This window comes from Streptomyces sp. NPDC024017 (genome assembly GCF_040638895.1).
Taxonomy (GTDB): domain Bacteria; phylum Actinomycetota; class Actinomycetes; order Streptomycetales; family Streptomycetaceae; genus Streptomyces.
Genome location: NZ_JBEZYZ010000014.1, coordinates 1 through 53423, shown reverse-complemented (window position 1 = coordinate 53423; position 53423 = coordinate 1). Strand labels below are relative to the sequence as shown.

Here is a 53423-nt window from a genome sequence, read left to right as displayed (position 1 = left end):
CATCCACCGACTGGCCCACACGTCTCCCGCCCGCCGACGTGGCCGACAATGATCCGGTGAACGACCTCGCTCCCCTCCTCACCCCCGAAGGCCGCGCCCTCCTCGACGAGGTGCGGGACACCGACCCGGCGCAGGAGCTGGCCGTCGCGACCCGGCTGCGCCGCGAGCACCCCGCCGAGCTGGTGTCGGCGGCGCTCGGGCAGGCGCGGCTGCGGCAGCGGGCGGTGGTGAAGTTCGGGGCCGAGGACGCGGGCCGGATGTTCTTCACCCCGAACGGCGTCGAGCAGTCGACCCGGGCGAGCGTGGCGGCCTACCGGGCCCGGCGCATGGCCGAGCTGGGCATCACCTCGGTCGCCGACCTGTGCTGCGGCATCGGCGGTGACGCCATCGCGCTGGCCCGCGCCGGGATCCGGGTGCTGGCCGTGGACCGGGACCCGCAGACGGCCGCGGCGGCGCGCGCGAACGCCGACGCACTGGGCCTGGCCGGTCTCATCGAGGTGCGCGAGGCGGACGTCACGGACATGGACACGGCCGGTTTCGACGCCGTGTTCGTCGACCCCGCCCGGCGCGGCGGCCGCGGCCGGATCTTCGACCCCGAGGCCTACTCACCGCCCCTGTCCTGGGCCGTCTCCGCCGCCCGCCGGGCCCCTCGCGCCGCCGCGCTGAAGATCGCCCCCGGCATCCCGCACGAGGCGGTCCCCGAGGACGCCGAGGCCGAGTGGATCTCCGACGGCGGGGACGTCAAGGAGGCGGTGCTGTGGTTCGGCACCGAGCCGGGGGCGGTCCGGGCGACCCTCCTGCCGGGCCCCCGCTCCCTGCTCTCGCGCGGCCTGCCCGACCCGGAGGTCCGCCCGCCCGGCCGCTACCTCTACGAGCCCGACGGCGCCGTCATCCGCGCCCACCTGGTCGCCGAGGTGGCCGACCAGGTCGACGGCGGACTGCTCGACGCGACCATCGCGTACGTCACGGCCGACGCCCTGCGCCCGACCCCGTACGCCACGGCCTACGAGATCACCGACCACCTCCCCTTCAACGTCAAGAAGCTGAAGGCCCTGCTGCGGGAGAGGCAGGTCGGCACGCTGACCGTGAAGAAGCGGGGCTCGGCGGTCGAGCCGGAGGAGCTCCGCAGGAAGGTCAAACCGCAGGGCCCGCACGCGGCCACGGTGTTCCTGACCCGGGTCGCGGGGGCACCGGCGATGCTCATCGGGCACCCCGCCCGGGCCTAGGCCGTGTCGTTTCGATCAGCCCGGCCGTGAGGTGCGGCGCCTCTCGGCCGCCGACCCCGCGACGCCGGGGTGATCCAGCCGAGAGGGCCTAGCCCAGATAGCGGGCCACCGCCTCCTCGATCCCCGCCGCGTCCGCACCCTCCGCCGCCCAGGCCACGTATCCGTCGGGCCGCACCAGGACGGTCGTCCGGCGGTCGCCCGCCCAGCGCTCCACGGTCAGCCACCCCTCACGGACACCGGGGCCGTCGTACGTCCCGGGCGTGATCAGCACGAACCGGCCGCCGCGCAGCGCCTCGTAGAGCCGGCCGTCCTTCAGGGCGACGTCGGGGACGCGGGTGCCGGTGAGGCGGTGGGCACCGCGGGGGGCGGGGTAGGCGTAGCCGATCCCGGTGATCTGCCCCAGGGCCTTGCGCTGGACGGGCGGGGCCATGTCGACGAACGCGGAGACGAGGGCGCGGGCGGCACGCAGCAGCGGATTTTGCGCGCGGGCCAGCCGGACCAGTCCGCCACTGCTGCGCAGCACCGCCTTGCCGACGGGGTGGCGCTCGGCCTCGTAGCTGTCGAGGAGCCCTTCGGGCGCCCGGCCCTGGACGGCCGCGGCGAGCTTCCAGCTCAGGTTGGCGGCGTCCTGGAGGCCGGTGTTCATGCCCTGCCCGCCGGCCGGGGAGTGGATGTGCGCGGCGTCCCCGGCGAGGAAGACCCGCCCGACCCGGTAGTGCGGTGCCTGGCGCTCGTCACTGTGGAAACGGGAGAGCCAGCGGGCGTCGTGCATGCCGTAGTCGGTGCCCAGGGCACGGCGGGTGATCTCCTTGACCTCGTCGAGGTCGAGCGGGGCGTCGTCGGAGACCTCGTTGCGGCGGTTCCAGCCCATGACCCGGTACCAGCCGTCGCCGAAGTAGGCGATCATCGCGAAAGCGTCGCCGCGGCCGTTGACGGTGAGGACACCCTCGGGCTTCTCGGCCAGCCGGACATCGGCCAGGATCAGCGACTTGATGACGGAGACACCGGGGAAGTCCAGGCCGATCGCCTCCCGCACGGCGCTCCGGTGACCGTCGGCGCCGACGACATAGGCCGCCCGGCGGGTGACGACCGCCCCGTCCGCACCGCGCACGTCGAGGTCGACCCCCTCGTCGTCCTGCCGCAGCCCCACGACCTCGCTCTCGTACGCGAACTCCACCCCGGCCTCCCGGGCCCGCCGCTCCAGGAGCCGCTCGACCTCGTACTGCGGGGTGATGAGCAGGAACGGGAAACGCGAGGGCAGCGTGCTCAGATCGAGGGAGAGGCGGCGGAAGAGCCGCAGGCCGGTGATGGTGTCGCCGGTGGTGAGGAGTTCCTCGGCGAGGCCGCGGGCGTCGAGCTGCTCCAGGGTGCGTGCGTGCACCCCGAAGGCGCGGGAGAGGTTGCTGATCTTGCGCGGCCGCTTCTCGACGAGGGTCACGGTGACGCCGGCTGTGGCGAGGTCACCGGCGAGGAGGAGGCCGCTGGGGCCGGAACCGACGACGATCACGGTGCGGTGGGTGGCGGTGCCGTTCATGGTGGCCTCCTGTTGCCAACGCTTGCTTGCCATCGCCTGTTGCCAACGAATGTTGGCCAACGCTCGTTGACGAAGATAGTGAGGCACCGAGGGGGTGTCAACGGGTGTTGGCAAACATCCGTTGGCGAACACTTGTTGACCTACACCCGTTGGCCTACGCTTGTTGGCATGAACGGCAGCGACAGCACCCCCACGGTTCCCGGGTCCGGCTCCGGCTCCCCCCGCCGCTCCGACGCCACTCGCGGCGCGATCCTCGCGGCGGCCCGCGAACGCTTCGCGACCGACGGCTACGAGCGGGCCACCATCCGCGCCATCGCCAAGGACGCGAACATCGATCCGTCGATGGTGATGCGGTACTACCGCAACAAGGAGGGCCTCTTCGCGGCGGCCGTCGCCATCGACCTGCGGCTGCCGGACGTGAGCGGGGCGGACCGCCGGCAGGACGCGGGACGGATCCTCGTCGAGCACTTCCTCGACATGTGGGAGAACAACGAGGTCCTCACCGCCCTGCTGCGGGTCGGCGTGACCAACCAGGCCGGGGCGGAGCGCATGCAGGGCATCCTGCGGGACCAGCTGCTGCCGGTCACCCGGCAGGTGTGCCCCGACCCCGAGCAGGTCCCGGCACGGGCGGCACTCATGGCGTCGCAGCTGCTGGGGCTGGCGCTCACGCGGTACGTGCTGCGGATGCCGCCGGCCGTGGGGCTGGCGCGGGCGGAGATCGCGGCATGGCTGGCACCGACGATCCAGCGGTACCTGACCGCGCCGAGTCCCTGACACGCCTGGACGGTCTCGTCGGATCATCGGCCGGACCAGAGTCGCCTCATCCGCCAGAACCACGTCCGGTCTGGTGCGTGGCCGTCCTCGACGACGGGGAACCCGCAGGCGGGCCATGACGTCCGTGAAGCCCAGCCGTCAGGCCTGCTCCGCCGCCCGCCCCAGCAGCAGCTCCCGCTCCCGCTCGTTCCGGGTCAGGGACGCCGCCCGTTCGAACTCGGCACGGCCCTGGGCCGTACGGCCCAGGCGGGCGAGGAGGTCCGCGGACGCCAGGTGGGCAGCGAGGCCGGGCTGGACTGCGGGGTCACAGCCCACCATCAGACACCTGTCGGGGCGCCCGGCCAAGCAGGGTGGGTCAGTTCTCGGCGATCTGCCGGGCCTGGTGTCGTCCCTTGCACTGGCTGATCGATTGACTTGCTCCTCGCCCTGAAGTGAAGGGCGAGGATTCTGGTCTTCCCTTACTGGTTGCCGTGCCGCTATGCGGCACGGTTTCCGGTGGGGAATCCGTGGCTTCCTGTTTCTTCGCGCTGTGCCGGGATTACTCCCGGTCTTACCGGCGCTCCGCAGGCCGATACCGCCAGTCCGGCGGCCGTCTTCACGTTGATCGCGGCGTTGGTGTCCCGGTCGTGGACGGTGCCGCAGGCGGTACAGGTCCACTCCCGGACGTTCAGGGGTTTGGGTCCGTCCACGGCGCCGCAGGTGGAGCAGGTCTGGGAGGTCGGTGTGAACCGGCCGATCTTCACCAGGGTGCGGCCGTACCGGACGGCTTTGTACTCCAGCATGTTCACGAACGACGACCAGCCCGCGTCATGAACGGACTTGGCCACCTTCGTGCGGGCCAGTCCCGCCACCGACAGGTCCTCCACGGCGATCCCTTGGTTCTCGGAGATCAGCTTCGTGGAGAGCTGGTGGTGGAACTCACGGCGTGCGTCGGCGACTGTGGCGTGGGCGCGGGCGACCTTCAGGCGGGCCTTGGCCCGGTTCTTTGATCCCTTCTGCTTGCGGGACAGCTCGCGCTGGGTCTTCTTCAGCTTCTTCTCCGCGCGCCGGAGGAAGCGCGGGGAGTCGTTCTTCGTGCCGTCGGAGAGGACCGCGAAGTGGGTGAGGCCGAGGTCGATGCCGATGGTGCGGTCGGTCTCAGGCATCCGGACCTGGTCGGCGGCGGGGTCGGTGTCGATGACGAAGGAGGCGAAGAATCTGCCGGCCGCGTCCTTGATCACGGTGACGGAGGTGGGGGTGGCGGGCAGGCTTCGGGACCATTTCACCTTCACCGCGCCGATCTTCGGCAGGCTCAGACGGCCACTGCCGGTGATGCTCCAGCGAGCATTGGCGGTGAACCGGATCGCCTGCCTGCTGTCCCTGCGGGACTTCAACCGTGGCGGGCCCACCTTCGGTCCCTTTCGCGTGCCCTTGAGGGAGTCGAAGAAGTTGCGGTAGGCCTTCTCGGCGTCCCGCAGGGACTGCTGGAGCACCACCGCGGAGACCTCGCCGAGCCAGGACCGTTCGGCCGTCCGTTTCGCCTCGGTGATCAGCTTCCGGGACAGCTGCCCGGCCGTCGGGAACGACTGCCCGGCCTTCCGGGCGTCCTCGCGGGCACGCACGGCGTCGTTGAACACGACGCGCGCGCACCCGAACGCCCTGGCCAGCCCGGCCTGCTGAGCGGCGTCGGGGTACAACCTGAAGGCGTACCGCAGCTGCATGACGATCACACTAGGCACGTCGAACCCACGTCGTCACCGGGAACATGCGAACGATCCATCACCCTGCGTCGATCGGAGGGTGACGGATCGATACGCTCGCCGAATTCTTCGAAGAAACTCCCCGGGACTCGTTTGCGCAGGTCACCGCAGCGACTCCCACAGCTTCTTGGCCCGCGGTTCCTCGGCCACCACCCGGTTGGGATCCGACGGCGCCTGCACCACGGGCATCATCACCGTCCGCACCCCGCTCGCCGGGAGGCCCTTCAGGCTCTGTCCGAGCCGGGTCAGTTCGGCGAGGGAGTCCAGGCCGGTGTCGGTGGTGAGGCCGGCCGTGACCGTGTCCGCGAGGCGGTACAGCCGGGCCGGGTCGGTGAGCAGGTCCTGGGAGGCGATCTGCTCCAGCAGGGCCTTCACCAGTTTCTGCTGGAGGCCTATGCGGCCCAGGTCGCTGCCGTCGCCTATGCCGTGCCGGGTGCGGGCGAGGGCGAGGGCCCGGGTGCCGTCCAGGTGGTGGGTGCCCGCCTTCAGCCGCAGATGACTGTCCTCGTCGGCGATGTCCTCGTCCGTGGTGACGGTGACGCCGCCGAGCGCGTCGACCAGCCGGGCGAAGCCCGAGAAGTCGATCTCGAGGTAGTGGTCCATGCGGACGTTCGTCAGCGCCTCGACCGTCTTCACCGCGCAGACCGGACCGCCCACCTCGTAGGCGCTGTTGAACATGGAGTTGCGGGCGACCGCCGTCGACCCGCCGGAGGGTCGCGGGCAGGACGGGCGGGTGACCAGGGTGTCGCGCGGGATGCTCACCACCGTCGCGCCGGTCCGCCCGGCGTCGAGATGGACGACCATCGCCGTGTCGGAGCGGGCGCCGGAGCTGTCGCCGCCGCCGAGCCTGCGGTTCTCCTCACCGCTGCGCGAGTCCGAGCCCAGGACCAGGATGTTGAGGGCCTCGCTCGGCAGGGCCGGGGCCGACGGCGACGGAGTGGTCACCGGCTTCGGCGGCCGGTCGTCGCCCAGAGCGCTGTCGATGTCGACGCCGGTGATGTTGTCGCTGAGATGCCAGTAGGCCCAGCCCGCCGCACCGGCGCCCAGCACCAGCACCCCTGCCAGGGTGAGGCCGGCGATCTTCAGCGCTCTCGACCGCCGGCCCACGTCCGTGCTCTCGTCCCCGTCGCGTCCCGTCACGAGCAGGAACATAAGTCCGAATTATTACGGCCAGGGAGCCCAGGGCGCCCTTTCTTCGGAAATTCTCAGATTTCAGGACCCGGAGTCACCCCAGCGTCACCACCGGCACCGGATTGCTCCCGCTCCACGAGGAGTTGAACCCGCCGGCGGGCAGTTCTCGTCGCTTGGCGTCGCCGCGGACGTCTCCGAAAGTTTCGGTGGTGCAACCGATTGGCTTCGGTGCAGCGTGGAGGCGTCCGGAACACCCGTCAGCACAGCACCTACTGTCCCGCCGGCCCCGCCGTGCTGCTGCGCACCACCAGGCTCGTCGCCAGCTCCACCCGGGTCGCCGCCAACGTCTCCTCGTCCCGCCCGAGGTCGAGGACCAGCTTGGCCGCCGCCTCGGCCATCTCCGTCAGCGGCTGCCGTACGGTCGTCAGCGGCGGCCCGACCCAGGGCGCCACCGGCAGGTCGTCGAACCCGACCACGCTCAGGTCCTCGGGGATGCGCAGACCCAGCTCACGCGCGGCCTCGTACAGCCCGAGCGCCTGGAGGTCGTTCCCGGCGAAGACCGCGGTCGGCCGGTCCGGGCGGCGCAACAGCTCCAGACCCCGCCGGTAGCCGGCCTCGTGATGGAAGTCGCCGGTCGCGATCAGGGCGGGATCCACCGGCAGCCCAGCCGTCTCCAGCGCGGCCCGGTAGCCGTCGATCCGGGCCCGGCTGCACATCATCTGCGAGGGCCCGCTGATCGCACCGATGCGGCGGTGCCCCAGCTCGACCAGATGCCGGGTGGCGGCGAGACCGCCCTGCCAGTTGGTCGCGCCGATCGACGGCACGTCGGCGCCGGGGTCGCCGGCCGGGTCCATCACCACGAACGGGATGGAGCGGCTGGTCAGCAGCGCCCGCTGCGACTCGTCGAGCCCGGACAGGACCAGGATCACTCCGTGCGGCCGGCGCGCGGCGACCTGGTCGGCCCAGGTCCGCCCGGGGGTGAGCCGTCCCGCGCTCTCGGACAGCACGACACTGAGGCCGGCGTCCCGGGCCACGTTCTCCACTCCCCGGATGACCTCCATCGCCCAGGCGCTCTCCAGCTCGTGGAAGACCAGGTCGATCAGGGGTGATCGGGTCGCCTCGGCACGGCGGCGCCGGTAGCCGTGGGCGCGCAGCAGGTCCTCGACGCGGGACCGGGTGGCCGGGGCGACGTCGGCCCGGCCGTTGAGGACCTTCGAAACAGTCGGCGCCGACACACCCGCCTCACGGGCGATCTCGGCGAGGGTCGCGGTCTGCGCGGTGCGCCCCTGCGTCCGGGTCTGCGTCCGGCTTTCAACCGGCTCCGGGGAAGTCATGGCGGCGATCGTAACCCTGCGGGCCCCCTTGACGAAGTCCTCGCACCGCCATAGGTTCCCGGAACATTCGAAGTTCATAACGAAACATTCGTGAAACGTGTGAGAGGGCCGTCCGTCCACCCGACAGGAGCTTCATGACCACCGCGCCCTGGCGTGACCCCGCGCTGCCCGCCGCCGCCCGCGTCGACGACCTGCTCTCCCGGATGACCCTGGAGGAGAAGACCGCCCAGCTGTACGGCGTGTGGGTGGGCGCCGCGACGGACGGCGGCGGAGTCGCTCCGCACCAGCACGACATGACCGCCGACTCCTCCGACGACGCATGGGACGAGCTGATCACCCACGGCCTGGGCCAGCTCACACGCTCCTTCGGCACCGCCCCCGTGGACCCGGCGCTCGGCGCGCAGGCCCTGGCCCGCGCCCAGCGCCGTATCGCCGAGGCCGGCCGCTTCGGCATCCCGGCGATCGCGCACGAGGAGTGCCTGGCCGGCTTCACCGCCTGGCAGGCCACCGCCTACCCGGTCCCGCTGGCCTGGGGTGCGACCTGGGATCCGCCGCTGGTCGAGGAGATGGCCCGCCGCATCGGTGACGACCTGCGCTCGGCCGGCGTCCACCAGGGCCTCGCGCCCGTGCTGGACGTCGTACGCGATCCGCGCTGGGGCCGTGTGGAGGAGACGATCGGCGAGGACCCGTACCTGGTCGGCACGGTCGGCACGGCCTATGTGCGGGGCCTGGAGTCGGCCGGGGTCGTCGCCACGCTCAAGCACTTCGCCGGGTACGCCTCCTCGGCCGGCGCCCGCAACCTGGCCCCGGTACGGGCCGGCATCCGCGAGTTCGCCGACGTCACCCTCCCGCCCTTCGAGATGGCCCTGCGCGAGGGCGGCGCCCGCTCGGTGATGGCCGCCTACACCGAGACGGACGGCGTCCCGGCCTCCGCGGACCCCGGCTTGCTGTCCCATCTCCTGCGCGAGGAGTGGGGCTTCACCGGCACGGTCGTCGCCGACTACTTCGGCATCGGCTTCCTCCAGACCCTCCACCGGGTCGCCGGCACCCCGGCCGAGGCGGCCCACGCGGCCCTCACCGCCGGGATCGACGTCGAACTGCCCACCGTCAAGTGTTACGGCCGGCCGCTGCTGGAGGCGGTCCGCTCGGGCTCGGTCCCCGAGGAACTCGTGGACCGCGCGGTCCGCCGCGTCCTGCTCCAGAAGTGCGAACTGGGCCTGCTGGACGAGGACTGGACCCCCGAGCCGGCCACGGCGATCGACCTCGACTCGACGGGCAACCGCGTCCTGGCCCGCCGCCTGGCCGAGGAGTCGGTGGTCCTGCTCGACAACCCCGACGGCCTGCTCCCGCTGGCACCCGACACCCGCATCGCGGTGGTCGGCCCCCGGGCGGCCGACGCCCTGGCCATGCTGGGCTGCTACTCCTTCCCGTCCCACGTCCTCACCCACCACCCCGAGGTGCCGGCCGGCATCGAGATCCCGACCGTCCTGGAGGCCCTGCGCACCGAACTCCCGGACGCCAAGGTGACGTTCGCGCAGGGCTGCGACGTGACGGATCCGGACACCGGGGGCTTCGAGGAGGCGATCGCCCGCACCGCCGAGTCGGACGTGTGCGTGGCGGTCCTCGGCGACCGGGCGGGCCTGTTCGGCCGCGGCACCTCGGGCGAGGGCTGCGACGCGACGGACCTCGGCCTGCCGGGCGTCCAGGGCGAGCTGCTGGACGCGCTGGTCGCCACGGGCGTCCCCGTGGTGCTGGTGCTGCTGACCGGCCGCCCCTACGCGCTGGGCCGCTGGCAGGGCCGCCTCGGCGCGGTCGTCCAGGCGTTCTTCCCGGGCGAGGAGGGCGGCCCGGCGGTCGCGGGCGTCCTGTCGGGCCGCGTGAACCCCTCGGGCCGCCTCCCCGTGAGCGTCCCGCAGGTCCCCGGCGGACAGCCCTGGACCTACCTCCAGCCGCCCCTGGGCCTGGCGGGCGAGGTCAGCAACCTCGACCCGACCCCGCTGTACGCCTTCGGCCACGGCCGCTCGTACACGGCGTTCGCCTGGGAGGACTGCTCCGCGACGGAACCGGCCGAGCTCGGCACGGACGGCTCCCACGACGTGTCGGTGACCGTCCGGAACACGGGCGACCGCGAGGGTGCGGAGGTCGTGCAGCTGTACCTGCACGACCCGGTGGCCTCGGTGACCCGCCCCGACGTACGGCTGATCGGCTACCAGCGGGTGGAGCTGGCCCCGGGCGAGGCGGCCCGGGTCACGTTCCGATTCCACACGGACCTCTCGGCGTTCACCGACCGGTCGGGCCGCAGGGTGGTCGAACCGGGCGCCCTGGAACTACGGTTGGCGGCGTCCAGCACGGACGTACGCCACACGGCGCGGCTCACTCTCACCGGCCCGGTCAGGGTCCTCGGCCCCGACCGGCGGCTTCGGTGCGGGACGGAGGTGTCGCGGGTGGGGTGATCCCCCGTGCGGGAGTACGGGGGTGGGATGGACAGGTACGTCCACGCGGAACTGCGGGATGCCTTCTCGGCGTTCACCGGCACCGTCGTCGGCATGGCGGTGTTCGCCGGGGTTCGCGGACACCTGCCGATCAGGCCGCACGGGCTGCCGCTGGTCATCGGCATCGGGCTCGCGTACGTGGCGGCGTCCGCACTCCTCAGGGGGTCCTGGCTCAAGCGCTTCAGCAGTGTGCGCGAGTTCGACGCCGCGCCCCGCTTGGAGGACACGGGAGCGGCACCGCCCGCCGGGGTCTCCCCGCGACGCCGCCCGTTCAACCCGGGGGTCCTCGGCTTCACCGTGGCATTCGCGCTGCCGGTGGCCCTCTTCTGGGAGCCTGCGCTGATCGTCGTCCCGCCGTGGCTGGCGTCGGACTGGCTGGCCCGGGCCCTGGTGGCCGCCCGCTGGGAGCGCAGGAACGGCCTGGTGCTGTGGCGGGGTCACGACCCGGACGAGCCCGGGCGGCTCTCGGTCAGCCGCCGTCCACCGACTCGAACCGCCACCGGTGCACCGCCCGCGTGACCAGTTCCCCGTCCGGCTCCGGCAGTTCGGGCAGCTCGGCGTCGTAGGGGGCGTCCCACCAGGTGAGGACGAGGACGCGGTCCTGGGGCGCCCTGAAGGTCTCCCGGCGCAGGGGCTCGCGGGGGAGCTCCTGGGCGCGCGCCCAGGCCAGCAACTCCTCGCCCCGGCCCTCGGACGCCCGGGCCTCCCACATCAACGCGACCGTCACGAGTAGAGGTTCTCCTTGCTGACCTCGTGCACATGGTCGTGGTCGCCCGGGACGTGGGGCTCCGTCACCGGCAGCGAGGAGTCGGCCGACAGGTCCCAGCTCGACGCGGCGCGGCCCCGGGCGACCATCTCCGCGCCGAGGGCGGCCACCATCGCCCCGTTGTCCGTGCACAGCTTGGGCCGCGGCACGCGCAGCCGGATCCCGGCGGCCTCGCAGCGCTCCTGGGCGAGGACGCGCAGGCGGGAGTTGGCGGCCACACCGCCGCCGATCATCAGGTGGTCGACGCCCTCGTCCTTGCAGGCCCGGACGGCCTTGCGGGTCAGGACGTCCACGACCGCCTCCTGGAAGGAGGCCGCCACGTCCCGCACCGGCACCTCCTCCCCCGCCGCCCGCTTGGCCTCGATCCAGCGCGCCACGGCGGTCTTCAGCCCCGAGAAGGAGAAGTCGTAGGCCGGGTCGCGCGGGCCGGTCAGACCGCGCGGGAAGGTGATGGCGTTCGGGTCGCCCTCCTTCGCGTACCGGTCGATGACCGGGCCGCCCGGGAAGCCGAGGTTCAGCACGCGGGCGATCTTGTCGAAGGCCTCACCGGCCGCGTCGTCGATGGTGGCGCCCATCGGGCGGACGTCGGAGGTGATGTCCGAGGACAGCAGCAGCGAGGAGTGGCCGCCGGAGACCAGCAGGGCCATGGTCGGCTCGGGCAGCGCGCCGTGCTCCAGCTGGTCCACGCAGATGTGCGAGGCCAGGTGGTTGACGCCGTAGAGGGGCTTGCCGAGCGCGTACGCGTAGGCCTTCGCCGCGGAGACGCCGACCAGCAGGGCACCGGCGAGACCCGGGCCGGCGGTGACGGCGATGCCGTCGAGGTCGCGGGCGGTGACGCCCGCCTCCTTCAGCGCGCGGTCGATGGTGGGGACCATCGCCTCCAGGTGGGCGCGGCTCGCGACCTCCGGGACGACGCCGCCGAAGCGGGCGTGCTCGTCGACGCTGGAGGCGACGGCGTCGGCCAGCAGGGTGGTGCCCCGGACGATGCCGACGCCGGTCTCGTCGCAGGAGGTCTCGATTCCCAGCACGAGGGGTTCGTCAGCCATTGATCTCGGTTCCTTGTACGGAGTTCTCGGGGGCGGTCAGGCGCATCACCAGGGCGTCCACGTTTCCCGGCTGGTAGTAGCCGCGCCGGAAACCGATGGGCTCGAAGCCGAAGCGCTCGTACAGCTTCTGTGCGCGGACGTTGTCGACCCGGCACTCCAGCATCACCTCGGCGCACTCGAAGGCACCGGCCGCCCGCAGCAGTTCGGCCAGCAGCTGTCCGCCGAGGCCGGTGCCCCAGCGGTCGCGGGAGACGGCGATGGTCTGGACGTCGGCCTGCTCACCGGTGGCGACGAGACCGCCGTACCCGACGATCCGGGAGGCGGCCTCGGCGACCACGTACCGCCGGTTGGCCTCGGGCCCGCGCGCGTGGGCGAGCTCGGACCAGAACATGCCCCGGGACCAGGCGTCCTCGGGGAACAGGTTCCGCTCCAGTTCCAGCACGGCGTCGATGTCCCACCAGCGCATCTCGCGCAGCTCACACGTCACGGGTTCGGTCACTTGGGGGTGACCACCTTGTAGTTCTTGGGGACCTGGGCGTCGGGGCGGCGCAGGTACAGCGGCCGGGGCGGCGGGAGTTCCTCGCCGGCCGCCAGTTTCTCGGCGGCCAGCCGGGCGAGGGCGGCGGCGGACACGTGCTCCGGCTCGTGCGCCTTGGGGAAGGTGTCCGGGTACAGCAGCGCGCCCGCCCCGACCGCGGGCAGACCCTTGACCTGCTCGGCGATGTCGGCGGGCCGGTCCACGGCCGGGTCGGTGACCCGGGTGCGGGAGTCGGCGTAGCGGGCCCAGTACACCTCCTTGCGGCGGGCGTCGGTCGCGACGACGAACGGGCCCTCCAGGTCGGCGGCGTAGGCGAGGCCGTCCAGCGTGCAGACGCCGTGCACGGGGACGCCGAGCGCGAGCCCGAAGGTGTCCGCGGTCATCAGGCCGACGCGCAGGCCGGTGTATGGTCCCGGACCGATCCCGGCGACGACCCCGGTGACGGCGTCGAGCCGCAGACCGGCCTCGGTGAACACCCGGTCGATCGCCGGCAGCAGCAGTTCCCCGTGCCGCCGCGCGTCCACCTGACTCGACGAGGCGATGACATCGCGTCCGTCGTGCAGCGCGACGGTGACAGCGGGCGTGGCGGTATCCAGAGCGAGCAAGAGCACGCAAACAGCCTACGGCTCCCCGGGACCCGGCACGGTCGCACCTGCCGGGTCGTCACCTGCTGCTACCGTCACCTACCGTCACGACAGGGATGTACGACGTGAGGTGGACGCCGGTGTCAGCCAGCAGCTCGGGAATCGTGGCCGGGCTGACCGCCGCGGCCCTCGCGACGGTCGGCTACCTCGCCCACCAGGCGGCCCAGACCGTCCCGGCCGGCCTGGGCAGAGCGGCACAGGCCGACGCGCAACCGGCGGCCGGTACGGCGAAGACGCCCCAGGTCAAGAAGGACCCCACCGCACTGCCCGCCGGCTCCGGCAAGGGCGCGCGGGTCGTGTACTCGCTGCGTGGTGACCGGGTGTGGCTGGTCGCCGGGGACGAGGCGGTCAGCCGTACGTTCGAGGTCGACCCGAGCGAGGTGGACCCGGCCCCGGGCAGTTACTCGGTGACGTCCCGCTCGAACGCGGTCACCGGCTCCGACGGCGTCCCGGTCGAGCACGTGGTGCGCTTCGCCAGTGTGGACGGCGTGGTCATCGGCTTCAGCGCGGCCGTGGGCGGCGCGACCGCCCCCGCGCCCGACCCGAAGGTCCGCACGGGCGGTATCCGCGAGTCCCGCGCGGACGGCGACGCGATGTGGACGTTCGCGACGATCGGCCGCACGGTCGTGGTCGTCCGCTAGGGCCGCTAGGCCGCTTCCCGGTGCCCGGGGGCCCTCTCGGAGAACTCCGGGTCGGGAGCGCGCGGCGGCGTGGAGAGCAGCGCCGCTGCCTCGCCGGCCGCCAGCAGGTCGCGCATGGACACCCCGGCGACCGCGAACCGCGGCGGCTGCCCCTTGCTCTCTGTAGTCGACACGGACGCCTCCCGAAGGGCCGGGGCAAACGAAGTTAGGTACACCTAACTACGGACTGGATACCATGTGACCACGCACAAGACGCCGAACGCAACATCTTGCCGACGTCTTGTCGGAACGTTCATCAAATGACCGCACACCAGGACTCAGGCGACGAGCACGCTCAGGTCCGCCGCGGCCCAGCGTTCCCCCACACCGGTGAGCGTCATCTGCCGGACCTCGTCGGTCGTGTCGCCCACCGCCCGGTGGATCACGACCTGGAGCCGGTCCTCGGTCAGCTCCTCGACCTTGCCCTCGCCCCACTCCACGACGACCACGGAGTCGGGCAGCGAGACGTCGAGGTCGAGGTCCTCCATCTCGTCCAGCCCGCCGGAGAGCCGGTAGGCGTCGACGTGGACCAGCGGCGGCCCGTCGCCCAGCGAGGGGTGCACCCGGGCGATCACGAACGTCGGCGAGGTGACGGCCCCGCGTACGCCGAGCCCCTCGCCCAGCCCACGGGTCAGCGTCGTCTTGCCCGCGCCGAGCTCCCCGCTGAGCATCACCAGGTCACCCGCGCGCAGCAGTTTCGCGAGCCGGCGACCCAGCTCCCGCATCTGCTCGGGGGACGTGACGACGATCTGGACGGAACCGGGCTCAGCCGGGCTGTGCGGTGCTGGTGCTTCCATAGCCCTTCACGGTAGCTCCTGCGGGCACGGCACCCGTGCGGGTGAGCAGGTCGGCGAGGCGGTCGGTGACCACTTCCGGGTGTTCCAGCATCACCAGGTGCCCCGCGTCCGGCACGAGCACCAGCTCGGCGTCCGGCAGCAGATCGGCGATGGCCTCGCTGTGCTCACTCGGCGTGACCAGGTCCTGCACCCCGGCCAGGACGAGCACCGGCAGGTCCGCGAAGTGGGCGAGCGCCTCGGTCTTGTCGTGGTCGTTGAACGCCGGGTAGTACTCGGCGACCACGTCGATCGGCGTGCTCTCGATCATCCGCTCGGCGAACCGGGCGACGGCCGGGTCGACGTCCCGGGACGCGAACGAGTACCGCTTGATGATCCCGGCGAACAGGTCCGCGGTCGCCCGGCGCCCCTTCTCCACCAGATCGGCCCGCTGCCCCAGCACCTTCAGCACCCCGGGCAGCACCCGCCGCACCGCGTTGACCCCGGCGACGGGCAGGCCGTAGTTGACCTCGCCGAGCCGCCCCGACGACGTCCCCACGAAGGCGACCCCGACGACCCGCTCGCGGATCAGCTCGGGGTACTGGTCGGCCAGCGCCATCACCGTCATGCCACCCATGGAGTGCCCGACCAGCACGATCGGCCCCTCGGGGACGGTCGCGTCGATGACGGCCTTCAGGTCCCGGCCCAGCTGCTCGATCGTGACCGGCTCGTCGTCCCGCGTCTGCGCCACGCCCCGCCCGGACCGGCCATGGCTGCGCTGATCCCAGTGCACGGTCCGTACGACGCCCCGCAGGGCCGCCCGCTGGAAGTGCCAGGAGTCCTGGCTGAGGCAGTAGCCGTGGCTGAAGACGACGGTGACGGGAGCGGGTGCCTTGCGGCCGAAGAGCCGGCGGCGGCGCGAGCCCGTGGCCGGTGCGGGCTCCGGGTCGAGGTCGTCGACCTCGTAGTACAGCTCCGTGCCGTCGTCGGCGAACGCCTTGCCGGGCATGCCGCGCAGCGAGCCGTACGGCCCCGCCGAGTCCAGGGCGAGCCGGGCCTTCTGGCGCATGCCGCGGCCGACCGTCATCCGCTCCAGGGCGACACCGGCGGCCGCGCCCGCGGCCACCACGCCTATCGCCACGCCGGCGATACCGGTCGCCCGGCGCCAGCCTCCCGCCGCCCCCGCGGCGGAGGCCGCGACGGCCGCGGAGGCGACGTCCGCGACGACCTCCGCACTGCTCTCGCTCACGTACCGCTCCTCTTCGCCGGGGTGCCGATCGGGTGACTCACCGGGTCGAGTGAATCGGTGAGCCTGATGATGCTGCTGTTGTCAGGGTGCCTGGTGTTCCTCGCGTGACGGGTTCCCCGTGCGAGTTACCCGTCCCGTTCCTCATTCACATAGACGCGAGGAACACGCGTTCCGATCCGGGTCACGATCTCGTAGGCGATGGTTCCGGCCGCCTGGGCCCAGTCCTCCGCGGTGGGCTCACCGCGGTCCCCGGACCCGAAGAGGACCGCCTCGGCCCCCGCCGCGGGCTCGTCGCCCCCCAGATCCACGACGAACTGGTCCATGGCGACCCGCCCGGCGATCGTGCGCCACTTGCCCTCGACCAGGACCGGCCCGGCCGAGGAGGCGTGCCGCGGAATGCCGTCGGCGTAGCCCAGCGGCACCAGGCCGAGGGTGGTCTCGCCGGGGGTGACGTACCGGTGGCCGTAGCTGACGCCGTGGCCGCCCGGGACGTGCTTGACCAGGGCCAGCGAGGCGGACAGCGTCATCACCGGGCGCAGCCCGAAGCCGGCCGAGGTGCCGAGCTCGGGGCTGGGCGAGATGCCGTAGGTGGCGATGCCGGTGCGGACGAGGTCGAAGTGGCTCTCGGGGAGCGTGAGCGTGGCCGGCGAGTTGGCGATGTGCCGGACCTCGGGCCGCACGCCCTGTCCCTCGGCGTACGCGACCATCTCCCGGAACAGGCCGAGCTGGGCGGCGATGGAGGGATGCCCGGGCTCGTCGGCGCAGGCGAAGTGCGACCACAGCCCCGTGACGCGCAGCAGCCCCTCGGCCTCGGCCCGCAGGGCCTCACCGACGAGCGCGGCCCAGTCGTCCCCCGGCTGGCACCCGTTGCGCCCGAGCCCGGTGTCGGCCTTGAGCTGCACGCGAGCGGGCCGGTCGGCTCCCCTGGCCGCCTCGACGACCTCGCGCAGCGCCCACATCCCGCTGACGGACACGTCCAGCTCGGCCTCGATGGCCTCGCGCCACGGCCCGCAGGGCGTCCACAGCCAGCACATGATGCGGCCCGGCAGCCCGGCGGCCCGCAGGGCGAGGGCCTCCTCGGGCGTGGCCGTGCCCAGCCAGCTCGCCCCCGCGTCGACGGCCGCGCGGGCGCACGGCACAGCCCCGTGGCCGTACGCCTCGGACTTCACCACGGTCATCACGGCCGCGCCCGGCGCATGGGCACGCAGGGCCCGCACGTTGGACCGCAGGGCGGCCAGGTCGATCTCGGCACGGGCCCGCAGAGGCGCGGTCCGCGGGGCTGTTCTCTCGCTCATCGCGCCCAGTGTCTCAGAGGGCTCCAGAGGCGGGACGGCTACGTCCCTGGCCGCCGCCCCCACACGAACACCCAGTCGCCCGTCTTGAGCACGCCCCACAACCTCCGCGCGTCACCCACGGTGAGGTTGACGCAGCCCATCGAGCCGACGGCGGTGTGGAGAGAGCCGTAGACGCCGTGGAAGGCCTGCCCGCCGCTGAAGAACTGGGAGTACGGCATGGGCGTGTTGTACAGCGTCGACCAGTGGTTCTTGTGCCGCCAGTAGACCTTGTGCCATCCGGCCCGGGTCCGGTAACCGGCCCGCCCGCTGCGGATGGGCACCGCCCCGAACACGACCTGCTTGCCCTTCTGCACCCACATCAGCTGGCGGCTGAGATCCACGCACACCACGGGATGGGCCCGCAGCGGGCACTTCCCGGCGGCATTCGGATTCCGGCGGGCCGACAGGTACTGCATCCGCGACCACGTGACCGGCCCGGCGAAGCCCATGGCCGGCTTGATCCCCTGCCGCACCTGGAACGCCCGGATGGCCCGGCAGTCGCCCGCCGACTGCTTCCCGTCGGCCCGCAGTCCCAGCCACCTCTCGACCTGCCGCTGATACGGCCCCGCCTTCGCGGTGCAGCTCACCTGCGCGACCGCCTCACCCAACGGCACGTACTCGACGAGCGCGTACGTCCCCGCCACCGCGCTCCGCGGCTCGACGGCCTCCTCCTCGGCGGACGGCGTGTACACCACGGGCGGCAGTGCCTGGTCCGGCGTGTCGAGCGACCAGGGCTGCGCGGGCCCCGGCGCGACCCCGGGCACCAGCTCGGCGGGCGGCCCCGGAGCCGGCGGCACGGGAGCGGCCCCGGCGACACCGACGGGCAGCACGGTGACAGCGGCGAGCAGAAGGGCGAGAACACGCCCGGCGGTGCGTCTGCGGGTCATGCGCCCAGACAAGCGCGGCGCCCGGCCCGGGCCGGGGTTGCCGCGCGGCGCGGGTCACCCGGAGGCATCAGCCGCCCACCCGGCGCACCCGACGTCACAGCTCAGCCACCCACCAGCCCGTCCGGCGCTTGAGGACGAGGCCGTTCAGGCCGAAGCGGGGGCGCGGGGGCGGCAGCCCCCGGGTCGGGACGGGAAGGGGCGGAGGGGGCGACCCAACCCCGCAGCACCCCCCGACCCGCAGCCGACGGCCCCGGCCCCCCGAACCTCACCCCAGAACATTCCGCCAAGCCTCCGGAATCGCCGCGGCCACGTCATGCGCCCCCACCGGCGCCCCCTCCGCCGCCAACCGACCGGCCAGCCCATGCAGATACGCCCCGACACTCCCCGCATCCACCGCCGACAACCCCGCCGCCAGCAACGACCCGCCGAGCCCCGACAGCACGTCCCCGCTCCCGGCCGTGGCCAGCCACCCCGTCCCCGTCGGATTCACCCGCACCGCCCCGCCCCCCGAGTCGGCCACCAGCGTCGTGGACCCCTTCAGCAGCACGGTCGCCCCGTACCGCCGCGCGAGCTCCCGCACCGCGGCCAACCGGCCCCTCTCGACCTCCCCCCGCTCCACACCCAGCAGCGCCGCCGCCTCCCCCGCATGCGGCGTCATCAGCGTCGGCGCCCGCCGCCCCCGCACGACCTCCGCGTCCGCCAGCCGCAGCCCGTCCGCATCGATCAGCACCGGCACGTGCGCCGCCAGCACCTCCGCCACCGTCGCCGCGTCGTCCCCGGCCCCCGGCCCGACGACCCACGCCTGCACCCGCCCGGCATGCTTCGGCCCCTGATCCGACACGAGCGTCTCGGGAAACCGCGCGATGACGGCGTCCCCGGCCGGCCCGACGTACCGCACGGCCCCGGCCCCACCCCGCAGCGCGCCCGAGACGGCGAGCACGGCCGCCCCCGGATAGCGCGCCGACCCGGCGGCGATCCCGACCACGCCGCGCCGGTACTTGTCGCTCTCCGCCCGCGGCACCGGCAGCAGCCGGGCCACGTCCACGTGCTGCAACGCCTCCAGCTCCGGTTCGACGGGCAGCTCCAGCCCGATGTCGACCAGCCGCACCGACCCCGCGTACTCCCGCGCGGGGTCGATCAGGAGCCCCGGCTTGTGCGTCCCGAACGTCACGGTCAGATCGGCCGGCACGGCAGCCCCGCGCACCTCGCCGGTGTCGGCGTCGACACCGCTCGGCAGATCGACGGCGACCACGGCCCCGCGCGACCGCCCGGCGGCAGCGGCCAACGGCACCGCGTCCGGCCGCAACCCGCCCTTCCCGCCGATCCCGACGATCCCGTCGACGACGAGATCCGCGCCCTCGGCGAGCGCCTCGCCCTCACCGGTCCCCGCGACCCGTCCCCCGGCCCGCCGCAACGCCGCGAGTCCCGCCGCGTGCGCCCGCTCCGGCGCGAGCAGCACGGCCGTGACTCCGGCCCCCCGCCGGGCCAGCCGGGCCCCGGCATACAGGGCGTCACCTCCGTTGTCGCCACTGCCGACCAGCAGCACGACCCTGCTTCCGTACACCCGCCCCAGCAGGTCGGCGCAGGCCACGGCGAGCCCGGCGGCGGCGCGTTGCATCAGCGCCCCCTCCGGCAGCCGCGCCATCAGCTCCCGTTCGGCGTTCCGGACCGTCTCCACGCTGTACGCAGTACGCATGCGGTCGAGTTTCCCGTACGACCGCCGGACCACTCCCCCTCACACGCATCTCCCGCACCTGCGAACCGCGTCGCGTCCATTGACGCTCCGCCGTCCCTTTGCCAGACTCCCGGCCGCGCAGAAAGCGCTTGCACACTCCCCCACGTCCGACGAAACCGAGGCCCCCATGGGACGCAGAGCCGCATTACTGGCCGCCGCCGGTGCCACTGCCCTCCTCACCGCCGCCGGCACCCTGACCGCCCCCGCCACGGCCGCCCCCACGCGCGCACTGGCCTGCGGAGACGGCTCCTACCAGGCCGAGGCCGTGCAGAGCGGCAGCAACTGGACCGCCCGGCGCGGCGGCAGCACGGTCTACACCGGCACCGACATGCGCGCGGCCGTCCAGGCGGCCGTCAACAGCCTCACCTCGGGGCGCACAGCGAAGGAACGGGTCGTGGTCCGCGGCTCGGGTTCGGTCTCGGCGGGCTCACGCATCTCGCTGCCGAGCTACACCGTCCTCGACGTCTGCGGCACGATCAACGTCACCGGCAGCGGCTCGGGCGACCAGGCGCCGGTCTACTCGCGCGGCACCCGCGACGTCGAGGTCCAGAACCTCAAGCTCACCGGCACCCCGCTGTACGGCATCTTCCTGCGCAACGTCCAGAACGTGACGCTGGGTCAGATCGACATGCGCCTCTCGCGCGGCCTGGGCGTCCGCATCGACAACCGGGGCGACACCAGCCAGTGGACGCGCAACGTCCGCATCGACAACGTCTACGTCTCCGGCGCGTCCAGCCACGCGGTCGAGACCTACGGCGTCGACGGCCTCACCATCGGCACGGTGACGGCCCGCAACGTCGGCGAGTCCGGCCTGCTGCTCAACCAGACCATCAACGCAAATGTCACCAAGGTCGACGCGGAGAACGCCGGCACGGGCACCGGCTACGCCGCCTTCCGCATGGCCAACCGCAACGGCCGGGTCGGCAGCGGCTACCCCACCAACATCCGCGTCGGCGAGGTCATCGCGCGCGGCGGCGGGCGCGGGGTGTTCTGCGTCTCGGAGAGCGGCGGGGCCGTCATCGGCAGGGTGACGCTCTCGAACACCGGCAACAACTCGGTCCTGATCGAGAACTGCTACAACGTCAGCCTCGCGACCCAGAGCGGCACGATCACCGGCGGGGGCGAGCTGCGGCTGGCCGCCCGCTCGGAGTTCCCCAACAACAAGGACATCACCGTCCAGAACCTGACGGTCACCAACTCGGCCATCAGGGAGAGCCCGTGCGGTGAGAACACGACGTTCCGCAACATCACGCGGGTGAACAGCAGCCAGTCGATCTGCTGACGGAACCTCCGAGACCCCCACGCTCCGAAGCCCCCGGCCCCAGGTCGGGGGCTTCGGGGCCCTGTTCCCCCGGACCACGCCCCGGGCGTATGATCGAGCCGAGTTTTGAACTCGTTCAAAAGGGGGATCGACGAGACATGACCGGCTCGACAGCATCCGAGGACACAGACAGCCCCGCCACCGCCCTGGGCCCCACGGCCTTGGTCCTCGGCGTCTTCTCGGCCGTGGGCACCTGGGCGTTTCTGATCCCGTGGACGGTGCTGGCCGGAGCGCTCGCCGTGACCTTCGGGACGATGGGCCTCCACTACGCCCGCCGGGGAACGGGCCGGCTGTGGCCGGCGGCGGCCGGTACGACACTGGGCGCGATCGGCCTCATCGGCACGATCACGCTGATCTGGTCCCTGGCCTAGCGCCTCACCCCTCGGCGATGACCACGGCGGAGGCGACACCCGCGTCGTGACTCAGCGACACGTGCCAGGACCGCACGCCGAGCTCGGCGGCCCGGGCGGCCACCGTCCCGGTCACCCGCAGCCGGGGCTGCCCGCTGTCCTCGACGCACACCTCGGCGTCGGTCCAGAGCAGCCCGGGCGGAGCGCCGAGCGCCTTGGCCAGCGCCTCCTTGGCCGCGAACCGCGCGGCGAGCGAGGCCACCCCGCGCCGCTCCCCGCTGGGCAGCAGCAACTCCCGCTCCACGAACAGCCGCTCGGCCAACGCGGGCGTACGCTCCAGTGAAGCAGCGAACCGCTCGATCTCGGCAACGTCGATGCCGACCCCGATGATGCTCATGGGCAGCACCCTACGGTGACGGGCCGGATCCGGCGGGAACGGCTCCCGATGCGCCGCCCGGGCGACCCCTTGATCTTCAACTCCCCCTCCCCCTTATAGAGTTCGCGCTGACCGCGATGAGCAAACGGCATCGCATCGAACGGGAGGACATCATGAAGTTCAAGTCGCTGGGGACCGCGGCCACCGCCATGGCCCTCTTCGCCACGGCCCTCACCGGCACCGTCGCCACCGCCGGCACCGCCGCCGCGGCGGTGAAGCCGGACTGCAGCAGCGCGCTGGTCAACGTGAAGCCCAAGGCAACCGTCAACCTCCGCAGCCAGCCCAAGACGAGCTCCACGGCTCTCGGCACCTGGGGCAAGGGCAAGAAGGGCGGTGTCTGCTTCGGCGACCGCAAGCCCACCAAGGGCGGCAGCTACACGGCCTGCGGCAAGACGAGCAACAAGTGGTACTTCGGCGGCCCCGACAGCACCAGCAAGGAAGGGTGGGTCCCGGCGACCTGCCTGCCCATCTGAGCAGCTGACGGCCTGACCGGCTGATCGAAGGGGCGAAGGGCATCCGGCCGTTCGCCCCTTCTGCTCACTCCGGCTCGACGGTCACTCCACCGTCACCGACTTGGCCAGGTTCCGCGGCTGGTCCACCTCGTTCCCCCGGGCCGTCGCCAGCTCACACGCGAACACCTGAAGCGGCACCGTCGCGACGAGCGGCTGCAGCAGGGTCGGCGTGGCGGGAATCCGGACCAGATGGTCCGCGTACGGCACGACCGCCTCGTCGCCCTCCTCCGCGATCACGATCGTCCGCGCACCCCGCGCCCGGATCTCCTGGATGTTGGACACGATCTTGTCGTGCAGCACCGACCGCCCGCGCGGCGAGGGCACCACCACGACGACCGGAAGGTCCTCCTCGATCAGGGCGATCGGCCCGTGCTTCAGCTCCCCGGCCGCGAAGCCCTCGGCGTGCATGTAGGCGAGTTCCTTGAGCTTCAGCGCGCCTTCGAGCGCCACCGGATACCCCACATGCCGCCCGAGGAACAGCACCGTCTTCTTCGAGGCCAGCGTGCGTGCCAGTTCCCGCACCGGCTCCATCGTGCCCAGCACCTGATCCACCGCACCGGCGATCGAGGACAGGTCGCGGATCACCGCCCGGATCTCGTCGGCCCACTTGGTGCCGCGCACCTGGCCCAGGTACAGGGCGACCAGGTAGCACGCCACGAGCTGCGTCAGGAACGCCTTGGTCGAGGCGACGGCCACCTCCGGCCCGGCGTGCGTGTACAGCACCGCGTCCGACTCGCGCGGAATCGTCGAACCGTTGGTGTTGCAGATCGCCAGCACCTTGGAGCCCTGCTCGCGGGCGTGCCGCAGCGCCATCAGCGTGTCCATGGTCTCGCCGGACTGGGAGATGGCGATGACCAGCGTCTGCGCGTCCAGGATCGGGTCCCGGTAGCGGAACTCGCTCGCCAGCTCCACCTCGCAGGGCAGCCGCGTCCAGTGCTCGATCGCGTACTTGGCGATCATCCCGGCGTGGAAGGCCGTACCGCACGCGACGATGACGACCTTGTCGATCTCCCGCAGCACCCCCTGCGGGATGCGCACCTCGTCGAGCGTCAGCGAACCCGAACCGTCGATCCGGCCCAGGAGCGTGTCGGCGACCGCCTTGGGCTGCTCGGCGATCTCCTTGAGCATGAAGTAGTCGTAGCCGCCCTTCTCCGCGGCCGACGCGTCCCAGTCCACGTGGTACGACCGCACGTCGGCCGGGCGGCCGTCGAAGCCCGTCACCCTCACGCCGTCCCGGCGCAGCTCCACCACCTGGTCCTGCCCGAGCTCGATCGCCGAGCGCGTGTGGGCGATGAACGCGGCGACGTCCGAGGCGAGAAAGGCCTCGCCCTCGCCGACGCCCACCACCAGCGGCGAGTTCCGCCGCGCGCCCACCACCACGTCCGGCTCGTCGGCGTGCACCGCGACCAGCGTGAACGCGCCCTCCAGCCGCCGGCACACCAGCCGCATCGCCTCGGCGAGATCCGCACAGGCGGAGAACTCCTCGGCGAGCAGATGCGCCACGACCTCGGTGTCCGTCTCGGAGGCCAGCTCGTGGCCGCGCTCCGCCAGCTCGGCCCGCAGCAGGGCGAAGTTCTCGATGATGCCGTTGTGCACCACCGCGACCCGTCCCGCGTTGTCGATGTGAGGGTGGGCGTTGGCATCCGTCGGCCCGCCGTGCGTGGCCCAACGGGTGTGCCCGATGCCCGTCGCGCCGGTCGGCAGCGGCCTGCCGTCCAGCTCTTTCTCCAGGTTGAGCAGCTTCCCGGCCTTCTTCGCCGTCGCCAGCCCGCCGTCGGCCAGGACGGCGACTCCCGCCGAGTCGTACCCCCGGTACTCCAGCCGCTTCAGCCCGGCCATCACGACCTCGAGCGCGGACTGCGGCCCCACGTATCCCACGATTCCACACATGGGCGGCAGCTTAGGGTCGATTCCCTCGCCGAACCGGCCGCAGCGTGCCCGAAATCGGAAATTCCCACCGGGGTACGCACCCCGAAGCCACCGAGGTGTTTGATGGGGTATCTCCCGAATGAGGGCGAGTAAAGAGCCCGCGTGACGGATCCCACCTCACCATCCGTTCGTACGCCCGTAACAATGGACTGTGATCTCTCCGGTCTCCTCGATGTCCAGGAGCGCCCACCGGCCCCGTCCGGAGGCGACTCCCTACGTCGACCTCACCCGAGCCGAGTGGAGCGCGTTGCGTGACAAGACGCCGCTGCCGCTGACGGCCGAGGAGGTCGAGAAGCTGCGCGGTCTCGGCGACGTGATCGACCTCGACGAGGTGCGCGACATCTACCTCCCGCTGTCCCGCCTCCTCAATCTCTACGTCGGTGCCACCGACGGCCTCAGAGGCGCGCTGAACACGTTCCTGGGCGAACAGGGTTCCCAGTCGGGCACCCCGTTCGTCATAGGCGTGGCCGGTTCGGTCGCCGTGGGCAAGTCGACGGTCGCCCGCCTCCTCCAGGCCCTGCTCTCGCGCTGGCCCGAGCACCCGCGCGTCGAGCTGGTCACCACCGACGGCTTCCTGCTCCCCACCCAGGAACTCCAGGCCCGCGGCCTGATGTCCCGCAAGGGCTTCCCGGAGTCCTACGACCGCCGCGCCCTGACCCGCTTCGTCGCCGACATCAAGGCCGGCAAGGACGAGGTCACCGCGCCCGTCTACTCCCACCTGATCTACGACATCGTCCCCGACAAGAGGCTCACGGTCCGCCGCCCCGACATCCTGATCGTCGAGGGGCTGAACGTCCTCCAGCCGGCCCTGCCCGGCAAGGACGGCCGCACCCGCGTCGGTCTCGCCGACTACTTCGACTTCAGTGTGTACGTCGACGCCCGCGTCGAGGACATCGAGACCTGGTACCTCAACCGCTTCCGCAAGCTGCGCGCGACCGCCTTCCAGAACCCGTCCTCGTACTTCCGCAAGTACACCCAGGTCTCGGAGGAGGAGGCCCTCGATTACGCCCGGACGATGTGGCGCACGATCAACCGGCCCAACCTGGTCGAGAACATCGCCCCCACCCGCGGCCGCGCCGCCCTCGTCCTGCGCAAGGGCCCGGACCACAAGGTGCAGCGGCTCAGCCTGCGCAAGCTGTGACGCGCGGGAAAAGGCGGGTTAGATGGGCGCCATGCTCCATCTACGTCTGATCACACCGTCCGACCGGACCGGCGAGGTGGTCCTGCTGATCGAGAAGACGGTCGGCACCACCCACCTCGTCGTGCTGCCGGGCGCCGCCCGCGACCCGGCCGGCGATGTCGTCATGTGCGACGTGGCGCGCGAGGCGGGTGACGAACTCCTCAGCGGGCTGCGCGTACTGGGCATCGACACCAGTGGCTCCATCGCCGTCGAGTCCATCGACCTGTCCCTGTCCGCGCGGGCCGACAAGGCGGAGGCCGATGCGCCGGGTGAGGGCGCGGACGCGGTCCTGTGGGAGCAGCTGACCGAGGCGACGCACGAGGAGTCGACCCTCTCCGTCACCTACCTCGCCTTCATCACGCTCGCCACGATGATCGCCGCCTGCGGAGTGGTCCTGGACAACGCGATCCTGATCGTGGGCGCCATGGCGGTGGGCCCGGAGTTCGGCCCCCTCACCGGCATCTGCACCGCGGTCGTCCGGCGCAGGCCGCGTCTGGCGCTGCGCTCGCTGATCGCCCTGCTGGTGGGCTTCGCCGCGGCGATGGCGCTGACGGTCGCGTTCAGCCTCTTCATGGACGCGGCCGGGCTGTTCACCGAGGCCCAGTTGGAGGGCGACCGCCCCAACACCGGGTTCATCTACGCCCCCGACTGGTTCTCCTTCGTCGTGGCGGTCCTGGCCGGCATCGCCGGCACCCTCTCCCTGACCTCCGCCAAGTCCGGCGCCCTGGTCGGCGTGGCCATCTCCGTCACCACGGTCCCGGCCGCCGCGAACGCGGCAGTGGCCCTGAGCTACGGCGACACGAGCCAGACCTGGGGCTCCTCCCAGCAGCTCCTGCTGAACCTGCTGGGCATCATCGTCGCCGGCACGGCAACCCTGCTGGTCCAGAAGTGGCTCTGGTCGAGACAACGCCAGGGGGTCGGCAAGTCTTAGGGGCGCGGGGAACTGCGCGACAGGCCACGAACGCCCCGCAGCCCGCAGTCAACCGCAGCCCCCACCCCCGGCCCGGTTCACTAACCGAGCGCGGACTTCACCACGTCGGCCAACCGCCCCGCCACAGACCGAGCCTGCTCGATATCCGCCGCCTCGACCATCACCCGGACCAGCGGCTCGGTCCCGGAGGGACGGAGCAGCACCCGCCCGGTCTCTCCGAGCTCCCGCTCCGCATCCGAGACCGCCGCCGACAGCTCCGCGGACGTCCCCACCCGCGTCCTGTCGACATCCGGCACGTTGATCAGTACCTGCGGCAACCGCTCCATGACGGCGGCGAGATCCGCCAGCGTGCGCCCGCTCTGTGCCACCCGCGCCGCCAGCAGCAGCCCGGTCAGCGTCCCGTCGCCGGTGGTCGCGTGGTCGAGGATGATGACGTGCCCGGACTGCTCGCCCCCGAGGGCGAACCCGTGCTCCTTCATCTCCTCCAGCACGTACCGGTCACCGACGCCGGTCTGCACCAGCCGGATGCCCTCGCGCTCCATGGCGAGCTTGAACCCGAGGTTCGACATCACCGTGGCCACGACCGTGTCGGACCGCAGCACGGACCGCTCCCGCATCGCCAGCGCGAGCACGGCGAGGATCTGGTCCCCGTCCACCTCCGCGCCGGTGTGGTCGACGGCGAGGCACCGGTCGGCGTCACCGTCGTGCGCGATGCCGAGATCCGCCCCGTGCTCGACGACGGCGGCCTTGATCTTGTCCAGGTGCGTCGAACCGCACCCGTCGTTGATGTTGAGCCCGTCCGGCTCGGCCCCGATCGTGACGACCTCGGCACCGGCCCGCTGGAACACCTCCGGCGACACCCGGGCGGCGGCGCCGTGCGCCTCGTCGAGGACGACCTTCAGCCCGTCGAGCCGGTTGGGCAGGACACTCAGCAGATGCGCGACGTACCGGTCGGAGCCCTCTTCGTAGTCGCGTACGCGGCCCACCCCGGACCCGGTCGGCCGGTCCCACGGGGCGCCGGTGCGGTGCTCCTCGTAGACGGACTCGATGCGGTCCTCCAGCTCGTCGGCGAGCTTGTGCCCACCGCGGGCGAAGAACTTGATGCCGTTGTCGGGCATGGCGTTGTGGCTGGCGGAGAGCATCACACCGAGGTCGGCGCCCAGCTCCCCGGTCAGAAACGCCACGGCGGGCGTCGGCAGCACGCCGACCCGCAGAACGTCCACGCCGGCGCTGGCGAGACCCGCGACCACGGCGGCTTCCAGGAACTCCCCGGACGCACGGGGGTCACGCCCGACCACGGCCCTCGGCCGGTGTCCCTCGAACGTGCCCGCCTCGGCCAGTACGTGTGCCGCGGCCACGGAGAGGCCCAGGGCCATCTCCGCCGTCAGATCCGCGTTGGCGACACCGCGCACGCCGTCCGTGCCGAAGAGTCGTCCCACAGTGGTGTCCTCCGAATTGCTGAAGAGAATGCGGCTCACATCCCCGAGTGCACCCCCTGAGACTGTCCGGGGGCTGTAGGGGTTGTGTAAACGAAACCGCCCCGGCAGCACAACCGTGCCGCCGGGGCGATCGTTGCGAAGCCAGTCGCAAGGACAGGCGACGCGATTAGCGCTTGCTGTACTGCGGAGCCTTGCGGGCCTTCTTCAGACCGGCCTTCTTGCGCTCGACCGCACGGTCGTCGCGCTTGAGGAAGCCGGCCTTCTTCAGCGGGCCGCGGTTGTTGTCGACGTCCGCCTCGTTCAGCGCACGGGCGACACCGAGACGGAGCGCACCGGCCTGGCCGGAGACGCCGCCACCGGAGATGCGGGCGACGACGTCGTAGCGGTCGTCGAGCTCGAGCACCTTGAACGGCTCGTTGACTTCCTGCTGGTGCACCTTGTTCGGGAAGTAGTCCTCGAGGGTGCGACCGTTGATCTTCCACTTGCCGGTGCCCGGGACGATCCGGACACGGGCGATGGCGTTCTTGCGACGGCCCAGGCCGGCGGCCGGCTGGGGCTCGCCGAAGCGGGACGCCATGGACTCCGAGGTGTACTCACCCTCGACGGGGACCTCGGACTCGGTGGTGTAGCTGTCGATGTCGACTTCTTCGAGCGGCTGCTCGGCAGTGGTCTCGGCCACGATTCTCCTCAGATTCTCTTCAGGCTTAGGGGGTGGCCGGACTTACTGCGCGACCTGGGTGATCTCGTACGGCTGCGGCTGCTGCGCGCCGTGCGGGTGCTGGTCACCCTTGTAGACCTTCAGCTTCGAGAGCATCTGACGGCCCAGCGTGTTCTTGGGGAGCATGCCCTTGACGGCCTTCTCGATGGCCTTCTCGGGGTTCTTGTCGAGCAGCTCGTCGTAGCGGACCGAGCGCAGACCACCCGGGTAGCCGGAGTGGCGGTACGCCATCTTCTGGGTCCGCTTGTTGCCGGACAGGTGCACCTTGTCCGCGTTGATGATGATGACGAAGTCACCAGCGTCGACGTGCGGCGCGTAGATCGGCTTGTGCTTGCCCCGGAGGAGCGTCGCGGCAGTGGTGGCGAGACGGCCCAGGACAACGTCCTGAGCGTCGATGACGTGCCACTGGCGCGTCACATCGCCGGGCTTGGGGCTGTACGTACGCACGGTTCGTAGCCTTCGCTTCGAGTGAATGGTCCATAACTGGTCACCGAAACGATCACGACAGCCTGGACCGCACTGCGGCGACGCATACCGCGTACGTGGGGTCGCTGGTCATCGGCCCGGTGGACCGGTGTAAGGGCCCGTCCCGTGAGAATGAGCAAGCCAATACACAACGAACAAGCAGAATACCGGGGTACACCACAAGGGTCAAAACGCGGTATCACCGCAGCCGCTCGGTCACGGAAACGCACAGGGCGGCACAGAACGTGACGGCTCTCCGCAGCGTACGCCGTCGCAGCGGCCGTACGTACGGAAACACCGACGAAAGCGCCACATCGACGACGACCGCCGCGCACCACCGCACCACGGATCCGCCACCGCGCGGCCGGCGGCACGCACCCAGCGCCCCCACCACGACCGACGTCCACACCCCGGCCGCGAGGGCCGGCCACGACAGCAGACACACCAGCAGCACCACGGCCGGCAGCAGTCGCCCCAACCACCCGGAGATGTCGCCTTTGCCCGTGCGCATGGGAGGAACGCTAGGGGTTGGAGAGCCGATCCAGGCGGACCAGCACACCCCTTGTCCCGTCTAAGATGCGCCCCATGAGCTTTGGGCAGGGGGGACCTCAGTCCCAGTGGGATCCCTGGAAACCGCAGTCGCAGCAGCCCTGGAGCAGCGGGGGCGGCCAGTCGCCGGACTGGGCAGCGCTCGCTGAAGCCTCCGAGGCCCGCAACAAACGACGCCGGGTGCTGCTGATCGGCGGTGGCGCGCTGGCCACGGTCGCGATCGGCACGGCCGTCGCGGTGGCCGTCGTCTCGGCGGGCGGCGACAGCAAGGGGAACCCGACCTCCCTGCCGTCGGCCGACATCCCGAGCCAGACCGCCTCGGCCCCGTCGTTCGCCCCCACCAGCGCCCCTCCCCCGCTGGACCCGAAGGACTTCATCGCCAGCGCGAAGAAGGACAAGGCCCCGCTCAGCCCGGCCACCCTCTTCCCGGGCACCCAGCTCACCATGGGCGAGACGGTCTACAAGAAGGGCCCGACGGCGGACACCAGGAGCTGCGCCTCGGCGGCCGGCGGCACCCTGCCCAAGATCCTCACCGGGAACGACTGCACCCGCCTGATACGCGTGACCTACGTCAAGGACCAGATGGCGGTGACGGTCGGGGTGGCCGTCTTCGACACCGAGGCGCAGGCTGCCAAGGCCAAGGGCCAGAGCACCAAGAAGAGCTTCATCAAGTCGCTCTCCGGCGGCGGCGTGAAGCCCTTCTGCGAGTCCGGCTTCTGCCGTACGACCAGCAACTCCTACGGCCGCTACGCCTACTTCACCAACGCCGGCTTCACCAACGGCAAGGACGTGACGCCCAAGGACACCGCGGTCTACAAGACCGGGGACGACCTGGCCCAGTTCACGTTCAACCAGATCCGCCGCCGCGGCGAAGCCCAGGCCTCGGCCGCGGCCGACGAGTGACCGGACGTCAGCAGCAGCCGGCCGACGGCAGCGACCGCTTGTTGCGCGCCTCCTTGCTGCGCGCTGCGAGCAGTTCGTCGGCCGGGTAGCCGACCTCCTCCAGCGTCAGCCCGTGCGGCCGTACGACGTGCACGGCCGAGTCCCGCACACCGGCCGCCAGCACCTTGCCCGGCCAGTCGGCGGGCCGGTGTCCGTCCCCGACGAACAGCAGCGCCCCGATGAGCGAGCGCACCATGTTGTGGCAGAAGGCGTCGGCCCGCACGGTCGCGGTGATGATCCCGTCGTCGCCCCGCACCAGGCTGAGCTCCTGGAGCGTGCGGATGGTGGTCGCCCCCTCCCGCTTCTTGCAGTAGGCGGCGAAGTCGTGCTCGCCCAGCAGCCCCCGGGCAGCCTCGTTCATGGCCACCACGTCGAGGGGCCAGTCGTGCCACAGCACATGGCTGCGCAGCAGCGGGTCGACGCCCCCGGGGTTGTCGGTGACCCGGTAGGCGTACCGCCTCCAGACCGCCGAGAAGCGGGCGTTGAAGCCACTGGGCGCCTCCCTGAGGGCCCAGACCCGTACCTCCCGGGGCAGCCGGCCTGCGAGGCGCTTCAGCAGCTTCTGGTGGTGCTCTGCCCACACCTCACGCGGCAGATCGACATGAGCGACCTGCCCCCGCGCGTGCACGCCGGCATCGGTACGCCCCGCGACGGTCAGCTCGTACGTCTCCCGCGACCGCGTCACGGTCCGCAGAGCGTCCTCGATCTCGCCCTGCACGGTCCGCCGCCCCCCGGCCTGCTTGGCCCACCCGGAGAACTCGCTCCCGTCGTAGGACAGATCGAGCCGGACACGAACGCGGCCGGGTGCCACTTCTTCACTCACGTACAGATCCTCTCAGAACACAAAAGCGGGCCCGCTCCCGAAAAGGAACGGACCCGCCAACGCCCTAAAGGGGCGCGGGAACTGCGCGGACAACCACGACGGAGTCGCAGCCGCAGGCGAACAGCCCCCGGCAGAACGCTTACGCGTCCTTGGACTCCTCGGCGTCCTCGGCCTTGGTCGTGTCGACCTGAGCCTCGGCAGCCTCGTTGTCCTTGGCGGCGCGCTTGGTCGCGGCCTCGGCCTCGCCCGTCGCCTCCTGCGCCACCGTCAGCGCCTCGACCAGCTCGATGACAGCCATGGGCGCGTTGTCGCCACGGCGGTTACCGATCTTGGTGATACGGGTGTAGCCACCCGGACGGTTCTCGTAGCGCGGGCCGATCTCGGTGAAGAGCGTGTGCACGATGCTCTTGTCCGTGATGACCTGGAGCACCTGACGGCGGTTGTGAAGGTCGCCCTTCTTCGCCTTGGTGACCAGACGCTCGGCGTACGGACGCAGCTTGCGCGCCTTCGCCTCGGTGGTGGTGATGCGGCCGTGCTCGAAGAGCGCCTTCGCGAGGTTCGCGAGGAGGAGCTTCTCGTGCGCGGCGCTGCCGCCCATACGGGCACCCTTGGTGGGCTTCGGCATGGAACTTCTCCTAGGTGTCTGCCCCGGCCGTATCAGGTACCGGGGTCAGTATCCGAGCGAGCGGGTTTGCCCGTCGGAGATCCAGGCCCCCCGCAGGGGGCCTGGAAGGGGCGCGGGGAACTGCGCGATCAAGCACAGCGCACCCGCACCCGAGTACGGACCGCAAGGCCCGAGCTCTTAGTACTGCTCGGTCTCCACGAAACCGGCGTCCGCGTCGTCGTCCGCGCCGAAGGCGTCGGCCGCAGCGGTCGGGTCGAATCCGGGCGGGCTGTCCTTGAGCGCGAGGCCCATGCCGGCCAGCTTCGCCTTGACCTCGTCGATCGACTTCGCACCGAAGTTGCGAATGTCGAGCAGGTCGGCCTCGGAACGGGCGACGAGCTCACCCACGGAGTGGATGCCCTCGCGCTTGAGGCAGTTGTAGGAGCGGACCGTGAGCTCCAGCTCCTCGATCGGCAGCGCCAGATCGGCGGCCAGGGCGGCGTCCGTGGGCGACGGGCCCATGTCGATGCCCTCGGCGTCGATGTTGAGCTCGCGGGCCAGACCGAACAGCTCGACCAGGGTCTTACCGGCGGACGCCATGGCGTCACGCGGGCGCATGGCCTGCTTGGTCTCGACGTCGACGATCAGCTTGTCGAAGTCGGTCCGCTGCTCGACACGCGTGGCCTCGACCTTGTACGTGACCTTGAGCACCGGCGAGTAGATCGAGTCGACCGGGATGCGGCCGATCTCCTGGCCGACCTGCTTGTTCTGCACGGCGGAGACGTAACCGCGGCCACGCTCGACCGTGAGCTCCATCTCGAGCTTGCCCTTGCCGTTGAGCGTGGCGAGGACCAGGTCGGGGTTGTGCACCTCGACACCGGCCGGGGGCGCGATGTCGGCGGCGGTGACCAGACCCGGACCCTGCTTGCGCAGGTACATCACGACCGGCTCGTCGTGCTCCGAGGAGACGACCAGCTGCTTGATGTTGAGGATCAGGTCGGTGACGTCCTCCTTGACGCCCGGCACGGTGGTGAACTCGTGCAGCACGCCGTCGATGCGGATGGACGTGACCGCCGCACCCGGGATCGAGGAGAGGAGGGTCCGGCGCAGGGAGTTACCGAGGGTGTAACCGAAGCCCGGCTCCAGCGGCTCGATCACGAACCGGGAGCGGAATTCGTCGACGACCTCTTCGGTCAACGAGGGACGCTGAGCGATCAGCATGTGGTGAGTCCTTCAGTCAGGGGCACCCGCTATTTGATGCCCTTGCCGCCGGGCGGCAGCCCGATATGTGTTGCAGTTACAAGGGTACGGGCGATATGGCCCCGAAGAGCCATACCGCCCGAAAACCTCAGACCGACAAGCGGCCGTACACCCGCCCCGAAGGGTCAGACGCGACGGCGCTTCGGCGGACGGCAGCCGTTGTGCGGGGTCGGGGTGACGTCCTGGATGGAGCCGACCTCGAGGCCCGTGGCCTGCAGGGAGCGGATCGCGGTCTCACGACCGGAACCCGGGCCCTTCACGAACACGTCGACCTTGCGCATGCCGTGCTCCTGGGCGCGGCGGGCAGCCGACTCGGCGGCCATCTGCGCGGCGAACGGCGTGGACTTCCGGGAGCCCTTGAAGCCGACGTGGCCGGCGGAGGCCCAGGAGATCACGTTGCCGGACGGGTCCGTGATCGAGACGATCGTGTTGTTGAACGTGCTCTTGATGTGCGCGTGGCCGTGAGCGACGTTCTTCTTTTCCTTGCGGCGCACCTTCTTGGCAGCGCCCTGACGACCCTTGGGGGGCATCTATAACTCCTACGGGAGGTGGTCGGTCCTACAGCGAAGACCGTGGACAGGCGTCCGCTGTGGACTACTTCTTGCCCGGCTTCTTCTTGCCGGCGATGGCGCGACGCGGACCCTTGCGGGTACGAGCGTTGGTGCTGGTGCGCTGACCGCGGACGGGCAGACCACGACGGTGACGCAGACCCTGGTAGGTACCGATCTCGACCTTGCGGCGGATGTCGGCCTGGATCTCGCGACGGAGGTCACCCTCGGTCTTGATGTTGTTGTCGACGTACTCGCGGATCGCGACCAGCTGCTCCTCGGAGAGGTCCCGAACACGGGTGTTCGGGTCCACGCCGGTGGCGGCCAGCGTCTGCTGGGAGAGAGTCCGGCCGATGCCGAACACGTAGGTGAGGGCGATCTCCACGCGCTTTTCGCGCGGGATGTCAACACCGGAAACGCGTGCCATTCAATGGCTCCAGTTACTTGTCGGAGGTCTTCCGCAGAACCGACTCCCAGCCGCCGTACCAGGTACGAACTGGGTCCCCAGCCTCCGAACCGGGGGTGTCAGGCGAAACGCGTCCGCCTGGGTCCTGCGTATGAACATATTCAGCTTGCGTCGCGCGAATCTCTGCGATGCAGAGGGATCGGTCGTGCGTCAGCCCTGGCGCTGCTTGTGGCGCGGGTTGTCGCAGATGACCATGACCCGGCCGTGACGGCGGATCACCCTGCACTTGTCGCAGATCTTCTTGACGCTCGGCTTGACCTTCATGTTGAGGTTCTCCGGGTCAGTGCCGGCAGCCCCGACGCACGCGGCGGCGAGGCACAGGCAAGATCTACTTGTAGCGGTAGACGATCCGGCCACGCGTCAGGTCGTACGGAGACAGCTCCACCACGACCCGGTCGTCAGGGAGGATGCGGATGTAGTGCATGCGCATCTTGCCGCTGATGTGTGCCAGGACCTGGTGGCCGTTCTGGAGCTCGACCTTGAACATGGCGTTCGGAAGAGACTCGACGACAGTGCCCTCGATCTCGATGGCACCTTGCTTCTTGGCCACGCTTCGCCCTTCGAATCGACTACCTTGATCGACTCTGTGCGAACCGCATGCAGACATGCGGGTACACAAGAGCCGACGAGTCAGTCTACGACAGGGCCCTCCGAAACACGAATCGGGGAAGTCTGCCCCAGCACGAAGGTCTTTAAGCGCCCCGAAAGGGGCGCGGGGAACTGCGCGAACAACCACGACGAACCCGCGGCCGCCGGACGACTCGACCGTTCACCCCGGAGGGCGCGGCACTCAGCCCAGCGGATCCGGCGCGGCCACGATCCCCAGCTCGGCGAGCTTCGCCTTGCCCCCGTCGGGAGACGTCAGCACCAGCGGCCCCTGCTCCGTCAGCGCGACCGAGTGCTCCCAGTGGGACGACCAGGTGCCGTCCGTCGTGATGACGGTCCAGTCGTCCTCGAGGACCTCCGTCTTCGGCGTCCCCAGGGAGACCATCGGCTCGATCGCGAGGCAGAAGCCGGGCACCAGCTTCGGGCCCTTGCCGCGCCGCCGGTCGACGTAGTTCAGCAGGTGCGGGTCCATGTGCATCTCGGTGCCGATGCCGTGGCCGCCGTAGTCCTCGATGATCCCGTACTTGCCGCCGCCGGGCTTGGGCTGGCGGCGGATGTACGTCTCGATGGCCCGGGAGACCTCGACCAGGCGGTTGCCCTGCTTCATGGCGGCGATGCCGGCCCACATCGACTCCTCGGTCACCCGGGAGAGCTCGACGAGCTCCGGAGCGTGACCGGAGCCCACGAAGGCCGTGAAGGCGGCGTCGCCGTGCCAGCCGTCGATGATCGCGCCGCAGTCGATGGAGATGACGTCCCCGTCCTTGAGGACGACGTCGTCGGACGGGATGCCGTGGACGACGACCTCGTTCACGGACGTGCAGATCGTCGCCGGGAAGCCGCCGTAGCCGAGGAAGTTCGGCTTGGCGTTGTGCTCGGCGAGCACCTTGCGGGCGACCTGGTCCAGATCCTTCGTCGTGGCCCCGGGTACGGCTGCCTCACGGGTCGCCGCGTGAATGGCCGCGACGACCAGCCCCGCCTCACGCATCTTGGCGATCTGCTCGGGGCTCTTGATCTGCACCATGGGAGCTACGGCCTTTCTGGACCTTCGGCGACTGCGAACGCCTTCAACGATACGGGGCCGCGTGCCGGACCCCGCCCACACAGCAGCCGCGGCTCCCCGAGGGGAACCGCGGCCGTAGCTGCGTACGGACGACTACTTGTCGTCCTCGCCACGCTTCAGCGCCTCCATGGCGCGGGTCGTGACGTCCTCCACCTTGCCGAGCGCCGAGATCGTGACCACGAGGCCCTGGGCCTTGTAGTAGTCGATGATCGGCTCGGTCTGGGTGTGGTAGACCTCCAGGCGCGTGCGCACCGTCTCCTCGGAGTCGTCGTCGCGCTGGTACAGCTCGCCGCCGCAGACGTCGCAGACGCCTTCCTTGGCCGGCTGCTTGTACGTCACGTGGAAGACGTGCGAGGAGTCGTTGCGGCAGATGCGCCGGCCGGCGATCCGCTTGACGACCTCGTCCTCGGGGACCTCGAGGTCCAGCACCGCGTCGAGCTGCATGCTCTCGGTCTCGAGGAGCTCGTCGAGCGCCTCGGCCTGCGAGACATTGCGAGGGAAGCCGTCCAGCAGGAAACCGTTCTCGGCGTCCGGCTGCTCCATGCGGTCCTTCGCCATCGCGATGGTGACCTCGTCGGGCACGAGATTGCCCGCGTCCATGTAGGACTTCGCCAGTTTGCCGAGTTCCGTCTGCCTGCTGATGTTGGCCCGGAACAGGTCGCCCGTGGAGATGTGCGGGATCGACAGGTTCTTGGCCAGGAACGCGGCCTGCGTTCCCTTACCGGCACCCGGCGGCCCGACGAGGACGATACGCATCAGCGGAGGAACCCTTCGTAATTGCGCTGCTGGAGCTGGCTCTCGATCTGCTTCACGGTCTCGAGACCGACACCCACGATGATCAGGATGCTGGTCCCGCCGAACGGGAAGTTCTGGTTTGCCCCGAAACCAGCCAACGCCATCGTCGGCACGAGAGCGATCAGTCCCAAGTACAGCGAACCCGGCCAGGTGATCCGGTTGAGTACGTAGCTCAGGTACTCAGCGGTCGGTCGGCCAGCCCGGATGCCCGGGATGAAGCCACCATACTTCTTCATGTTGTCGGCGACTTCCTCGGGGTTGAACGAGATCGCCACGTAGAAGAACGCGAAGAAAACGATCAGCAGGAAGTACGTGGCGATGTAATACGGGTGGTCGCCCTTGACGAAGTGTTGCTCGATCCAGGTCTTCCAGCCCGAGGTGCCTCCGGCGAACTGAGCGATCAGCGCCGGGATGTAGAGCAGCGACGAGGCGAAGATGACGGGGATCACACCCGCCTGGTTCACCTTGAGCGGGATGTAGGTGGACGTACCGCCGTAGGAACGGCGGCCGATCATGCGCTTGGCGTACTGCACCGGGATACGGCGCTGGGCCTGCTCGACGAAGACCACCAGGCCGACCATGACGAAGCCGACCACGATGACCGTGCCGAACTCGATCCAGCCGCCGGCCAGGGAGCCCTCCTGCTTGATGGCCCACAGCGCGGACGGGAAGGTGGCGGCGATCGAGATGAACATCAGGATCGACATGCCGTTGCCGATGCCGCGGTCGGTGATGAGCTCACCGAGCCACATCACGGCCGCCGTACCGGCGGTCATCGTGATGACCATGGTGATGGTGACGAAGATCGACTGGTCGGGGACGATCTGGCTGGCCACCGGGCAGCCCGTGAACAGCGCGCCGCTGCGGGCGGTGGCGACGAGGCCGGTGCCCTGGAGAATGGCGAGGGCGATCGTCAGGTAACGGGTGTACTGCGTGATCTTCGCCGTACCGGCCTGGCCCTCCTTCTTCAGGGCTTCCAGGCGCGGGATCACCACGGTCAGCAGCTGCAGAATGATGCTCGCCGTGATGTACGGCATGATGCCCAGCGCGAAGATCGTGATCTGCAGCAGCGCGCCACCGCTGAACATGTTGACCAGACCGAAGAGACCCTGGTTGGCCTGGGCGTTGTCGATACACGTCTGAACGTTCCGGTAGTCGACACCTGGAATCGGAACGTGCGTACCGATCCGGTAGACCACGATGATGGCGAGCGTGAAGAGCAGCTTCTTGCGCAGGTCGGGCGTCTTGAACGCCCGGGCGAACGCGGTGAGCACGGTGCCTCCTGCGACCCCCGCGCAACTGCGTCAAGGGTGACGGTCTTGAGGTTCGACGAATAGGTAACGGTCAACTGCCGCTCAGAGTGCCCGAAGTGAAGCACCCTGTGAAAAGAGGGCAGTGCAAGCCACCTTACCGGCGAGACTGCCGCCCTAGGAACGACCAACCGGGGATACCCCATTTGTGGGGTATCCCCGGTCGGGATCGCTCAGGTCATCGAGACGCCTGTGGTGTTCAGACGAGCTCGGTGACAGTACCGCCGGCGGCGGTGATCTTCTCCTTGGCGGAGCCGGAGACGGCGTCGACCGTCACCTGCAGCGCCACGGAGATCTCGCCCTGGCCGAGGACCTTGACGAGGCTGTTCTTGCGAACGGCACCCTTGGCCACCAGACCCTCGACGGTGACCTCGCCACCCTCGGGGTAGAGCGCGGCCAGCTTGTCGAGGTTCACGACCTGGAACTCGGTCTTGAACGGGTTCTTGAAGCCCTTCAGCTTCGGGAGACGCATGTGGAGGGGCATCTGGCCACCCTCGAAGCGCTCCGGAACCTGGTAACGGGCCTTCGTGCCCTTGGTACCACGACCGGCCGTCTTACCCTTCGACGCCTCACCACGACCGACACGGGTCTTCGCGGTCTTGGCGCCCGGGGCGGGACGGAGGTTGTGGATCTTGAGCGGGTTCTGCTCCGCCATGATCAGTCGACCTCCTCGACCGTCACGAGGTGGCGGACGGTGTGCACCATGCCGCGGAACTCGGGGCGGTCCTCCTTGACGACCTGCGTGTTGATGCCCTTGAGACCAAGGGAACGCAGGGTGTCACGGTGGTTCTGCTTGCTGCCGATGTACGACTTCGTCTGCGTGATCTTGAGCTGAGCCATTACGCAGCACCAGCCCCGGCACGCGCACGCAGCAGAGCCGCGGGAGCGACGTCCTCGAGGGGCAGACCACGGCGAGCCGCGATCTCCTCGGGACGCTGCAGGCCCTTCAGGGCCTCCACGGTCGCGTGCACGATGTTGATCGCGTTCGACGAGCCGAGCGACTTCGACAGCACGTCGTGGATACCGGCGCACTCCAGGACGGCACGCACGGGACCACCGGCGATAACACCGGTACCCGGCGAAGCCGGCTTGAGGAGAACGACGCCGGCAGCCTTCTCACCCGTGATCGGGTGCGGGATGGTGCCCTGGATGCGGGGGACCTTGAAGAAGTGCTTCTTGGCCTCCTCAACGCCCTTGGCGATGGCGGCCGGCACCTCCTTGGCCTTGCCGTATCCGACACCCACGGTGCCGTCACCGTCGCCCACCACGACCAGCGCGGTGAAGCTGAAGCGACGACCACCCTTCACAACCTTGGCGACGCGGTTGATCGCGACTACGCGCTCAACGTACGCGGTCTTCTCGGCGGCAGCAGCGCCGCCGTCACGGCCCTTCCGGTCCCGCCGCTCGCCGCCACCGGCACCGCCACCGCGGCGCTGGGGTCCAGCCATTGGAATTACCTCTCTCTGTTTCCGCTAGCTACGGAACCGACTCAGAACTTGAGTCCGGCCTCGCGGGCGGCGTCCGCCAGGGCGGCGATGCGCCCCGCGTACTGGTTACCACCACGGTCGAACACGACGGCCTCGACACCGGCGGCCTTGGCGCGCTCGGCGACCAGGGCGCCGACCTGCTTGGCCTGCGCGGACTTGTCGCCCTCGCCACCGCGGATCGAGGTGTCCAGGGTGGACGCCGACGCAAGGGTGTGACCCTTGATGTCGTCGATCACCTGGGCCACGATGTGGCGGTTCGAGCGGGTAACGACCAGACGCGGACGCTCCGCCGTACCGTTGATGTGCTTACGGATCCGGATGTGGCGGCGCTTGATCGCGGCGCGCTTGTAGGCGTCGCCCTTAAGGATCTTCTGTCCGTATGCCATGGCTTACTTACCCGCCTTTCCGACCTTGCGGCGGATGACTTCGCCCTCGTACTTGACGCCCTTGGCCTTGTACGGGTCGGGCTTGCGCAGCTTGCGGATGTTGGCCGCAACCTCGCCGACCTTCTGCTTGTCGATGCCCTCGACCGAGAAACGGGTCGGGGACTCCACCTTGAAGGTGATGCCCGCGGGGGCCTCGACCAGGATCGGGTGGCTGTAGCCCAGGGAGAACTCCAGGTTGGAGCCCTTGGCCACGACACGGTAACCGACACCGCTGATTTCGAGCTTCTTGACGTATCCCTGGGTCACACCGGTGATCATGTTCGCCACCAGCGTGCGGGACAGGCCGTGCAGGGCCTTGCTCTGCCGCTCGTCGTTCGGCCGCAGCACCTGAAGGGTGCCGTCCTCGGCCTTCGCGATGTCGATCGGCGCGATGACGGTGTGGGTCAGTTCGCCCTTGGGGCCCTTGACCGCGACCGTACGGCCGTCGATGGTGACGTCCACGCCGGCGGGAACCGGGATGGGGAGCTTGCCGATACGCGACATTGCTGTCTCTCCTCCGTTCCCGAATTACCAGACGTAGGCGAGGACTTCCCCACCCACGCCCTTCTTCTGCGCCTGCTTGTCGGTCAGGAGCCCGTGCGACGTGGAGATGATGGCCACGCCCAGGCCGCCCAGAACCTTCGGCAGGTTGGTGGACTTCGCGTACACCCGGAGACCGGGCTTGGAGATCCGCTTGATGCCCGCGATGGAGCGCTCACGGTTGGGGCCGAACTTCAGCTCCAGGACGAGGTTCTTGCCGACTTCGGCGTCCTCGACCTTCCAGCCCGTGATGAAGCCCTCCTGCTGGAGGATCTCCGCGATGTGCGACTTGATCTTCGATGCCGGCATCGTCACGGAGTCGTGGTATGCCGAGTTCGCGTTCCGCAGACGGGTCAGCATGTCTGCGATCGGATCAGTCATGGTCATGAATTGGCCTTCGGCCTCTCTCACCGGGGTTTCCTGGTGCGCCATCCCTCTCCCCGATCCGAGACGGGACGGGTGCGGCGCGGTGGACCTACGGCGTAGTAAGTCGTAAGGGCGGCGGCAGACGCCCAACCCCACAAGCCTAAGGCATGTGAGCTGGACGTCCTGCCGCCCCAGATGCTTACCGAGAGCCCTGCGAATCCCTTATTAGGGGGATTACCAGGAGCTCTTGGTCACGCCCGGCAGCTCGCCACGGTGAGCCATCTCACGAAGGCACACGCGGCAGAGGCCGAACTTGCGGTACACGGAGTGCGGGCGGCCGCAGCGCTGGCAGCGGGTGTAGCCACGCACACCGAACTTGGGCTTGCGAGCAGCCTTAGCGATCAGAGCCTTCTTCGCCATCTCGCTCACGCCTCCTTGAAGGGGAAGCCGAGGTGACGAAGGAGCGCGCGGCCCTCAGCGTCGTTGGTCGCCGTGGTCACCACGGTGATGTCCATACCCCGGGTGCGGTCGATCTTGTCCTGGTCGATCTCGTGGAACATGACCTGCTCCGTGAGACCGAAGGTGTAGTTGCCACGGCCGTCGAACTGCTTGGGGGACAGGCCACGGAAGTCGCGGATGCGCGGCAGCGCGAGCGACAGGGTGCGGTCCAGGAACTCCCACATGCGGTCGCCACGGAGCGTGACGTGGGCACCGATCGGCTGGCCCTCACGCAGCTTGAACTGCGCGATGGACTTGCGGGCCTTGGTGACGGCCGGCTTCTGACCGGTGATCGTGGTGAGGTCCTTGATGGCACCCTCGATCAGCTTGGAGTCGCGGGCGGCGTCGCCCACACCCATGTTGACCACGATCTTGACGAGACCGGGGATCTGCATGACGTTCTCGTACTTGAACTCGTCACGCAGCTTGCCCGTGATCTCCTCACGGTACTTCTGCTTCAGACGCGGGCTGGTGGTGGTCGTCATCAGATGTCCTCACCCGTCCGCTTGGCAACGCGGATCTTGTTGCCTTCGTCGTCGAAGCGGTAACCGACGCGGGTCACGACCTTGTTGCCGTCCTTCTCCACGACCAGCTGGACGTTGGAGACGTGGATCGGCGCCTCGGTGGTGACGATGCCGCCGGCCTGCGAACCGCGAGCCGTCGGACCGGCCTTGGTGTGCTTCTTGACCCGGTTGACACCCTCGACCAGGACACGCTCGTCGCGCGGGTAAGCGGCGATGACCTTGCCCTGCTTGCCCTTGTCCTTACCGGTGATGACCTGAACCAGGTCGCCCTTCTTGATCTTCATGCTCACAGCACCTCCGGCGCGAGGGAGATGATCTTCATGAACTTCTTCTCGCGCAGCTCACGGCCGACCGGGCCGAAGATACGGGTGCCACGAGGGTCGCCGTCGTTCTTGAGAATGACAGCGGCGTTCTCGTCGAAGCGGATGTACGAGCCGTCCGGACGGCGGCGCTCCTTGACGGTGCGAACGATGACCGCCTTGACGACGTCACCCTTCTTCACGTTGCCACCGGGGATCGCGTCCTTGACGGTGGCGACGATGACGTCACCGACACCCGCGTAGCGGCGACCGGAGCCACCGAGCACACGGATGCAAAGGATCTCCTTCGCACCAGTGTTGTCGGCGACACGCAGTCGCGACTCCTGCTGGATCACGTCTATCTCCTGATTGTCTGCCGGTTCCCGGGGAGAAGCGTGAATGACTCACGCTTCTCCCCGAGCCTGGCGGAACGATGCCTAGGGGGTCCCCCTAGGAGGGATTACTTGGCCTTCTCGAGGATCTCGACGACGCGCCAGCGCTTCGTCGCGGACAGCGGCCGGGTCTCCATGAGGAGGACACGGTCGCCGACACCCGCGGCGTTCTGCTCGTCGTGGGCCTTGAGCTTGCTCGTACGGCGGATGACCTTGCCGTACAGCGCGTGCTTGACGCGGTCCTCGACGGCGACGACGACGGTCTTGTCCATCTTGTCGCTGACGACCAGGCCCTCGCGGGTCTTGCGGAAACCGCGGTCCGTCTTGGTCTCTTCAGTCACGTTGCTCTCGCTCATCAGGCGCTCTCCACCGTCTCGATGCCCAGCTCGCGCTCACGCATCAGGGTGTAGATCCGCGCGATGTCCTTGCGGACGGCCTTGAGCCGACCGTGGTTCTCGAGCTGACCCGTCGCCGCCTGGAAGCGGAGGTTGAACAGCTCTTCCTTGGCCTCGCGAAGCTTCGCGAGAAGCTCCTCGTTGCCCAGCTCGCGCAGCTCAGACGCCTTGGTACCGGCCGACATCACGCTTCACCTGCCTCGCGCTTGACGATCTTGCACTTCATCGGCAGCTTGTGAGCCGCACGGGTCAGGGCCTCGCGCGCGATCTTCTCGTTGGGGTACGACAGCTCGAACATCACACGTCCGGGCTTGACGTTGGCGATCCACCACTCCGGAGAACCCTTACCGGAACCCATGCGGGTCTCGGCGGGCTTCTTGGTGAGGGGGCGGTCCGGGTAGATGTTGATCCAGACCTTGCCGCCACGCTTGATGTGGCGGGTCATCGCGATACGAGCCGCCTCGATCTGGCGGTTCGTCACGTAGGCCGGGGTCAGCGCCTGGATGCCGTACTCGCCGAACGCAACCTGCGTGCCACCCTTGGACATGCCGTTGCGCTTGGGGTGGTGCTGCTTGCGGTGCTTGACCCTACGGGGGATCAGCATGACGGTCAGGCCTCCGTTCCGGTGCTCTCAGCCGGAGCGGCGGCGGGAGCCTCAGCCTTGGGGGCCTCGGCGCCGGCAGCCTGCTGCGGCTTACGACCGCGCCCGCCACGCTCGCCACCGCGGCCACCACGGGCCGGGCGGTCGGCGCCACCACGGGCCGGGCGGTTACCCGCACGGGCCGCAGCGTTCTCGGCGCGGACCTCGGCGATGTTCTTGACGTCGCCCTTGTAGATCCAGACCTTCACGCCGATGCGGCCGAAGGTCGTCTTGGCCTCGAAGAAGCCGTAGTCCACGTTCGCGCGGAGCGTGTGCAGGGGCACACGGCCCTCGCGGTAGAACTCCGAGCGGGACATCTCGGCGCCACCGAGGCGGCCACCGCACTGGATCTTGATGCCCTTGGCGCCGGCCTTCATCGCCGACTGCATGCTCTTACGCATGGCGCGGCGGAAGGAGACGCGGGAGGAGAGCTGCTCGGCGACGGCCTGGGCAACCAGCTGAGCGTCGGTCTCGGGGTTCTTGACCTCGAGGATGTTCAGCTGGACCTGCTTGCCCGTGAGCTTCTCGAGGTCACCGCGGATGCGGTCGGCCTCGGCGCCACGGCGGCCGATGACGATGCCCGGACGAGCGGTGTGGATGTCCACACGCACGCGGTCACGGGTGCGCTCGATCTCGACCTTGGAGATGCCGGCGCGCTCCATGCCGGACGTCATCATCCGACGGATGGCGACGTCTTCCTTGACGTAGTCCTTGTACAGCTTGTCGGCGTACCAGCGCGACTTGAAGTCGGTCGTAACGCCGAGCCGGAACCCGTGCGGGTTTACCTTCTGGCCCATTACCGGGTTCCTTCCTTGCTGCTGACGACCACGGTGATGTGGCTGGTCCGCTTGCGGATCCGGTAGGCGCGGCCCTGGGCGCGCGGCCGGAACCGCTTCAGGGTCGGGCCCTCGTCGACGTAGGCCTCGGAAATGAAGAGGCTGTCGACATCGGTGTGGTCGTAGTTGTGCGCGGCGTTGGCGATGGCGCTGTCCAGCACCTTGCCGACCGGCACGCTCGCGGCCTGCGGGGCGAAACGCAGGACCGCCTGAGCCTCCGTGGCGTTGAGGCCACGGATGAGGTCCACCACACGGCGGGCCTTCATGGGCGTGACGCGGATGTACCGCGCCTGGGCCCTGGCTTCCATGGTTGTCCTTCCAGTGTCTGTCATGGTCATTCCACCCCGCGCTTAGCGGCGCTTCGACTTCCGGTCGTCCTTGACGTGACCCCGGAAGGTGCGCGTCGGCGAGAACTCGCCGAGCTTGTGGCCGACCATCGACTCGGTGACGAACACCGGAATGTGGGTCTTGCCGTTGTGCACCGCGAGCGTGTGGCCGAGCATGGCCGGCACGATCATCGAGCGACGGGACCAGGTCTTGATGACGTTCTTGGTACCGGCTTCGTTCTGCGCGTCCACCTTCTTGATCAGGTGGTCGTCGACGAAGGGTCCCTTCTTCAAGCTACGAGGCATCTCAACCCGTCCTTAGCGCTTCTTGTTCGTCTTGCGGCGGCGGACGATGTACTTGTTCGACGCCTTCTTGGGCGAACGAGTACGGCCTTCCTTCTTGCCCCAAGGGGACACCGGGTGGCGACCACCCGAGGTACGGCCTTCGCCACCACCGTGCGGGTGGTCCACCGGGTTCATGACCACACCACGCACGGTCGGGCGAACGCCCAGCCAGCGCTTACGGCCCGCCTTACCCCAGTTGATGTTGCTCTGCTCGGCGTTGCCGACCTCGCCGACGGTGGCGCGGCAGCGCACGTCGACCAGGCGGATCTCACCGGACGGCATGCGGAGGTGGGCCATCGAGCCCTCCTTCGCGAGCAGCTGCACCGAGGCGCCGGCGGAGCGGGCGAACTTCGCGCCGCCGCCCGGACGCAGCTCGATGGCGTGCAGCGTGGTACCGACCGGGATGTTGCGCAGGGCAAGGTTGTTGCCCGGCTTGATGTCGGCCCCGGGACCGTTCTCGACGCGGTCACCCTGCTGCAGGTTGCGCGGGGCGAGGATGTAGCGCTTCTCGCCGTCGGCGTAGTGCAGCAGCGCGATGCGCGCGGTGCGGTTGGGGTCGTACTCGATGTGCGCGACCTTCGCCGGCACGCCGTCCTTGTCGTGACGACGGAAGTCGATCACGCGGTAGGCGCGCTTGTGGCCACCACCCTGGTGGCGGACGGTCACACGACCGGAGTTGTTACGGCCACCCTTGCTGTGCAGGGGGCGGACCAACGACTTCTCCGGCGTGGACCGCGTGACCTCGACGAAGTCGGCGACGCTCGAGCCACGACGGCCCGGCGTAGTCGGCTTGTACTTGCGGATTCCCATTTCTCAGTCCTCGTCCGATATCGGACGATCCGGACCGCCCTCAGGCGGTCGGACCGCCGAAGATGTCGATACGGTCGCCCTCAGCGAGGGTCACGATCGCGCGCTTGGTGGACGCGCGCTGGCCGAAGCCGGTGCGGGTCCGCTTGCGCTTGCCCTGGCGGTTGATCGTGTTGACCCCGGTGACCTTGACCGAGAAGACCGACTGCACGGCCTGCTTGATCTGGGTCTTGTTGGCGTCCGGGGCGACGATGAACGTGTACTTGCCCTCGTCGAGGAGCGCGTAGCTCTTCTCGGAGACGACCGGCTTGAGCAGCACGTCACGGGGGTCCGTGAAGGACTTGCTCAGCGGGGTCTCGACGGTGTTCTTGCCCTCGGCGGCGTGGCGGCGCGCCTTGGCGACGCGCGCGGCCTTGGCCTTCTTCGCCGCCTTGGAGGCGATAGCGGGGTGACGGATAGCCATCAGACCTCGCTCCCTTCGGTGTCATTGGCCTTCGGGCCGGACACGAAGGACTCGAAGGCGGCCTGGGTGAAGACCACGTCGTCCGAGACGAGAACGTCGTACGTGTTCAGCTGGCCCGGCTCCAGGATGTGGATCTGGGGCAGGTTGCGGGCGGACAGCCACGCGGCCTCGTCGGCGCGGTCGACGACCAGGAGCAGGTTCTTGCGCTCCGAGATCTTGCCGAACAGCGTCTTGGCGGCCTTCGTCGACGGGTTCTCACCCTCGACGACGCCGGAGACGACGTGGATGCGGTTGTGGCGGGCCCGGTCGGTGAGGGCGTGACGCAGCGCGGCAGCCTTCATCTTCTTGGGCGTCCGCTGCGAGTAGTCACGCGGCACGGGACCGTGCACGACGCCACCACCGGCGAACTGCGGCGCGCGGGTCGAACCCTGACGGGCGCGGCCGGTGCCCTTCTGGCGGTACGGCTTCTTACCGCCACCACGGACTTCACCGCGACGCTTGGTCTTGTGCGTGCCCTGGCGGGCAGCGGCGTTCTGCGCGACGACGACCTGGTGGATCAGCGGAATGCTGATCTTCTCCACGCCGAAGATCTCCGCGGGGAGCTCGACGCTACCGGTCTTCTCGCCTGCAGGCGAAAGGATGTCAACAGTGCTCATCGGTTACCTCAGGCCCCCTTGGCCGCGGTGCGGACCAGGACGAGGCCGCCGTTCGGACCGGGAACCGCGCCCTTGATGAGCAGCAGACCCTTCTCCGCGTCAACGGCGTGGACGGTCAGGTTCTGGGTGGTGACACGCTCGTTGCCCATGCGACCCGCCATGCGGAGGCCCTTGAACACGCGGCCGGGGGTGGCACAGCCACCGATGGAACCGGGGGAGCGGTGCTTGCGCTGGGTGCCGTGTCCGGCGCCGAGGCCCTTGAAGTTGTGACGCTTCATGACACCGGCGAAGCCCTTGCCCTTGCTCTTGCCGGTCACGTCGACCTTGATGCCGGCCTCGAACACCTCAGCGGTGATCTCCTGGCCGAGGGTGTACTCGCTGGCGTCAGCGGTACGGATCTCGACGAGGTGGCGGCGGGGAGTGACGTCGGCCTTGGCGAAGTGGCCCTTGAGGGGCTTGTTCACCTTGCGCGGGTCGATCTCGCCGAACGCGATCTGGACGGACTCGTAGCCGTCGACGTCGTTCGTGCGGACCTGGGTGACGACGTTGGGGCCGGCCTTGACGACGGTGACCGGAACAACACGGTTGTTCGCGTCCCACACCTGCGTCATGCCGAGCTTCTCGCCCAGGATGCCCTTGATCTGCTTAGCCATCGTTCAGATCACCGGCCTCAGAGCTTGATCTCGATGTCGACACCGGCCGGGAGGTCGAGTCGCATCAGAGAGTCAACGGTCTTGGGGGTCGGGTCGAGGATGTCGATCAGGCGCTTGTGCGTGCGCATCTCGAAGTGCTCGCGCGAGTCCTTGTACTTGTGCGGCGACTTGATGACGCAGTACACGTTCTTCTCAGTGGGCAGCGGCACCGGGCCTGCGACCGACGCACCAGTACGCGTCACCGTCTCGACGATCTTCTTCGCCGAGCTGTCGATGACCTCGTGGTCGTAGGCCTTGAGCCGGATGCGGATCTTCTGTCCCGCCATGGCTACTAGTAGTCCTGTCTCTCGTAACGCTCTGGAACCCGGCGTTCCAGCCCTTCTGTCCGACCCACGCGGTCGGGCGTGTCGCTCTTCCGCTGACACAGATGTCCCTTGTTCGAACACCCCTGCAGGGATTGCGCACGGCCCTTCCGGAACCGCAGGCCGGGACCTAGAAGGCCACCGGGTGCCTGGCCGGTGCCGCACTGACGCTTCCCGAAAGATTCCCGTACGTCCGCCCCAGCGCTGCCGTGGTGGCAGTTAGGGCGACGAGTACTGTGGGACTCGCTTCCGGTCCTCCCGGCGGGAGGCGCGCAGCATCAACACTCGACCGAGCAACTCGGACAGTCTGCCATATGGGGCAGGGGCGACGCCAATCGAGCCGAGGAGAATACCCCGGGGGTGACGTAGGTCAAACCGGGGTTGGAGTACTCATGGTCGTACCGCACAGGGACGCATGGTCCACGCTGGGCAGGAAGATACTGCGCGAAGAGGTGCAGATCACGGACGCAGCCTGCCCCAACTGCGGTGCGCGCGATCTCGCCGTCCGGGAGATGGGGCGTCGCGACAGTCCCACCGGTTACGCCGAGGTCAAGTGCACCACCTGCGGACACGGAATCTACGTGGCAGGGCCACTCTCAGGTGATCAGCGGCGGCGCGGATCCGGAGCAGGGTAGGGAGAGAACACGGGCTCTCGGGGGAAGACCTGCGGAAAGACATCCACGTGATGTGCACCGGACATCACCGCAGCCAGGAAGGCGACGATCCCGCCTTCGAAGTGCGGCCACTTCATGTTGCGCGCACCGTTGGCCGTGATCGTCCAGGAATTCGGCTCATCCTCCGGACGGGTCACCCAGTAGATCGTGTCGCCATTGTCCGTCGCCCCCACGGCCAACAGCTCGTCGGTCTCGTACGGGATGTTCCCGCCCCTCTCCCGCGCCTGGTCCAGGATCTCCGCGGCCCGCTCCGAGGACTCCAGGAGACGGGTCATGGCGAAGGGGGATTCCGGCTGGAAGATGTGCAGGAAGTCATCGAAGGATCCCGGCCCGTACCGCTCGACGAGCCACTTGTAGTCGTCCGGCAGTGCTACGCCCAGGGCCTCCTCGATTCCGGCCCAGTCGACCTGGATCTCGACGCCGCCGGGCGGCGGCACGATGCGCAGGAGTTCGTCGCGTGCGGTCACAACACCTCCGTCTCTCCGAAGCCGAACATGCCGGCCGGATTTTCCAGAACACGATCCAGTGCGAATCCTCCGTCACCCCGCGCCCGGATGGTGAGCTGATGCGGCGCGACGTCGCCCGGCTGAGGGTAGTGCGCCCGTACCTGGTAGGTCACCGTCTCCCCCCTGTCCACGGCGTCGTAGACCAGCTGCTCGATCTCGTCCCGCATGATGGGGGTGTTCGTTGGGTCCTGGGTCAGCGTCACCAGGTTCTCCTCGAGGTCGCCCGAGCCACCGAGCCGGTCGGCCAGCAGATGGCCGCGGCCTTCGTTGTAGTTCCGGCCGTGACCGCTCCAGCCGGACGGATGGATATTGGGGTTCGCCGCCGTACCGGAGTTCAGGATGTCCCTCGTGAGCACCGCGTCGACGCCGGTCGCACGTCCCTCCGCGTCGAGCGGCAGGTAGTGGACCTGACCGTTGTGCGCGTACACCCCGTTGCACGGCCCCAGACCCATCGGATCCAGCCATGTCCAGGGGTTCGACACATAGGTGGCGGGGTTGAGGGCCAGGGTGAGCCCCAGGGGGTCCGGGGAGGCGTACCGGGCCGTCTCGGGGTCGTAGTAGCGATGATGGTTGTAGTGCAGCCCGGTTTCCGGGTCGTGGTACTGACCGGGAAACCGGAGTGGGGTATGGGCGGTGCTCCCCGCCGACCACGCGGTCACTCCCCACAAGGTCCGGCGGGACCGCCAGGCCACGGCCCCGGACTCGTCCACCAGTTCCGTGGGAGTCCCGACGAGGTCGGTGATGATGGCGAAGAAGCGGGCGTCGATCTCCCGCTGGCTCGTGGCGTCGGTGATGCGCTCGGTCTGCGCCAGCGGACGTAGACCGTCGTGGTCCCAGGTGAGAGTGACCGGGTGGGGCAGACCTGTGGCGACCGTGGTCTGCTCGGTGAGGACCGGACCGTCCCAGACGAAGTAGGTGACCTCGGTCGCCGTCAGGCCGTCGGGTGCCATCCTCTCCTTGGACAAACGGCGCCCGAAGGGGTCGTAGCGGTACCGCCAGACCGTCCCGTCGGGCGTGGTGACGGACGTCAGACGGTCCTCGGCATCCCAGGTGTAGGTCCACACCTCCGGTCTGCGCGACAGCCGGCTCCTGCGTCGCACGATCACACGGCCGGCGCCGTCGTGCTCGTACCGCACAGAGCCCGCGCGCATGAGCCGGGTTCCCCGGACCGTCCGCGGACCCTGCGCCTCCTCGCCCCCGTGCTGGGCGGGCCACCTCGCGTCGGTCTGGTTCCCGGCCGGGTCGTAGGCGTAGGACTCGGTCCACTGCTCGGCGCGCACCTCGGTGACCCGGCCCACGGGGTCGAGCCGCAGCGCGGTCGGTCCGGTGTGCGAGTCCTCGATCCCTACGAGGTGGCCGTCCGGCCGGAACGTGTAAGCGTGCCGCTGCACCGTCTCACCGGCAATGGAAAGGCTCTGCCCGGCGAGCCGACCTGCCGGGTCCCAGCTTTGTTCCAGCGTGGGCGAGCCGTCCACAAGACGTGAGACCTCGTGTCCCGACGCGTCATGAGCGAAGGTGAGACTGTGGCCGGAGGTCGTGAGTGTGACCATCCGGCCCGCTACGTCGTACACGTAATCAGCCACCGCGCCCCCCGGAGTGGTGCGCCCCGTGCGGCGTCCCCGGGCGTCGTAGCGCGTATGGAGCGTGCGACCGTTCACGGTCTCGGCGACCACCCGTCCGGCACGGTCCCGCTGCCAGGAAAGGTCGCAGTCCGGGCTGACCACGCGGCGCAGCAGGCCCGTCCCGTCGTACTCGTATGACGCGACCGTGCCCGCCGCGTCCTTGGCGAGGGTGCGGCCGACCTCGTCGAGCGTGTAACGGACCGTTTCTCCGAGCGGGTTGGTACGGGCGACGAGCCGCCCGGCGGCGTCCCGCGTATAAGTCACCCTGCGGTCGTCGAAGTCCTTTTCGCCGACCAGCCGCCCTGCGGCGTCGTACGCGTACTCCCAAGTCAGCCCCTGCGGGTTGGTGACACGGGTCAGCTTCAGGGAGGGCGAGTACGAGAATTCGTATCGCGCCCCGTCCGGGTCCGTACGGGCACTCAGCAGGTCGAAGTGGGTGTACTCGTAGCCCGTGACGCCACCGTTTGCGTCAACATGGCGTACGCAGTTGCCCTCTCCGTCGTACTCCCAGCGCTGTTCCGTTCCATCGGGACCGACGACGTGGGCGATCTTTCCTTCCGTCGTCCACGTACAGCGGGTGACGTGACCCAAGGCGTCTGTCACGGACGCGATGCGGCCGAAAGCGTCGTACTCACGCTTCACCCGATGGCCGAGCGGGTCCGTGATCTCTGTGGTCTGGCCCGCCGGGTTGTTGCGAAGGTACGTGGTGGACCCCAGCGCATCGGTGACGGCGACGAGCCCGCCCGCACGGTCGTACGCGTAGTGCGTCGTGGCTCCGAGCGGATCCCTCAGGGCGATGCAGTTGCCCCTGCTGTCGTACGCCCGGGTCAGTGTCGCGTCGTCCGAGACAACGACCGTGGCGAGTTGTCCCGTCTCCGTGTGCGAGTAATGGGTCGTCCGACCGTCGGCACGGACCACCGCGACGACCCGGCCTACCTGATCGCGTGTGAAACGGGTGGCGTGTCCGAGAGCGTCGGTCACGGCCACCAACCGCTGGTCCTGGTCGTACTCGGAGCGGGTCACTCCCCCACACGCATCGATCTCGGCCTCGATCAGGTACCGGTCATTGACGACAAAGCGTGTCACCTCGCCTTCCGAGTTGGTCAGGCTTGTGATGCGCCTGCCCGGCCAGGCCTCGTCGGTTCCGTCGTACTCCAGCGTGGCGGCCATGTGCCCGGCCTCACCGCTCTGTGCGACACAGCGGTCACGCGCGTCGTATGTGTAGCGATAGGTGCTGCCGTTGGTGTCCGTCCACGAGGTGAGGCGCAGTCGTTCGTCGTAACTCAGTCGCAGAGGCAGGCCCGAGGAATTGATGATCTCTGTGAGGCTGCCGTCCGTGTAGCCGTACCGCATGATCTCGACGTCCGAGCCATCGTCGGCGGCACCTGCCAAGTGCAGTGCGGTCACTCGATGATCCTCGGTGGTGATCCGCACGTGGTAGCCGCCTGTGTGCCTCAACGCCGCGGGCGCACCGTCCGGTGTGTAGTCGAAGTCGACGGCGTTGCCGTGGCGGTCGGCGATCCGCACCACTGAGGCGACGCCACAGACTGGTGCACCGAACCAGCGCTCGATACCCGTCGCCGGGTCTTCGACACGGTAGCCGCCGTCCTCCAGCCGGTTGAGCGGCCAGTCGGGTCCCACCTCGGGATGGACCGGACTGCCCGGGCCGATGGGGTGCGGGTACGAGAACAGCCGGCCGTCCTCGGCGACGAAGAGGACGCCGCGCTCGTCAATCTCCAAATGCTGGTCGACGGTGGACGACCAGGACGGGCCGAACCACCAGCCGATCCCGTACCCCGACTCGCTGCGCCGCGTGAAGGTCAACGGCAGGGTCCCGGGCAGCAACACGTCGGCCTGGGAGAGGAACATCCGACCGGTGGCCATGTCGATCGGGTCGCCACAGCCGCGTATACGCGCCTTGAGGCGTCCAAAAGCGTCCTTGCCGCCTGCCAGGGCGTTGTCCAGCGTGCCGCGCGCACTCTTGCCGAGCCCGCGCAGGGCCAGTCCCATGCCCTTCAGGCCACCTCGCATTGCGGCGACGCCGCCCTTGAGTCCCTTGGCGAGGCCGCCGAGAGTGGTCAGGCCCTTGAAGCCGGGTATGCAGTCCAAGGCGGCGAAGGCCACGTCCCAAAGGGAGGCTTGGCCCTTGGAGTACTTGTAGAGCGTGTCGGCCAGCACCACGAGAGCCGCGATCAGCACGATCGCGCCCAGGATCGGCCCCCCGATGATCATCGCGACGATCCCGACCACCGCGACGACAACCTTGCACACCATCACGATGGTGTCCCAGTTGTCGACGAACCAGTCGCCGACCTCCTCCCACCACGACCGGTTCTGAATGCCGGCGTCGGAGGCCTCGTCGATCTTCGACTTCGCCTCCCGGGCGGCCTCGTCACGCATCTTGCGCGCATCCGCGGCCATCTTCTTGGCGGCAGCCAGGGCGTCCTGCGCGTCCGAGACATCCGACTGGGCCTTCGACTG

At 69.6% G+C, this 53423-nt stretch carries 65 protein-coding genes; 11 read left to right on the top strand and 54 right to left on the bottom strand.

The features are described from left to right. The first annotated feature begins 56 nt into the window (after positions 1-56). A complete protein-coding gene (locus AB0G20_RS32550; protein WP_361308617.1) occupies positions 57-1226 on the top strand; it encodes a methyltransferase domain-containing protein in 1170 nt (389 codons plus the stop codon). An 88-nt stretch (positions 1227-1314) separates the two neighbouring features. On the opposite strand, the gene AB0G20_RS32545 is transcribed toward AB0G20_RS32550, so the two are convergent. Beyond that, on the bottom strand, positions 1315-2760 hold the full coding sequence (locus tag AB0G20_RS32545; RefSeq protein WP_361308615.1) for an FAD-dependent monooxygenase: 1446 nt from the start codon (positions 2758-2760) through the stop codon (positions 1315-1317). A gap of 168 nt (positions 2761-2928) precedes the next feature. Between AB0G20_RS32545 and AB0G20_RS32540 the strand changes: the two genes are divergently transcribed. Then, positions 2929-3534: a TetR family transcriptional regulator gene (locus AB0G20_RS32540; protein WP_361308613.1), complete on the top strand. Its 606-nt coding sequence runs from the start codon at positions 2929-2931 to the stop codon at positions 3532-3534. Positions 3535-3672: 138 nt separating this feature from the next. On the opposite strand, the gene AB0G20_RS32535 is transcribed toward AB0G20_RS32540, so the two are convergent. The 4 genes from AB0G20_RS32535 to AB0G20_RS32520 all read right to left on the bottom strand — a co-directional run bounded on the left by AB0G20_RS32535 (position 3673) and on the right by AB0G20_RS32520 (position 7738). Further along, positions 3673-3852, bottom strand: a complete 180-nt coding sequence (locus tag AB0G20_RS32535) for a hypothetical protein (RefSeq protein WP_361308611.1) — start codon at positions 3850-3852, stop codon at positions 3673-3675. A gap of 158 nt (positions 3853-4010) precedes the next feature. Then, positions 4011-5234 (bottom strand): RNA-guided endonuclease TnpB family protein, encoded by a 1224-nt coding sequence (locus tag AB0G20_RS32530; protein ID WP_361308609.1) that lies wholly within the window; start codon positions 5232-5234, stop codon positions 4011-4013. A 141-nt stretch (positions 5235-5375) separates the two neighbouring features. Then, positions 5376-6425: an LCP family protein gene (locus tag AB0G20_RS32525; protein ID WP_361308607.1), complete on the bottom strand. Its 1050-nt coding sequence runs from the start codon at positions 6423-6425 to the stop codon at positions 5376-5378. A gap of 248 nt (positions 6426-6673) precedes the next feature. After that, on the bottom strand, positions 6674-7738 hold the full coding sequence (locus AB0G20_RS32520; protein ID WP_361308605.1) for a LacI family DNA-binding transcriptional regulator: 1065 nt from the start codon (positions 7736-7738) through the stop codon (positions 6674-6676). Positions 7739-7872: 134 nt separating this feature from the next. On the opposite strand from AB0G20_RS32520, the gene AB0G20_RS32515 reads away from it, so the two are divergent. Together AB0G20_RS32515 and AB0G20_RS32510 are read left to right on the top strand one after the other, a co-directional pair. After that, positions 7873-10191, top strand: a complete 2319-nt coding sequence (locus tag AB0G20_RS32515) for a glycoside hydrolase family 3 N-terminal domain-containing protein (protein ID WP_361308603.1) — start codon at positions 7873-7875, stop codon at positions 10189-10191. Positions 10192-10218: 27 nt separating this feature from the next. Beyond that, entirely contained in the window at positions 10219-10749 is a 531-nt protein-coding gene (locus AB0G20_RS32510; RefSeq protein WP_361308601.1) for a hypothetical protein, read from the top strand. Here the strand turns inward: AB0G20_RS32510 and AB0G20_RS32505 are convergent. The 4 genes from AB0G20_RS32505 to tsaB are packed head-to-tail and all read right to left on the bottom strand — an operon-like array spanning position 10700 to position 13191. Next, positions 10700-10957: a hypothetical protein gene (locus AB0G20_RS32505; RefSeq protein ID WP_361308599.1), complete on the bottom strand. Its 258-nt coding sequence runs from the start codon at positions 10955-10957 to the stop codon at positions 10700-10702. The two genes, AB0G20_RS32510 and AB0G20_RS32505, sit on opposite strands and share 50 nt — an antisense overlap. Continuing rightward, the gene (gene tsaD / locus AB0G20_RS32500; RefSeq protein ID WP_361308597.1) at positions 10954-12042 is read right to left on the bottom strand and encodes a tRNA (adenosine(37)-N6)-threonylcarbamoyltransferase complex transferase subunit TsaD; all 1089 of its coding nucleotides are present in this window, start codon (positions 12040-12042) and stop codon (positions 10954-10956) included. The genes AB0G20_RS32505 and tsaD overlap by 4 nt, the downstream gene beginning before the upstream one ends. Beyond that, positions 12035-12541, bottom strand: coding sequence for a ribosomal protein S18-alanine N-acetyltransferase (gene rimI, locus AB0G20_RS32495; protein ID WP_361308595.1), 507 nt, complete (start codon positions 12539-12541; stop codon positions 12035-12037). The genes tsaD and rimI overlap by 8 nt, the downstream gene beginning before the upstream one ends. Then, on the bottom strand, positions 12538-13191 hold the full coding sequence (gene tsaB, locus AB0G20_RS32490; protein ID WP_361308593.1) for a tRNA (adenosine(37)-N6)-threonylcarbamoyltransferase complex dimerization subunit type 1 TsaB: 654 nt from the start codon (positions 13189-13191) through the stop codon (positions 12538-12540). The genes rimI and tsaB overlap by 4 nt, the downstream gene beginning before the upstream one ends. A gap of 113 nt (positions 13192-13304) precedes the next feature. On the opposite strand from tsaB, the gene AB0G20_RS32485 reads away from it, so the two are divergent. Further along, entirely contained in the window at positions 13305-13865 is a 561-nt protein-coding gene (locus tag AB0G20_RS32485) for a hypothetical protein (RefSeq protein WP_361308592.1), read from the top strand. 5 nt (positions 13866-13870) lie between these two features. Here the strand turns inward: AB0G20_RS32485 and AB0G20_RS32480 are convergent, their stop codons facing one another. From AB0G20_RS32480 to AB0G20_RS32455, 6 genes are all read right to left on the bottom strand, one after another. After that, on the bottom strand, positions 13871-14038 hold the full coding sequence (locus tag AB0G20_RS32480) for a hypothetical protein (protein ID WP_361308590.1): 168 nt from the start codon (positions 14036-14038) through the stop codon (positions 13871-13873). Between the two features lie 144 nt (positions 14039-14182). Continuing rightward, positions 14183-14701 (bottom strand): tRNA (adenosine(37)-N6)-threonylcarbamoyltransferase complex ATPase subunit type 1 TsaE, encoded by a 519-nt coding sequence (gene tsaE / locus AB0G20_RS32475; RefSeq protein ID WP_361308588.1) that lies wholly within the window; start codon positions 14699-14701, stop codon positions 14183-14185. Continuing rightward, complete coding sequence (locus AB0G20_RS32470) at positions 14670-15926, bottom strand: alpha/beta hydrolase (RefSeq protein ID WP_361308586.1); 1257 nt, start codon at positions 15924-15926, stop codon at positions 14670-14672. Before AB0G20_RS32470 ends, tsaE begins: the two co-directional genes overlap by 32 nt. Before the next feature lie 125 nt (positions 15927-16051). Next, complete coding sequence (alr, locus tag AB0G20_RS32465) at positions 16052-17221, bottom strand: alanine racemase (protein ID WP_361308584.1); 1170 nt, start codon at positions 17219-17221, stop codon at positions 16052-16054. Between the two features lie 38 nt (positions 17222-17259). Next, positions 17260-18147 carry a L,D-transpeptidase family protein gene (locus AB0G20_RS32460; RefSeq protein ID WP_361308582.1) on the bottom strand — a complete coding sequence of 296 codons (888 nt, stop codon included), beginning with the start codon at positions 18145-18147 and terminating at the stop codon, positions 17260-17262. 265 nt (positions 18148-18412) lie between these two features. After that, complete coding sequence (locus AB0G20_RS32455; RefSeq protein WP_361308580.1) at positions 18413-19843, bottom strand: NAD(P)H-hydrate dehydratase; 1431 nt, start codon at positions 19841-19843, stop codon at positions 18413-18415. A 166-nt stretch (positions 19844-20009) separates the two neighbouring features. Between AB0G20_RS32455 and AB0G20_RS32450 the strand changes: the two genes are divergently transcribed. Together AB0G20_RS32450 and AB0G20_RS32445 are read left to right on the top strand one after the other, a co-directional pair. After that, the gene (locus AB0G20_RS32450) at positions 20010-21164 is read left to right on the top strand and encodes a hypothetical protein (protein WP_361308578.1); all 1155 of its coding nucleotides are present in this window, start codon (positions 20010-20012) and stop codon (positions 21162-21164) included. 137 nt (positions 21165-21301) lie between these two features. Beyond that, positions 21302-21574, top strand: coding sequence for a hypothetical protein (locus AB0G20_RS32445; protein WP_361308576.1), 273 nt, complete (start codon positions 21302-21304; stop codon positions 21572-21574). Between the two features lie 4 nt (positions 21575-21578). Here the strand turns inward: AB0G20_RS32445 and AB0G20_RS32440 are convergent, their stop codons facing one another. Continuing rightward, positions 21579-21950, bottom strand: coding sequence for a holo-ACP synthase (locus AB0G20_RS32440; RefSeq protein WP_361308574.1), 372 nt, complete (start codon positions 21948-21950; stop codon positions 21579-21581). A gap of 116 nt (positions 21951-22066) precedes the next feature. On the opposite strand from AB0G20_RS32440, the gene AB0G20_RS32435 reads away from it, so the two are divergent. After that, positions 22067-22462 (top strand): hypothetical protein, encoded by a 396-nt coding sequence (locus AB0G20_RS32435; protein WP_361308572.1) that lies wholly within the window; start codon positions 22067-22069, stop codon positions 22460-22462. A gap of 81 nt (positions 22463-22543) precedes the next feature. Here the strand turns inward: AB0G20_RS32435 and glmS are convergent, their stop codons facing one another. Then, a complete protein-coding gene (gene glmS / locus AB0G20_RS32430; protein ID WP_361308569.1) occupies positions 22544-24391 on the bottom strand; it encodes a glutamine--fructose-6-phosphate transaminase (isomerizing) in 1848 nt (615 codons plus the stop codon). A 211-nt stretch (positions 24392-24602) separates the two neighbouring features. Between glmS and coaA the strand changes: the two genes are divergently transcribed. Together coaA and AB0G20_RS32420 are read left to right on the top strand one after the other, a co-directional pair. Beyond that, positions 24603-25571 carry a type I pantothenate kinase gene (gene coaA / locus AB0G20_RS32425; protein ID WP_248505627.1) on the top strand — a complete coding sequence of 323 codons (969 nt, stop codon included), beginning with the start codon at positions 24603-24605 and terminating at the stop codon, positions 25569-25571. 31 nt (positions 25572-25602) lie between these two features. Beyond that, positions 25603-26541 (top strand): DUF389 domain-containing protein, encoded by a 939-nt coding sequence (locus AB0G20_RS32420; protein WP_361308566.1) that lies wholly within the window; start codon positions 25603-25605, stop codon positions 26539-26541. An 80-nt stretch (positions 26542-26621) separates the two neighbouring features. Here AB0G20_RS32420 and glmM read toward each other — a convergent pair whose 3' ends face one another. From glmM to AB0G20_RS32400, 4 genes are all read right to left on the bottom strand, one after another. After that, positions 26622-27980 carry a phosphoglucosamine mutase gene (gene glmM, locus AB0G20_RS32415; RefSeq protein ID WP_361308564.1) on the bottom strand — a complete coding sequence of 453 codons (1359 nt, stop codon included), beginning with the start codon at positions 27978-27980 and terminating at the stop codon, positions 26622-26624. A gap of 166 nt (positions 27981-28146) precedes the next feature. Beyond that, entirely contained in the window at positions 28147-28659 is a 513-nt protein-coding gene (gene rpsI / locus AB0G20_RS32410; RefSeq protein WP_184849023.1) for a 30S ribosomal protein S9, read from the bottom strand. A 42-nt stretch (positions 28660-28701) separates the two neighbouring features. After that, positions 28702-29145: a 50S ribosomal protein L13 gene (gene rplM, locus AB0G20_RS32405; RefSeq protein ID WP_010036634.1), complete on the bottom strand. Its 444-nt coding sequence runs from the start codon at positions 29143-29145 to the stop codon at positions 28702-28704. 217 nt (positions 29146-29362) lie between these two features. After that, entirely contained in the window at positions 29363-29674 is a 312-nt protein-coding gene (locus AB0G20_RS32400) for a hypothetical protein (RefSeq protein ID WP_361308561.1), read from the bottom strand. Positions 29675-29748: 74 nt separating this feature from the next. Here AB0G20_RS32400 and AB0G20_RS32395 point away from each other — a divergent pair, with 74 nt between their 5' ends. After that, the gene (locus AB0G20_RS32395; RefSeq protein ID WP_361308559.1) at positions 29749-30615 is read left to right on the top strand and encodes a hypothetical protein; all 867 of its coding nucleotides are present in this window, start codon (positions 29749-29751) and stop codon (positions 30613-30615) included. A 7-nt stretch (positions 30616-30622) separates the two neighbouring features. On the opposite strand, the gene truA is transcribed toward AB0G20_RS32395, so the two are convergent. The 33 genes from truA to AB0G20_RS32230 all read right to left on the bottom strand — a co-directional run. After that, entirely contained in the window at positions 30623-31477 is an 855-nt protein-coding gene (gene truA, locus AB0G20_RS32390) for a tRNA pseudouridine(38-40) synthase TruA (RefSeq protein ID WP_361308557.1), read from the bottom strand. A gap of 139 nt (positions 31478-31616) precedes the next feature. Next, positions 31617-32102 carry a 50S ribosomal protein L17 gene (rplQ, locus tag AB0G20_RS32385; RefSeq protein ID WP_031105230.1) on the bottom strand — a complete coding sequence of 162 codons (486 nt, stop codon included), beginning with the start codon at positions 32100-32102 and terminating at the stop codon, positions 31617-31619. A 177-nt stretch (positions 32103-32279) separates the two neighbouring features. Further along, positions 32280-33302 (bottom strand): DNA-directed RNA polymerase subunit alpha, encoded by a 1023-nt coding sequence (locus AB0G20_RS32380; RefSeq protein WP_003966937.1) that lies wholly within the window; start codon positions 33300-33302, stop codon positions 32280-32282. 164 nt (positions 33303-33466) lie between these two features. Further along, positions 33467-33871 carry a 30S ribosomal protein S11 gene (rpsK, locus tag AB0G20_RS32375; protein ID WP_003956432.1) on the bottom strand — a complete coding sequence of 135 codons (405 nt, stop codon included), beginning with the start codon at positions 33869-33871 and terminating at the stop codon, positions 33467-33469. 64 nt (positions 33872-33935) lie between these two features. Continuing rightward, positions 33936-34316: a 30S ribosomal protein S13 gene (rpsM, locus tag AB0G20_RS32370; protein WP_004984507.1), complete on the bottom strand. Its 381-nt coding sequence runs from the start codon at positions 34314-34316 to the stop codon at positions 33936-33938. A 189-nt stretch (positions 34317-34505) separates the two neighbouring features. Then, a complete protein-coding gene (gene rpmJ / locus AB0G20_RS32365; protein ID WP_003974245.1) occupies positions 34506-34619 on the bottom strand; it encodes a 50S ribosomal protein L36 in 114 nt (37 codons plus the stop codon). A gap of 64 nt (positions 34620-34683) precedes the next feature. After that, a complete protein-coding gene (gene infA, locus AB0G20_RS32360; protein ID WP_003948620.1) occupies positions 34684-34905 on the bottom strand; it encodes a translation initiation factor IF-1 in 222 nt (73 codons plus the stop codon). A gap of 240 nt (positions 34906-35145) precedes the next feature. After that, the gene (map, locus tag AB0G20_RS32355; protein ID WP_361308554.1) at positions 35146-35982 is read right to left on the bottom strand and encodes a type I methionyl aminopeptidase; all 837 of its coding nucleotides are present in this window, start codon (positions 35980-35982) and stop codon (positions 35146-35148) included. A 132-nt stretch (positions 35983-36114) separates the two neighbouring features. Further along, positions 36115-36777: an adenylate kinase gene (locus AB0G20_RS32350; protein ID WP_184909145.1), complete on the bottom strand. Its 663-nt coding sequence runs from the start codon at positions 36775-36777 to the stop codon at positions 36115-36117. Then, a complete protein-coding gene (gene secY / locus AB0G20_RS32345; protein ID WP_361308552.1) occupies positions 36777-38090 on the bottom strand; it encodes a preprotein translocase subunit SecY in 1314 nt (437 codons plus the stop codon). The genes AB0G20_RS32350 and secY overlap by 1 nt, the downstream gene beginning before the upstream one ends. 235 nt (positions 38091-38325) lie before the next feature. Beyond that, positions 38326-38781, bottom strand: a complete 456-nt coding sequence (gene rplO, locus AB0G20_RS32340; protein ID WP_023547373.1) for a 50S ribosomal protein L15 — start codon at positions 38779-38781, stop codon at positions 38326-38328. Positions 38782-38783: 2 nt separating this feature from the next. Then, positions 38784-38966, bottom strand: coding sequence for a 50S ribosomal protein L30 (rpmD, locus tag AB0G20_RS32335; protein WP_005481207.1), 183 nt, complete (start codon positions 38964-38966; stop codon positions 38784-38786). After that, complete coding sequence (gene rpsE / locus AB0G20_RS32330; RefSeq protein ID WP_030671799.1) at positions 38966-39574, bottom strand: 30S ribosomal protein S5; 609 nt, start codon at positions 39572-39574, stop codon at positions 38966-38968. Before rpsE ends, rpmD begins: the two co-directional genes overlap by 1 nt. A 41-nt stretch (positions 39575-39615) precedes the next feature. Continuing rightward, positions 39616-39999 carry a 50S ribosomal protein L18 gene (rplR, locus tag AB0G20_RS32325; protein ID WP_007494754.1) on the bottom strand — a complete coding sequence of 128 codons (384 nt, stop codon included), beginning with the start codon at positions 39997-39999 and terminating at the stop codon, positions 39616-39618. A gap of 3 nt (positions 40000-40002) precedes the next feature. Next, on the bottom strand, positions 40003-40542 hold the full coding sequence (gene rplF / locus AB0G20_RS32320; RefSeq protein ID WP_033308964.1) for a 50S ribosomal protein L6: 540 nt from the start codon (positions 40540-40542) through the stop codon (positions 40003-40005). A 24-nt stretch (positions 40543-40566) separates the two neighbouring features. Then, on the bottom strand, positions 40567-40965 hold the full coding sequence (gene rpsH / locus AB0G20_RS32315) for a 30S ribosomal protein S8 (protein WP_030839654.1): 399 nt from the start codon (positions 40963-40965) through the stop codon (positions 40567-40569). A 213-nt stretch (positions 40966-41178) separates the two neighbouring features. Then, entirely contained in the window at positions 41179-41364 is a 186-nt protein-coding gene (locus AB0G20_RS32310) for a type Z 30S ribosomal protein S14 (RefSeq protein WP_003948630.1), read from the bottom strand. Between the two features lie 5 nt (positions 41365-41369). After that, positions 41370-41927, bottom strand: a complete 558-nt coding sequence (gene rplE, locus AB0G20_RS32305) for a 50S ribosomal protein L5 (RefSeq protein ID WP_003992366.1) — start codon at positions 41925-41927, stop codon at positions 41370-41372. After that, a complete protein-coding gene (gene rplX, locus AB0G20_RS32300; protein ID WP_053674523.1) occupies positions 41927-42250 on the bottom strand; it encodes a 50S ribosomal protein L24 in 324 nt (107 codons plus the stop codon). Before rplX ends, rplE begins: the two co-directional genes overlap by 1 nt. 2 nt (positions 42251-42252) lie before the next feature. Continuing rightward, positions 42253-42621 carry a 50S ribosomal protein L14 gene (rplN, locus tag AB0G20_RS32295; RefSeq protein ID WP_041985720.1) on the bottom strand — a complete coding sequence of 123 codons (369 nt, stop codon included), beginning with the start codon at positions 42619-42621 and terminating at the stop codon, positions 42253-42255. Between the two features lie 104 nt (positions 42622-42725). Then, the gene (rpsQ, locus tag AB0G20_RS32290) at positions 42726-43013 is read right to left on the bottom strand and encodes a 30S ribosomal protein S17 (protein ID WP_030839660.1); all 288 of its coding nucleotides are present in this window, start codon (positions 43011-43013) and stop codon (positions 42726-42728) included. Then, complete coding sequence (rpmC, locus tag AB0G20_RS32285) at positions 43013-43237, bottom strand: 50S ribosomal protein L29 (protein WP_003974259.1); 225 nt, start codon at positions 43235-43237, stop codon at positions 43013-43015. The genes rpsQ and rpmC overlap by 1 nt, the downstream gene beginning before the upstream one ends. Continuing rightward, positions 43237-43656 (bottom strand): 50S ribosomal protein L16, encoded by a 420-nt coding sequence (gene rplP, locus AB0G20_RS32280; RefSeq protein WP_003992362.1) that lies wholly within the window; start codon positions 43654-43656, stop codon positions 43237-43239. The genes rpmC and rplP overlap by 1 nt, the downstream gene beginning before the upstream one ends. A gap of 5 nt (positions 43657-43661) precedes the next feature. Next, the gene (gene rpsC, locus AB0G20_RS32275; protein WP_030839666.1) at positions 43662-44489 is read right to left on the bottom strand and encodes a 30S ribosomal protein S3; all 828 of its coding nucleotides are present in this window, start codon (positions 44487-44489) and stop codon (positions 43662-43664) included. Further along, complete coding sequence (rplV, locus tag AB0G20_RS32270) at positions 44489-44836, bottom strand: 50S ribosomal protein L22 (protein WP_248506981.1); 348 nt, start codon at positions 44834-44836, stop codon at positions 44489-44491. Before rplV ends, rpsC begins: the two co-directional genes overlap by 1 nt. A gap of 42 nt (positions 44837-44878) precedes the next feature. After that, on the bottom strand, positions 44879-45160 hold the full coding sequence (gene rpsS / locus AB0G20_RS32265; protein WP_003992359.1) for a 30S ribosomal protein S19: 282 nt from the start codon (positions 45158-45160) through the stop codon (positions 44879-44881). A 12-nt stretch (positions 45161-45172) separates the two neighbouring features. Beyond that, on the bottom strand, positions 45173-46009 hold the full coding sequence (gene rplB, locus AB0G20_RS32260) for a 50S ribosomal protein L2 (RefSeq protein WP_145867745.1): 837 nt from the start codon (positions 46007-46009) through the stop codon (positions 45173-45175). A 40-nt stretch (positions 46010-46049) separates the two neighbouring features. Next, a complete protein-coding gene (gene rplW, locus AB0G20_RS32255; RefSeq protein ID WP_361308546.1) occupies positions 46050-46469 on the bottom strand; it encodes a 50S ribosomal protein L23 in 420 nt (139 codons plus the stop codon). Next, on the bottom strand, positions 46469-47125 hold the full coding sequence (gene rplD, locus AB0G20_RS32250) for a 50S ribosomal protein L4 (protein ID WP_361308544.1): 657 nt from the start codon (positions 47123-47125) through the stop codon (positions 46469-46471). Before rplD ends, rplW begins: the two co-directional genes overlap by 1 nt. 8 nt (positions 47126-47133) lie before the next feature. Further along, complete coding sequence (rplC, locus tag AB0G20_RS32245) at positions 47134-47778, bottom strand: 50S ribosomal protein L3 (RefSeq protein ID WP_033308969.1); 645 nt, start codon at positions 47776-47778, stop codon at positions 47134-47136. Between the two features lie 17 nt (positions 47779-47795). After that, positions 47796-48104, bottom strand: coding sequence for a 30S ribosomal protein S10 (gene rpsJ / locus AB0G20_RS32240; RefSeq protein WP_003948644.1), 309 nt, complete (start codon positions 48102-48104; stop codon positions 47796-47798). 640 nt (positions 48105-48744) lie between these two features. After that, positions 48745-49281: an SMI1/KNR4 family protein gene (locus AB0G20_RS32235; protein ID WP_361308541.1), complete on the bottom strand. Its 537-nt coding sequence runs from the start codon at positions 49279-49281 to the stop codon at positions 48745-48747. Continuing rightward, positions 49278-53423, bottom strand: a 4146-nt coding sequence (locus tag AB0G20_RS32230; RefSeq protein WP_361308539.1) for an RHS repeat-associated core domain-containing protein, incomplete at its 5' end; no start/stop codon positions are given. The genes AB0G20_RS32230 and AB0G20_RS32235, both read right to left, overlap by 4 nt.

What these genes read in the sequence shown, in the direction of transcription:
- AB0G20_RS32545 (WP_361308615.1), bottom strand. Translation starts at nt 2,760, where the DNA reads ATGAACGGCACCGCCACCCACCGCACCGTGATCGTCGTCGGTTCCGGC.
- AB0G20_RS32540 (WP_361308613.1), top strand. Translation starts at nt 2,929, where the DNA reads ATGAACGGCAGCGACAGCACCCCCACGGTTCCCGGGTCCGGCTCCGGC.
- AB0G20_RS32535 (WP_361308611.1), bottom strand. Translation starts at nt 3,852, where the DNA reads ATGGTGGGCTGTGACCCCGCAGTCCAGCCCGGCCTCGCTGCCCACCTG.
- AB0G20_RS32530 (WP_361308609.1), bottom strand. Translation starts at nt 5,234, where the DNA reads ATGCAGCTGCGGTACGCCTTCAGGTTGTACCCCGACGCCGCTCAGCAG.
- AB0G20_RS32525 (WP_361308607.1), bottom strand. Translation starts at nt 6,425, where the DNA reads ATGTTCCTGCTCGTGACGGGACGCGACGGGGACGAGAGCACGGACGTG.
- AB0G20_RS32520 (WP_361308605.1), bottom strand. Translation starts at nt 7,738, where the DNA reads ATGACTTCCCCGGAGCCGGTTGAAAGCCGGACGCAGACCCGGACGCAG.
- AB0G20_RS32515 (WP_361308603.1), top strand. Translation starts at nt 7,873, where the DNA reads ATGACCACCGCGCCCTGGCGTGACCCCGCGCTGCCCGCCGCCGCCCGC.
- AB0G20_RS32510 (WP_361308601.1), top strand. Translation starts at nt 10,219, where the DNA reads ATGGACAGGTACGTCCACGCGGAACTGCGGGATGCCTTCTCGGCGTTC.
- tsaD (WP_361308597.1), bottom strand. Translation starts at nt 12,042, where the DNA reads ATGGCTGACGAACCCCTCGTGCTGGGAATCGAGACCTCCTGCGACGAG.
- tsaE (WP_361308588.1), bottom strand. Translation starts at nt 14,701, where the DNA reads ATGGAAGCACCAGCACCGCACAGCCCGGCTGAGCCCGGTTCCGTCCAG.
- alr (WP_361308584.1), bottom strand. Translation starts at nt 17,221, where the DNA reads ATGAGCGAGAGAACAGCCCCGCGGACCGCGCCTCTGCGGGCCCGTGCC.
- AB0G20_RS32460 (WP_361308582.1), bottom strand. Translation starts at nt 18,147, where the DNA reads ATGACCCGCAGACGCACCGCCGGGCGTGTTCTCGCCCTTCTGCTCGCC.
- AB0G20_RS32455 (WP_361308580.1), bottom strand. Translation starts at nt 19,843, where the DNA reads ATGCGTACTGCGTACAGCGTGGAGACGGTCCGGAACGCCGAACGGGAG.
- AB0G20_RS32450 (WP_361308578.1), top strand. Translation starts at nt 20,010, where the DNA reads ATGGGACGCAGAGCCGCATTACTGGCCGCCGCCGGTGCCACTGCCCTC.
- AB0G20_RS32445 (WP_361308576.1), top strand. Translation starts at nt 21,302, where the DNA reads ATGACCGGCTCGACAGCATCCGAGGACACAGACAGCCCCGCCACCGCC.
- AB0G20_RS32440 (WP_361308574.1), bottom strand. Translation starts at nt 21,950, where the DNA reads ATGAGCATCATCGGGGTCGGCATCGACGTTGCCGAGATCGAGCGGTTC.
- AB0G20_RS32435 (WP_361308572.1), top strand. Translation starts at nt 22,067, where the DNA reads ATGAGCAAACGGCATCGCATCGAACGGGAGGACATCATGAAGTTCAAG.
- glmS (WP_361308569.1), bottom strand. Translation starts at nt 24,391, where the DNA reads ATGTGTGGAATCGTGGGATACGTGGGGCCGCAGTCCGCGCTCGAGGTC.
- coaA (WP_248505627.1), top strand. Translation starts at nt 24,603, where the DNA reads ATGTCCAGGAGCGCCCACCGGCCCCGTCCGGAGGCGACTCCCTACGTC.
- AB0G20_RS32420 (WP_361308566.1), top strand. Translation starts at nt 25,603, where the DNA reads ATGCTCCATCTACGTCTGATCACACCGTCCGACCGGACCGGCGAGGTG.
- AB0G20_RS32400 (WP_361308561.1), bottom strand. Translation starts at nt 29,674, where the DNA reads ATGCGCACGGGCAAAGGCGACATCTCCGGGTGGTTGGGGCGACTGCTG.
- AB0G20_RS32395 (WP_361308559.1), top strand. Translation starts at nt 29,749, where the DNA reads ATGAGCTTTGGGCAGGGGGGACCTCAGTCCCAGTGGGATCCCTGGAAA.
- rplQ (WP_031105230.1), bottom strand. Translation starts at nt 32,102, where the DNA reads ATGCCGAAGCCCACCAAGGGTGCCCGTATGGGCGGCAGCGCCGCGCAC.
- AB0G20_RS32380 (WP_003966937.1), bottom strand. Translation starts at nt 33,302, where the DNA reads ATGCTGATCGCTCAGCGTCCCTCGTTGACCGAAGAGGTCGTCGACGAA.
- rpsK (WP_003956432.1), bottom strand. Translation starts at nt 33,871, where the DNA reads ATGCCCCCCAAGGGTCGTCAGGGCGCTGCCAAGAAGGTGCGCCGCAAG.
- rpsM (WP_004984507.1), bottom strand. Translation starts at nt 34,316, where the DNA reads ATGGCACGCGTTTCCGGTGTTGACATCCCGCGCGAAAAGCGCGTGGAG.
- rpmJ (WP_003974245.1), bottom strand. Translation starts at nt 34,619, where the DNA reads ATGAAGGTCAAGCCGAGCGTCAAGAAGATCTGCGACAAGTGCAGGGTG.
- map (WP_361308554.1), bottom strand. Translation starts at nt 35,982, where the DNA reads ATGGTGCAGATCAAGAGCCCCGAGCAGATCGCCAAGATGCGTGAGGCG.
- AB0G20_RS32350 (WP_184909145.1), bottom strand. Translation starts at nt 36,777, where the DNA reads ATGCGTATCGTCCTCGTCGGGCCGCCGGGTGCCGGTAAGGGAACGCAG.
- rplO (WP_023547373.1), bottom strand. Translation starts at nt 38,781, where the DNA reads ATGGCGGAGCAGAACCCGCTCAAGATCCACAACCTCCGTCCCGCCCCG.
- rpmD (WP_005481207.1), bottom strand. Translation starts at nt 38,966, where the DNA reads ATGGCTCAGCTCAAGATCACGCAGACGAAGTCGTACATCGGCAGCAAG.
- rpsE (WP_030671799.1), bottom strand. Translation starts at nt 39,574, where the DNA reads ATGGCTGGACCCCAGCGCCGCGGTGGCGGTGCCGGTGGCGGCGAGCGG.
- rplR (WP_007494754.1), bottom strand. Translation starts at nt 39,999, where the DNA reads ATGGCATACGGACAGAAGATCCTTAAGGGCGACGCCTACAAGCGCGCC.
- rplF (WP_033308964.1), bottom strand. Translation starts at nt 40,542, where the DNA reads ATGTCGCGTATCGGCAAGCTCCCCATCCCGGTTCCCGCCGGCGTGGAC.
- rpsH (WP_030839654.1), bottom strand. Translation starts at nt 40,965, where the DNA reads ATGACCATGACTGATCCGATCGCAGACATGCTGACCCGTCTGCGGAAC.
- AB0G20_RS32310 (WP_003948630.1), bottom strand. Translation starts at nt 41,364, where the DNA reads ATGGCGAAGAAGGCTCTGATCGCTAAGGCTGCTCGCAAGCCCAAGTTC.
- rplE (WP_003992366.1), bottom strand. Translation starts at nt 41,927, where the DNA reads ATGACGACCACCACCAGCCCGCGTCTGAAGCAGAAGTACCGTGAGGAG.
- rplX (WP_053674523.1), bottom strand. Translation starts at nt 42,250, where the DNA reads ATGAAGATCAAGAAGGGCGACCTGGTTCAGGTCATCACCGGTAAGGAC.
- rpsQ (WP_030839660.1), bottom strand. Translation starts at nt 43,013, where the DNA reads ATGAGCGAGAGCAACGTGACTGAAGAGACCAAGACGGACCGCGGTTTC.
- rpmC (WP_003974259.1), bottom strand. Translation starts at nt 43,237, where the DNA reads ATGTCGGCCGGTACCAAGGCGTCTGAGCTGCGCGAGCTGGGCAACGAG.
- rplP (WP_003992362.1), bottom strand. Translation starts at nt 43,656, where the DNA reads ATGCTGATCCCCCGTAGGGTCAAGCACCGCAAGCAGCACCACCCCAAG.
- rpsC (WP_030839666.1), bottom strand. Translation starts at nt 44,489, where the DNA reads ATGGGCCAGAAGGTAAACCCGCACGGGTTCCGGCTCGGCGTTACGACC.
- rplV (WP_248506981.1), bottom strand. Translation starts at nt 44,836, where the DNA reads ATGGAAGCCAGGGCCCAGGCGCGGTACATCCGCGTCACGCCCATGAAG.
- rpsS (WP_003992359.1), bottom strand. Translation starts at nt 45,160, where the DNA reads ATGCCTCGTAGCTTGAAGAAGGGACCCTTCGTCGACGACCACCTGATC.
- rplB (WP_145867745.1), bottom strand. Translation starts at nt 46,009, where the DNA reads ATGGGAATCCGCAAGTACAAGCCGACTACGCCGGGCCGTCGTGGCTCG.
- rplW (WP_361308546.1), bottom strand. Translation starts at nt 46,469, where the DNA reads ATGGCTATCCGTCACCCCGCTATCGCCTCCAAGGCGGCGAAGAAGGCC.
- rplD (WP_361308544.1), bottom strand. Translation starts at nt 47,125, where the DNA reads ATGAGCACTGTTGACATCCTTTCGCCTGCAGGCGAGAAGACCGGTAGC.
- rplC (WP_033308969.1), bottom strand. Translation starts at nt 47,778, where the DNA reads ATGGCTAAGCAGATCAAGGGCATCCTGGGCGAGAAGCTCGGCATGACG.
- rpsJ (WP_003948644.1), bottom strand. Translation starts at nt 48,104, where the DNA reads ATGGCGGGACAGAAGATCCGCATCCGGCTCAAGGCCTACGACCACGAG.